The sequence below is a fragment of the Gammaproteobacteria bacterium genome, from assembly GCA_013003425.1.
Taxonomy (GTDB): Bacteria; Pseudomonadota; Gammaproteobacteria; order Steroidobacterales; family JABDKV01; genus JABDJB01.
In genome coordinates this window covers 1-57671 of record JABDJB010000043.1, presented here as the reverse complement: position 1 = coordinate 57671, position 57671 = coordinate 1, and the positions used below count along the sequence as shown (strand labels likewise).

Here is a 57671-nt window from a genome sequence, read left to right as displayed (position 1 = left end):
CTCGGTTGCCTCTACATCGATAAGCGGCACCGGCATCGCCGGAACCTGGCGTGGCGGCGTATCCTGGTCCTGCACGTAGGCATACTGACCGGCCGCAATAGTCAGTTCGCCCACCGCGTTGGCCATGAACACGCGACCCTCGGTAACGCTGACGTATAGTCCGTTCGGCGCTGGCGTCTCAATGCCCGGCGGCGGCTGGCAGTCGCCGGCACACCACACCACGGCATAGTGAGTCCCGCGTATACCCATCGTCGCTGCCGGCGTGCGCACTTCGTAGTCTTCCGCGTCATCCCGGCCTACGGCGCCGGTAATGGTGCGAAAACCCCCTTTGATCAGTTCGGTTACCGCACTGTCGTCACTTGCCACCACTACCGACCCGTCCGGTTGCTCGACTTCATCGCCAGCCTGGAAATATTCGATTACCTGAAAGCGGGTGTCGGGGCGCAGCGCAAACTTCGCCCCGTCACGCATCAGCAACTGGGCCCGCGCCCTGGGTGCGGTGACGATCACATCCGATTCGAACACGGCGTCGTCGCGTTTGAGCGGTACCACTTCGTCACGCTCGGCGGTTACCGCACCGGCCACAAACATGGCGCGCCCGGCTTCGTTTGCCGCATGAGCCGGCAGCACCAGCAACATCACAATCATTAATGGCGTGAAATATTTCATCGCGCCACCTTGCGCAATTCGAACGCCAGCTCGACGCGGTCGTAGTCGAATATCGCCACGTTGGATTCGTTACTGATAAAACGCAGCCGTGGCACAAACGTCCAGCCGCGTATCGGCCGGTTGTCACGCAGCAGCGACAGGCCGGCGATTAACTGCTTGTCCTTCCGATCCGTGCCAAAAAACGTGGTGTTGCCGTTGTAGGGAATGCGCAGGTAACCGATATCGGCACTGAGATCGTCATTGCCCCAACGCCACACCGCGGCAACCCTGCCGCCAAGACGTGAATTGCTGTACGCCGAGGCCTGATCCTCGGCGCGATCGCGGCCGCTTAGCAGAGTCCAGCTGAGATGGCTGTCACCCAGCGGCTGGTGCAGGGACAGCGTGTACATAAAGCGGGAAACGTCGCGAATGCGCTGGGCGCTGGCAAAACTGACCGGGCCGGCCCGGAAAGACACGTTCAGTGCCTTGTCGCCGGCCAGTTCACCGCGAAAGCCGAGGTCCAGCGCGGTGCTGCGTTCATTGAAACCACCATCCAGTCCGGACCAGTAGGCCGCGCCGCCCACAATGAAATCACCGGCACCGGTCGTTGCCACCAGTCCAGCGGTGGCGCTGGCCAGGCTGCTGTCGACAAAATCGGCTTCCGGGTTGTGGCGATGACTCAGGCCCGCCTGGTACTCCAGCGCCAGCGTCGGACCAAGCGGCTTATGCACCCTGGCACCAAGCTGTGCTTCGAAAAACGAACTGGACTGCTCGAGGCTGCGCGGGTCCAGGCTGAACCCCAGGAAATCGGTAATGTCGGCTGCGCCATTGGCATTGCTGTCATAACCGGCCAGGGCCGAGGCGTAAAACTCGCGGTTACCCGGCCGCGGCGGTTCGGGTTTTGTATCAATGGCGTCGATGTAGCCTTCGATAGCGCCCCGTACCGCCGCCGGCGGATTCTTTTCCAGCAAGGTCGCAAATTCACGCCGCGCACGATCGCGGTCGCCGGTCGCAAAAAGGGCACGCGCCAGTTCCATGCGCGCACCGACGAAACCCGGTAATGCCTGGGTTACCCGCTCCAGCGCGAACACAGCATCGCCGGCATTGCCGCTGTCGAGGGCTGCGATCCCGTACAGATAATCGAAGCCGCTGTCACCCGCCCACTGTGACTCGAAACCTGACAGGTATTGAAACGCCGCCTTTGGTTGCGCCTCCGCCATCAACCGGGACGCTTGTCCCAGCATGCTGCGGTCAGAGCGCTCGCCTGCAGCTATGGCAAGACCACCCGAACGCTGGAAAGACTCTGCACCACGCGCAGCGGTGGTGCTGCGCTCCGGCTGCGCTGCCGGCGCGGCCGGTGTTGTCGGCAGTTGCGTCGCATAAACCGGTTTACGCGGCTGCCGCGGCGCGGTTACAAAAACTTTTTCGGTGTAATAGCGGCTGACATAGCCAACGCTGCCATCGGAAAGCTCGATCGCGTACCACTCAGCCGACTCACTCACCAGGGGCGCGGTTTTGCCCGGTCGCATTACCGCGATAACAGCGCTGTTGACGGTTGGCCTCTCGCGCACATTGACATGCGAGGCGACACTGCCGGACGCCTGAACCCTGGCAGAGTCTGCTGCCCCCCACCCGGCTGCCGGCCATAGCAGCAGGGCGATGATCGCTACCCACAACGACTTGATGTTTTTTCCCTTATCCCGGCCTTAAAGCCGGTAGTTATTCGAAATAAGCTTAGTCCAGAACCCGCATAGCGCAAGAAAATTAGACTAAGTCCAGAATTGCCGTTAAGCGGCATTTTCTTTTCCGGCCTGTTGCGGCCGATCCCCCGTCCTGGTCCGCGCTGTATCCGCGGCGATTCTTGTAACGACCAGTCTAGGCTTTTCGGCTATCGAATTTGCTCGGGTGAGACATAAGATGCAGTAAAAAAAGGGCCTGTGGCTGCGGCAGCGCAGCACCATCTTCGTGCCGGCGTTGACTAGACTGTAACCAGTGCCAATCTGATGGCGTGGGGGGGTAGGGCAAGTTGAACGCGGTAGCAACGATCAGCGCAGCCGTGCTGTTTACTGGCCTCACACTCAGCGGGCCGGTCAGCACTGAACCGGTCAACAGTATTGCCGCAGGCGTGTTCCACTACGGCTTTGACAGCAGCAGCAATGATCTCAGCGGGCCGCAAACTCCTGGCGGTATTCGTGTGTCTGCGCGCGACACCAGCACGCTTGCGATCGTTTACACGCGCCATTTCAGCGATCAATGGTCGCTGGTGCTCGCACTGGGCGCACCCCCGACCTACAAGCTGAAAGGTGAAGGCATCGTCACCGCATTAGGCGATCTGGGCAAAGCGCGTGCCATCAGTCCGGCCGTGTTGCTGCAACGACACTTTGACCTGACCGGAAGCCTCGTTCCTTTTGTCGGTATTGGCGCCTCCTACAATCAGTATTCTTCCGCGCATGCCTTTCCGGCTCTGGAGGCTGCGCTCGGCGGGGAGACCGCGGTTCACATAGACGGCGGGTTCGCCCCGGTGCTGATCACGGGATTCGATGTCGTTCTTTCCGCCCGCTTGCTGACCACGTTATCCGTCTCATTTAACGACCTGGATGCCGACATTACATTGAACACGAGCGGTATCGAACGAAACATCGCCGTTGATCTGGACCCCGTTGTTTACCGCCTTACCTTAGGTTTTCGCTTTTAAGCTTTGCAGAGGACACTGACATGCAAGAAGCCTTGAGCTTTCTGAACCAGTTGAGTGATGACGATATCGAATCCCTGTTCGAGCTGGGCAGCGAACAGCAAACCATTACCAATACTGTCATCCTGAAGGAAGGTGAGGTCTCACCGACCCTGTACATCGTGCTCGAAGGCCTGGTCGGCGTGAGCACACGGTCGCTGCCCGACCGGCAACTGGCCACCCTCGGGCCCGGCGAGCTCGTTGGCGAGATTTCTTTCCTCGAGCAAAAACCTGCCATCGCAACCGTCACGATTGTCGAAAACACGCTGCTTCTGGCAATTCCAGCAGATGCGCTGCGCGAGGCGATGGAACGCAGGGCGGGATTCGGCAGCAGGATGTATCGATCGCTGGCGTTGCTTGCGGCGCAGCGCCTGCGCAACCAGGTGTCGGCGCTGGGACGCTGGGTCAAGCGGAGCGAGAAAGGCAGGGTCATCGACGATGAGCTGTTTGGAAAAATCGCCTCGACCGTTGACGACTTCAAGCAACTCATGCGCGACTGCGATACCCAGGCACTGCAAAACGACGGTGAAGTTCCTCAGCAGCTGCGCCAAAAGGCACTGGCGGACTTCAGCGAACTGACGCGTGGCGCTAACCAGATATTGGGACAGCAATCCGAATTGGGCGAGGCGGTTGCCAACAGCCTCGGTGCGAGGTTTCAGCAGGAATTCCTGCCCTATCTTCTGCTAACCCGAACCGCAGAACGTTTCTACTCCAAGCCGCGTGGCTATGCCGGTGACTTTCTCACCATCGAAATGATCTACGAGAACAGCCCGAGCGGGACCAGCCGCATCGGGCCGCTGCTCGACGAGTGTTTTCTGCGTGAACCGGCAGCCACTGCCGTGCAAAACCGGCGCGGCCTGTTGTGCGATGAAATTGAAAAGGCGATGCGCAGCGATGGCCCGACACGTGTCACCAGCATGGCTTCCGGCCCGGCCGCCGAGTTGTTCGATGTATACAAAACACTGGAGAGCCCGGAGAATTTAAAGGCCAGCTGTATCGACATCGACCTGCAGGCTCTGGCTTTCGTATCGGATCGCCGCGACCAGCGCAAGCTGCGCCAGCATATGGACCTGCTCAACTGCAACCTGGTTTACCTCGCACTGGGGCGCCAGGAGCTAAATCTCGCCAATCAGGACCTGGCCTACAGCATCGGATTGATCGACTACTTCGCCGACAAATTTGTCATCGAGCTGCTCAACTATGTGCACGGCATCCTGCGCGAGGGTGGGAAAGTGATACTTGGAAACTTTCACCCGCGCAACAGCTCGCGGGCAACGATGGATCATGTGCTGGACTGGAAACTGATCCATCGCACCGAGGACGACATGCATCGGTTGTTCAAGGCGTCAAAGTTCGCAAGGCCCTGCGATGAAATCCGCTACGAGGAGCAGCGTGTCAACCTGTTTGCCTCCTGCATCAAGCAATAAGGCCGACAACTGCCGGCCACAACCCGCCGTCCGGCATCAAACCGTAGGAGCGGCTTCCAGCCGCGATCCACTGCAGCCCGCTGTCCCGGCATTGAGCCGTAGGAGCGGCTTCCAGCCGCGATCCCGACCCCCATGCGCGGTGAAAATCCAGGCGAATACGCGAGATTGCGAACGCAGCGTCGTGGCGACACAGCCGTACGATGCGGATGTGACCGCAAGACGACCACATGCGAAAAACCTGCGCAAGGGGCGAATCTCGCAGGTCGGCCTTCACTATTTTCTTACCACATCGGTCGCGGGGCAGCGGCGAATATTCACAAAGCGCGAGTACGCGACGAGCGTGCTTGATGCTGTTCGCTGGCTTCACGACGCGTCGCGATTTTTTGTCGATGCTGCGGTCGTTATGCCAGACCATCTACATCTGGCCGGACGGCTGGATGAAGGCACACTGAGCAAAGTCATGCACACACTAAAGAGTTACAGCGCACATCGGCTAGCCGGTGCAGGTATCGCAACACCGGTTTGGCAGCGAGGCTTTCATGATCACGCCCTTCGCGGCGATGAAGATTACAGAATCCGGGTTCGTTACCTGGTCGAAAACCCGGTTCGAGCGGGACTAGTGGAGCGGGTTGAAGATTATCCTCATCTCATCTTGCCAGGATGGTGGCGGGACTGATTATCGCGGCTGGAAGCCGCTCCTACGATGGTCGCGGTGCGGTATCGCGGCTGGAAGCCGCTCCTACGATGGGCGCGGCACGATATCGCGGCTGAAAGCCGCTCCTACGATGGTCGCGGCGCGGTATCGCGGCTGAAAGCCGCTCCTACGATGGTCGCGGCGCGCTATCGCGGCTGGAAGCCGCTCCTACGATGGTCGCGGCGCGGTATCGCGGCTGGAAGCCGCTCCTACGGTGAGGATTCGCTGTCGAGATCGGTGTAGGTAAGACCGGTCTTTTTGTCGCGCGTGCGCACAACGCGCATCTGCCGGGTGTTGATGTGCTCCCAGCCTTTCTCGGTTGGGCCCTGGATTACGGCGTGGACGATCATCCCGGGCGGCGGCGCCTGCGCTTCGTCGACCTCGAGCAGAACACCGGTCGGTGAAATATCCAGCGTGTGGCAATGCCACTCGGCATCCCCTGCCGGATCGCGCAGCAGAAACGGCAGGTCTACGTCGATGCGGTCATCGCGGCGTCTTTCGGACACTGGGTTGTTGCTCTTGTTGTTGTCAGGTTCACTCATTGTACTTTCTCGCCGCCGGTCTTTTGGCCGGGCCAGACATAATTACTTGGTGGTCAGGGTAAATACGCCGTCCCAGTCGTCGCCGGGCGGGTTCTCACGGAAATGTGCGATGCGCTCTCGATAGATATTGTAAATTTCGTGGCCGTCGCGTTCGTGCAGCGCGGCGAATTCGGCATCGGCCAGCTCCCACTTCTGCGCGTGATAAAGCATCATCGCCAGCTGGTAACGCGACAGGAAAATCTTTTGCTCGGGCGACAATTCGTCCTTGCGCCCGATCGGCTCGAATATGGCAACCGGCTCGTTTTTGCCTTTTACCCGCACCCGGTCCAGCTCGCGGAAGGCGTACTCCGGTACTGCAAGATAGGTACCCTCGCTGACGATGAACTCGACATGATAGCCCTTGGTCTGGCCCTCCAGGCGTGAACCAAGATTGACCGTATCGCCCATCACCGTGTAAGCCACGCGGAACTGCGAGCCCATGTTGCCGACGTTCATCGGCCCGCTGCTGACCCCTACGCCGACGCGCACTTCCGGCCAGCCGCGCTCCGCAAATTCATCACGCAGGCTGGCCATACGGTGAATCATCTTCATCCCTGTTTCCACCGCATGCAGCGCGTGCTTCTCGTCCGGCAGCGGCGCGCCCCAGAATGCCATTACCGCATCACCCATGTACTTGTCGATTGTGCCGCGATTCACATGGATCAGCTCAGTGATTGGCGTCAGGAACGCGTTCATGAACTTGGTCAGCTCGGTCGGCGCCATGCCTTCGGAGATGGTGGTGAAGCCGCGTACGTCGGAAAACAGCACGCTCATGTCGCGATTCTCGCCCTCGATGGATACCTCGCTGTGGTCCTGGTCCATCTCATCGACGATTTCCTTCGGAATGTACTGGCCGAACACTTTTGACAAGTGGCGCTTGTTGCGTGACTCGACGAAGAAACCGTAGTTGAACTGCAGCAGGGCGTTGACAAACAAGAATGCCAGTGTGCCGGCCACCGGTACCACAAAGTCTTTTTCGATCCAGAAATACAGGTTGATGCCCACGGCAGCCACGACAATTGCAATCAGCATGACAAACTCGTTAAACGGCGACATACGCGGCAACACCAGCGCTATGAGAATGCTGATAATCAACAGCGAAAACAGCTCGACACCGCGCGCCCAGTCCGGCCGGTAACGAACGCTGCCATCCATCAGCCCGGCGATAACGTTGGCATGCACCTCGACGCCGGGATAAGCCTTGTCGACCGGTGTGGTGTGCAAATCGAGCAGGCCCGCGGCCGACGCCCCGAACAACGCAATCTTGTCCTGCAGCACAGCCGGGTCGGCGGTCAGTTTCAGAACATCAGTGGCGGACACATAGGGAAAGCTGTTGCGCGGGCCACGAAAAGGCACCAGCACACCAGCACGATGATCGACCGCAATGGTCTGCTCACCAAGCTTGAGCGCTTCCAGCGCCAGTCCGCCCAGGTCGCCCTCGGTATCGGCAAACACGAACTGCAGCGGCGGATTTCCCAGAGCGTGCAGTGCCATAGACAAGGCCAGGGACGCGTACAGGTCGCCGTCGTAACTTACCAGCGTGGCAGCACGCCGGGTTACACCATCGTTATCAATGAGCGGCTTGTTGATAAAGCCACCCGCCAGGGCCTCCGATTGCAGGATAGGCAACGCTGCAACATAGCCACTGGCTTTGGGAAACGGCACGGTAATACCTTCCAGCTCGTCACGCCGCCGTACCGGGTCTGGCAGCAGGCCGGTGGCCGTTTCCTCGCCGTCCTTCACTTCGAAGCGAAAGGCATAGCCGAGCACCAGATCACGTGCAATCAGTGATTCGGAAAATATACGGTCGGTCTCCAGATCATAGCGCCGCTCCCGCAGGTTGTTGTGCAACTCCTCCGGTAGTGCGCCGGTTGCCAGCATTTCATCGACTATGCGAATGGCGGACGGATCATCTGACTCGGCAAACAACGCGTCAAAACCGAGCAGGCGTATCTGGTAGTCGTCAAACAGCTTGTTGACCAGGTCACCCATCTTGTCGCGCGGCCACGGCCAGTGGCCTTCGGTATTAAGGCTGCGCTCGTCCAGATCGATGATGACGATGCGCTCGTCCACACCACCGGGCATTGTCAGCCGGATACGCGCGTCGTAGGCAAAGGTCTCAAGTTCGGTAAGAAAATTGAATTGCTGCCAGCCGCCGGCATGCAGCAGGAACGGCACCATCGCAACGACACTGATCAGCAGTCGCGCCGGGGCGTGGCCCCACAGTACCCATTCGGAAATGCCTTTCAGCAGCTGCATGGATGCCAGTCTACGACAATGCCCGGTCGCGTAACTGCTGCCAGTGCGTGTTCCGGCGTCGTGGCCGGCACGCGTGAGGCAAGGACGCCGCAGCGCGCCGGCCCCGATTTGAGCGAGGCCACGGACGGCCGAGTGAAATTAAGCCGGCACAGGCACTGGCAACAGTGGCTCGACGGGTCACAGACGGGCTATTCGGCGGCGAGAAAGCGTCCCGCAACCCAGCCTTCGTTGGTGCGGCCATAATCCTGCCACTGGATACGCGCCCAGTCGCCCCGCCGCTCGGTTACTGCGACCGGGTTGCCCTGGTACAGGCTGCCGACCACGCGGCCTTCCACCGTCGGCACGGCGCGGATACGCAGCGAGTCAGCCATGACAACATGCGGACCGAGATCACCGCTGGTGACCGCCGCCGGCCTGGAACTAACCGCCGGGCGTTCACTCATCACCGGTGCCCGCGGTAGCGGCTGCGTGGTGGCCACTGGCGGTGCTGTCGGCTGGCTGACAGGCGTCGCCGGCGTCGTCCGGGCAACACCGGCGGTGCTCGCACCAGTAAACACAGCAGCGAACACTGCCGGATCAAAATGATCTTCGTCGGCCATTACCTCATACAGGCTGTCGACCTCACCCTTCATGGTGCGGGTAATACCGGAAAATACATCAAGCGCCATTGTCACCTGTTCGGCGTCGCTGTAGTCACTGTAGCTCGCCGCCGCACTGCGCAGTTCACTCATGATGGCCGCGTTGCTTTGCGCGCCGAAGTTCATGCCGTCAAGACGACTACCCAGCTGCGCCAGCAAGCCATCCAGTCGCCCTGCCGCTGCACGTATCGATGCCACATCGGTTTGCGACGCTGCATGTAAATCGCGTATTGCACCATTTAGCGAATTGGTCATTGCCGGCGCCACCGCTTTGGCCACAGCCTGGCTCATTGCCAGCGAGCTGTCGTTGAGCATGACCGATCCTGGTGGAGTCGGACTGCTGGCATCCGGCATCCAGCGCTGGTCTTTCAGCGAACGATGACAGCCATGGCAATCGAACAGGCCGAGCTCCGGAAACAACCCGCTACCGGCCATGCGCGAGCCCTGCAACAGTGTCATGTACTGCCGCGACGCAGCCACCTGACCGATAGCCCAGGCGCGTGTGTCCTCGACATGTTTTTTACGCTCGCGGTAGTCGGCGTCGACGCGATAGTGGCGCGGCTGCAGGTCGGTGAATTTCTGCAGGTCGAAGGACAGGCGCGGGTGTCCGGCACCCATGATTTCGTGTGTGGCAAATTTGTCCTTGGTGCCGAGGTGGCACGACAGGCACAGCTCGGCGCGGGCCACGGGATCCTCGGTCGGATACAAACCGGCTGCAAGGCTTTCCTCATGCTTGTCGCCACCGCCAGTAATGTGCACACCCAGCCACTTTTCGGCACCGCCATGGCAGGCCTCGCAGGCCACACCGTCGGCTAACTGAAACTGCAGCCCGCGACGTTCCCGCGGCACATAGTCGCTGTGACAGTCGAGACAGATTTTCGCCGTGTGCGCGGCGTCCAGACCCAGGTTCTCGGCAATACGCTCTGATCTTTCGTTGCGCAGCACATCATAAGCCTTCGAGTGCAGGTCATGCCGTGCCCAGGTGATGTATTCATTCTGCAGCACTGAGTAGGTATTGCGCACACCGGCTGAGCCGTGACAGGACGAGGCACCACAACTGCGCACACCGAGATGCTCATACTGGTCGTGTTGCGGTAATGCGCCATCGCTGGTCAGCGGCAGGAGCAGGCTGGTCAGTGTTATCAGTAATCGGGTATTCATGGCGATGCCTTTACTGCTTTTCCGGTTCATCGGTAACGAACCAGGGGTTTCCATTGTCGTCGATATAGAGTTTCTTCATTTCGTCCTGCGTTAACGGTCTCGACCCGAGCCGGCCGAACACAGCCATCTGGCCACCGGTCTCGTCTACAGCACGGTCGCGGTCGAGTCCTTTGGACAGCGCCAGCGCAGGTTTTCTTGTCGGGTAGTACGCCACCAGGTTCGGTCGCGGTTCCGGGCTGAACCCGTAAAAGCGCGGCTGGGTGTCGGGAGCCGTCAGCTGAATGACCTTGAGACCGCCGCTGCCGTCAGCGACGTACGCAAACTGTGTTGCATTGGTTGAACCGACTATCACATCGCGTGCATCGGCAAGCGCGCCATCAGCATTGTAGATCTGCTGCAGTCGCAATTGCTCGGGTTGCGTTGTGTCGATTATTGCCAGTCCCTGCGGTCCGGCGGCAACGTAGGCATAAGTGCGCGCAACATACACCCGCTGTGGGTCGGTCAGGCGAATAATATTGTCCGGCACGCGACGTGGCTGGCGCGGATCGGTAACGTCGACCGTCCACAGACCGAAGGCATCGGTGACAAACAGGTAGCGGAACTGCAATGCAGTCGCGCGACCGTCTTTGACTGCGATGGTTTCGACCAGCCGGGGTTGTAGCGGATCGTTCAGATCCAGTATAACCAGCCGGTCCGGCGTCATTACATAGACAAAATAACCACCAATCGTCAGGTGCCGGGCGCCATCGAGCACACCGTTTTCGTTCCAGGTCAGCGCCCGCTTCAGCTTGTTGTTGCGGAATTCACCGTCGGCCAGTGTGTTGACGTTTACGATGATCAGCCCTTCTTCGGCATCGGTGATCAGCGCATAGTTATAAATCGGATGAAATGGCTGCTCCTGGTTGACCACGCGCATCAGGTCGCCCTGGTTTTTGTCAGGCGCGATCGCCTGATTGGTTGGCAAGGCCACGCAGGTAGCGTTGCGACTGGCAATTCGCGTGTCGTGGCCGGTCGGCGCGAACGGCGCGGTGATCATGCGCTGGCTGATACCCTTGTTGGCGATACCTGCCACGTCATACGCACGGGTACCGCCGCGACCGACAGCGGCAAATAGATATTCGCCACGCAGCTGCAGACAGCTGGCAACGCCGGCGCCGTGACGGTAGCCGGTCTGCAGCTGGCGGTCATTCCCCTGGTGCCTGTTGTACCAGTCCGGATAGGCATATCGATGCAGGTAACTGCCAATGACGGCCTGAGGTTCTTCCCACTCGGTAACCTGAACCGCTTCAATTCCAGCCTCGGTTCCGACATACGCGTGATAGCCGACAAAGTTGACAAAGTTCGTACCCAGCAACAGCAGTTGCGCCATGATGGCGTTGTTGTCGTTTTCCTGTGACAGGTGACAGTCAGTGCAGGTCTTTGTTTCGGTCTTGCGCACCGTATGCGGGAAGTGCGGCGCAAAGGCCTGCGAACTGAAACCGCTGGCAGCTATCGGTGGCTGCTGCACATAGATTTTTTCGCGGTTGGCATTCGTCGACGACAGCACCAGTGCCGAGGTCGAACGCACCGGGGCAATACGGCCGCCGTTGATCTTGCCGCGGCGGCCTAACTGGAACATCTGGTCGCGCGCCACCTGCGGGTTATACGTGGCGTAGTTACGGGTAGTTTCGCCGTCGTAGTGGTGCATGGCCGTTTTCCAGTTGGCCTCGATCGGCAAATGGCAGCCGGCGCAGCTGGTGGTCCATGACAGGTGGCAGGTGTAACACTCCATATTGTCATCGCCGTGGGCGCGCTCCTCGGGTGTGACCGCCTGGCCCCACTCGAGATTGGCTGTGTCGCGGCTCATCAGCTTGGCGCGTGCCGACTTTTCGTTGTATTCGGGGTGCCCCGGCTGAACGCTGTCACGCACCAGGCTCACTTCCCACTCCAGGTCGGGGTCCATTACCGAACGCTGGATCAGCTTGTTGCCAACCCATTCGAAACGCTTCTTGCCGTTGCGTCCGGTCAACAATGACAGGTCGTTGCCGAACGGCGGTGCCGCCGGACCGGAGGTCACCAGTGACGGGTATGCATCGGCCGTGCCGTGACAGTCGATGCAGTCGATCTCGATGGCGTTGGCCACCTCGCCGTACAGATGGCCATTGCCATGAGTATCCTGGGCAAAGTGACAGTCGACGCAGTGCATGCCGACGTCGAGGTGCAGCGACGACATGTGCACGGCCTTGGAAAACTTGTCAGGATCTTCGTCGCTGACCACGTTATTGTCTGCGTCCAGCAGGCGCCCTTCACGATCGCGCTTGAAGATGGCACGGAAATTCCAGCCGTGACCGTGGTAATCGGCAAACTGGGTATCGCTCAGCTCCGGGTTGAGATCGGATACGTTCCTGAGGAACTCCGGATCAGACCATTTCCCGCGTACCGCAGCGCCTTCGGGGTTGCGGTCAAGGATTTCGCGCATCTCATGGGCATCGGGATAACGCTGCTCTTCGGGCCACATGTGCGGCGCGTCAGACTCATAGTCCCACATGGTGTAGCCGAGATAGGAATTGAGAAAAATATTCGGCTGGTGCATGTGGCAGATCATGCATTGCGACGTCGGTATTGCCGTCGTGAAGCGGTGCTCCAGCGGATGGCCGGGCTCTTCGTGCGGGATAGTCGGGTCGACCGTCTGCGTTTTGCCGGTGTGGCCAAACTTTGCATACTGCCGCGAGTGTCGCGGATCGCGATCGTTGGCGTAGACAACATGGCATGCACCACAACCGGAGGTGCGGAAATCACCCGGGTTGTCGTTGGTGCCGAGAAACCACATCAGCGGATCGTTCAGCCGCGTCTTGTGTATGTTAAGCACCGGCACCGCGATACGCCCGCCGGTGCCCGGCCCGCGGTTCGACTGGCGGAAATCGGGCCGGCCGGGTTCTTCGATACGCTGCAGCTGGCCACGTGAATTGGGCAACCCGGTTTCGGGAAACAGGTTGACGATATTGCGTCCACCGCGCTCGAACACGCGGAACACGTCTGCCGGCTTGATTGTCTCCCATGCTGGCAGCGGAAAGAGCGCCTTCAGCACGCCGCGACCCTGCAGCCTGTGGCTGTCCGGATCATTCCAGTCGGCCAGGCAGGCTTTCAGCGGATCGTAAACCTGGGTTTCTTCGGCGACCGGCCTGCCGGCAATTGCCGCGGCAGTGCCATCCGGCGTATAGGCCTCGCCGAGGATGTAGTTTTTGCACGGTACGATACCGTTGTTGTACGCCGCACCACCCCACAGCATCGCGCCGGTTGCCATGATGCTGCGCACGGCTGCATCGATAATTGGCTGGTGACACGCGCCACAGGCCTCGGAAGCAACGCGGTAATCGGACGGGTTGACGAATCGTACGTATTCTTTCGCCTCGCGATTGAGCAATGCATAGCTGCCCGCCGGGTTGGCCGAGCTGGGGAAATGCCACGTGCCGGGCAGGCTGGGCATGACGTGTGCGTGTTCCATCGCAGCCTGGTAACCAGGGCTGTAGCTGCGGTGCGCCCCGCCGTAATCCTTGCCGTGGTCGTCTTTTTGCTTTTTCGCTTTTTGCTTGCCGTGGTCGTCGGCGTGTTCGTCATCGTGCCCGGCGTCATGGTCATCGCCGTCATGCCGGCCGAGCCCTTCGGGTTTTCCGCTGTAGACCACGGTGGCGTCACCGCCGTGACAGTCGGTGCAACCGAGAATGACTGTCGTGGCGTCATGCATGGTTGCCGCATCACTGTCGGTGTGGCAGCTGGTGCAGCCGCTGCTCTTGGCATCGGCCTGTTGCTGTGTCTGCAGAGCCGGTGCCGGCGGATAAAACGGGTACACGATTTCGAGCGGCTTTTCTTCCTCGGAAGCAAAAACCTGCTGCACAGGTGCTGACAGGATGATTGCGGCGGCGAAGCCGAGATAAGCCGGCATAGACCGGCCTGGCCACGACCACGGCCATGTCCGCGTCAGTCGCTCGCCACTGTATATTCCGCTTGACCCCATGCGCATCCTTAGTACGTAAACAGAAAGTTGCCGACAACCGAGTATGGCGTTTCATCGCCGAACAGGTCCTTGAATCCCTGGCCCGGCAGCAGCGCCGAGCCCGACAGGCGCAGAACAATGTTTTGTGTCGCCAGCGGCCGGTAAATAATTGCTGCCGAGACATCCTGGCCGATATTGCGGTCGATGCCCGACTGGTTTCGTGCCACCTCTACGGTGATGGTGTCGTCGAACCACAGCTGGTTGGCATTGAACGACAGCCGCAGCTGCGGCGTCAGGTCCAGATCGGCGCCCAGCCCAAGCAACACGGTGCCGGGGTTAGAAAAATTCGACTGACCAAACTCCTTGGACGAACGCAGTGAATTAAGCACGCCGTTGCGGTTTGACAACGACACCCGACCGCCGCCAATCAGCGGCACCGGCTGGCGGATGTAAAAGCTCGTATCGGCGCCGGCAAAGATCGGGTTCTCGAAAATTGCATCAAATCCTTCCGACTTGTCGTCATAAGGATCGTCATCACCGGTGGCGTACAGGAACGAGCCACGCAACCGCAGCCAGTCAAAATCGATAGAGCCTTCGGCGGCGGCAAACCAGGCACGTATGTCCGACTTGTTGTTGACGAAGGTGGCGCGTGACTCTTCACCAAAGGCGTAGTAGGCAGAGGCCGTAAGGTTGAAGCGCCCGAAGTGCCCGTCGCCGTTATAGCCAAGATAGGTAACGTCGTAGTCACGCGTGCGCTCGAGGCCCAACGACGCCGGACGCTGGATGAAAGCATTGTCTTCGTAAAGGATGTCGCCGTCTTCCCGGTTGCGGTTGTGCACTATCGTTCCCTGGGAGAAAAAACCAAGCCGTGGCCAGTCCTGGCGGTACAGGTTAAAAATGAAGATATCGTCATCACGCAGGCTGTCGGCAAAGCTGCGCTCGGTGATGTCGTTGAGGCCACTGTTGGCATCTTTTTCGAGCCGCCTGAACCACGCCAGGTTGTACTGGTAGATATTGTTCCTTCGGGTACCGAACAGCCGCACCCCGAACTGGATGTCCTGAAACAGGAAACCGCGGAAATCGGTCGAAAATGGCTGTATACCCAACCGTATCGAATCGAAATCGTAACGCTCGGACACGTTGCGCAGATGCTTGTCGACAAATAATTCCTGCACCGCGAAGAAACCCTCGCTGCGTGTGGTGCCGGCACGCGGATCGGCCTTAAGCACGCCGCGTTCATCAACCTCGACACGACTGAAGTTGAATACCGGGGTAAAGCGAAACTCCCAGTCGGGTGGCTTGAACACGGTACGTCCCTTGTACAGCACCGTCTCGACGATGAGGTTCTGGTTGAATATGAACTGCTCGCCGCTGCCAATCAGGTCCAGGCTGCCGGGGCGGTCCGTGGTCTGCGAGCCCACCGGGGTCGGGAAACGGCGCGGCTCGAATAGCGTGTCGACGATGACCGACAGATTGAAAAACCAGTCCTTGCCAAATACCGGACGGTCGCCCTTGAGTGGGTTGCTTGGGCTGTATGGATCAATCAGTTTCTGCGGATAGCCCAGCGCATTGACGATGCGCCAGCGGTCTGGCACGGGCACCAGCGCTGACATCTGCTCAGAGCGCGCGGGCTCGACGGCGGTGGGGTCACAACCGACGTGATAACGGTGCGACGGCACCCCTGGCCGGCGCCGCACTGCCAGGGCCGCCGGCGAACATGGATCATCAACCGCCATTTCGACGTCGACGTGCTCGTCCGCAGCTGCCGGCGCCGCAGCAAACAGCAGCGCAAGCAGCGCTGCGTGGCTACTTGTTTTCACAAACATTCTGTTCATCGCTGTCGATATACGGGGCTTGCGGACAATTGATAAAACGCAGCCGGGTGCCTTTTGGTGTCAGGTTATCGGCGCGAATTTCCACCGGCGCATTGTTGATCGTACCCAGTGCTTCACCAGCTTCGTGCAGCCCCAGGAACGCGATCATGTCGTCCTGGTCGACGCCGTCACCGGAGATGCCGATACCACCAACCAGGGTATTCCCGCGGTAAACCGGCACGCTGCCCGGAAAAATCTGGATTCCGTTAGCGAGCAATCGTGATGCTCCGGACACGGTAAACAACGCCGGAGTCAGCCCGACGTCGATACCGATGACACCGGAGCAGTTCATGCCGACGTCCGGCACCAGTCCGAGAACAAAGGCGACGTGATTGATCACGGCGTTATAGACAATGTCGAGCTGCAGGCCAATGGCGAACGGGCTCCAGCGTCCGGCGCGTTTGCTGAACGGGCCCGGCGGCGTGGCGTCTATACCGTCGGGATAAAACGGCCGTGACAGGTTGCCACCGGCGCGGTCGGAAAATGCAAAGGCGCCGTCAGCCAGCGCTGTCGGCACGGCGAGAAAGTCACGCGCCGCGGAAACATAGCTGGCAAAGGACACGGTACGCAGCGGCGGACGCAGCATGCTGTCATCATCGAAGACGGTGCCGTCGAGATAAGCCGCGGGCGGCAGTCCGCTGAGTATGTCGGCGGCAGCCGCCGACGAGAAAAACGCCGCCGTGCGGGCTTTCTGCAGTGAAACCTCGGTACCGAACACGGGCGCGTCGCGAGTACGCACCACCGCCAGCACCTCGCCGTTTGTATCGACGATTGAAATTGTCACGCGCGCCGGTGATCCAAGCGGCCGCCGGATCTGCGCCCGGGCACGATTGGCTACGGCCATGGCGCTGCGGCCGAGCTGTCGCACTTCATCTTCGCTCAGCGCATCGGCACCATCGGTGCCGGCCCGCGGCCGGTAAAGCTCGACATCGTTTTCGTCGACCAGCACGAAAGCATCGAGGTCCGGGTAGTCGAGGGTGTCGGGGCGAAAACCGGACTCGGGCTGTCCGAATGCCAGTCCGGCCAGTGTTGTCGTGCCGTCGAAATAACCGGCCACCACCACCAGGCTGCCGGCAATACCGTCAATGCTGGCAAATGACGGCGCGGCACTGCTCAGCAGGTCATCGAAGCGTGCGTCCGTGTAGCGGAAAGTCTTGCCATCGGCGGTGATCCGTGAGGCCAGCCTGTCCTGCGGTGGCTCGAAATCAACCGTGGCGGCAAGCGCAATTAACTCGTCGACATCGGCATCGACGTCACCGGTAGGATCTTTATCGAGGCCGTAAAGCGCATCTGCAATTACGCCAACACCGCCGACAGGCGTGCCGTCACGATACAGCGGCAGGCCACCGGCGTCGGCCGACAAACCCAGCGGCGAGCGATGTGGCCCCGGGCTGGGGGCACCATTGAAGCGCGTGCTGAAATCGGAGCACGGCAGCTGGCTGAACTGCACACCGAACAGCGGCCCGGCCGCCTGGAATGCTTCACCCGGATTAAAGTGCTCCTGCACGATCTGCGATGCCGTGCGCGTGGTGAACGCGTTGCCCTCGCTGGAAAGATAGGCGCCGGTAATGGCCTTGGAAATCGCGGCCATGGTGTCGGGAATGATAGATATGCCTTCGAGCCCGCCGGAAATCTCCGGACCAGGCGGCGTTGAGCTGATGGTGATCTCGGTGTCGGCACCGGTCATACGAAAAACGCCGAGCACGTTTCCCACCCGGTCGACCACGGCAATCGTAGCCGCAACGTTGCGTGCCTGTGCCTCAGCGACTGCCTGCGCGATAACGGTCTGCACATCGCTGCTGGAAAGAAAACTTCCGGGCCCTGCACACGAGCCATCGCAGCCTGTGGCCGGCGGTGGTGACCCTGATCCGCTACCGGTCGCCGGTGCCGGCGATGATCCTGAAGTGCCGCCACATCCTGCAACCAAAAGACCCGCCAACAGAAATGCTGCGAGTCTCAGTGTGGCCACTGGCCCATCCCTTCCATGTGAAAGCCGTGACAGTCAATGCACGCTGTCGTGATCTTGCCGGCTTCGTCACTGCCAGAGTGACAGTCGCCGCAATCATAGACGTCCGGCATCAGTACATCGCCTGCCTCCTCGCTGGTTTCGGCTGCGTGGCAGTCGACACACTCAAAGGCCTTGTGCGGCTGGTGATCGAAACGCCCTTTTGGCATCCAGCGTTTGGTCAGTTGCACCGGTGCAACCACAAAACCGGGCCACCGGTCAGTTGCGTTTACCTCGTGACAGTTGGCGCAGGTGCGCTCATTGATGAGCTCCTTTGCTGTTAGCAGGGCCTTCACGCCAGCAGCCTGGATCAGCTGTTCGCGCACGCGACGATCGTCAATCTTGCCGGGCCGTCGGAATACGGCTGGATCAATGCCCAGTTCGCTGGTGTCTTCGACACCGTACAGGTAACGCCAGGCGTAATACTCCTCCATGTCGCGGATCACGACATCGGTTTGCGCGTGCGGCACCTGCCGGACCGGGTCGTTTGGCTCGAAGTCCAGCGTGTGACACGACTGGCAATCGCGTTCCATATTGACCGGCCGCATGATGGCACCGTCACCGAGCGGCAGGTGACAGTCGGCACAAGCGAGCACGACATCGCCATCGACACCCTTGATACCTTCGGGCGCGAGATGCTTTGCGTGTGGAAACTTAAGCCCGGATTTTTCCTCCAGCTGCGGGTCGCGCAGTGACACGCGTATCGTTTCCCAGCCGTCTGCTGCCGGCTGCAGCAGGCTGACGCTGAAACCGGCATGCCCGGCGAGGAAACCGCTGACGTCAAGCAATTCAGTCTGCGCATCGTAGCCGGCAATGTCCGCGTGGCAATCGGTGCAGGCAATGTGATCGCGCAAGACCAGCGCTTCGGGCTCGTTGTGCTCCTTGTGGCATTCCTGGCAGCGCCGCTCGGACAGCTCGCTGCTCACCGGCGAAGCTTCACCCACGTGTTGCTCTACATCCTCGTGACAGTCAAGACACAGGTGATTGGGTGTGCGGCGAAACGGGGTGTGGCAAACACTGCAATCTTCCCCGATGGAGCGGTGTGCATTGTGCATCGGGCCCGATAGCCACAGGTGATCGTCCGGCACCAGCGGCGTATTGCGCAGCATCGCGGCGGTATCGTCGCTGAAAAACACCAGTGCCGGTATCAGCAGACCGGCCAGCACGACCACTGCTGTTGCGATCCACGCCCAGCGGCGCGGGCGCAACCCCAGCTCTGACAGCCTGGTTTTGTACTGTGGCGGCGCGGCCGCGGCAGCTTTGGCCTCCGGGTCGAGTTCAAAGGTCAGCGCAAAATCAAAATCGTCCGGCGGCTCGATGACAGTAAGAATGTTGTCACCGATGCCGATACGATCGCCGATCTTCAGCGATGCGCTACGACAAATATTGTCGTTGACACTGACACCGCTGACACTTTGCGACCGCAACAGTAGACGCCCTTCGCGGCTGGTAATCGTCGCGTGCTGCAACGCGGCGCCGGGATGGCGGATATGCAGCGTCTGGTCGGTACCGCGCCCCAGTGTCAGTGCGCCGGTGTCAAATATCTTGTCGCGGGTTTTTGTCGCGCCTTCTCTGCGGGTTAAAAAACGTACCAGAATCCGCATTGGCGCCTACCAGTACAGGAACACAGAGATAATATGAACAGCGAGCGCGGCAATGAGCGCGATCGCCAGCGGAATATGCAGATAGAGCCAGAACTGCAGACGCGCCTGCATGCTGATGTCCCCACGGACCCTGCGCAGCAGCATTTGCCGGGTGGCAAAGAAGCCATTGATCTCGTCGATAAGCTTGTTCACCTCGCCGTCTGTCGACTGCGACTGGCGGCTGGCCAGCCACTCGATCGCGCGCGCCTGGTCAGCGTTTCTTTCGACACTGAAGTTTGCGCCGTCTTCAGTAGGAATGACTACCTTGGAATAATCGCGCCCTGACAGCTGCTGTCGCATGGTGCCGCCAACCACCGTGCGATTGATGGCACTGGTAACGACTTCGCGTACGTCCTCGGGTAAACCGCGCGCCAGCCGCAGGCTCTGACTGTCAATCGTGGTGACGTTGCTGATCAACTGGTCCAGCGTCATGTCGCCGCGGTTGCGGCTCAGCAGCGACGGATAGCGCAGGTAAACATATACGCCGTAAAACCCGCTGAAAATAGTCGCGCACATCAGCACGTAGGCCAGCGTGTGAATGTTCCAGCCAACCTGGAATCCAGCGTGCAGCGTCGCCACCAGCAACAAAGCGGTGCCCAGATACACATGTGCCGACAGCCAGCCCTCCAGCTTGCCGGTTGCCTGGTAGCGCCGCTTGCGTATGCCAAACGCTGTCAGCCACAGAATCAGCAGCGCGCCGATGGTACCCAGCGTGTAGCCGAGCCAGGTGCCGCCATTGGGCGGATAGGCAGACGGATAAAGCACGTAAGCAAGTACCGATACCACCGCAAGAATCAGCGCGATCCACAGATAGCGCTGGTTACGATAAACAAGAATCGATTCATGCATGACGCATCAGGTCCTCGTGCCGCGTGACAGCCGCACAAATTCCTTCGGATCGATACGCAACGCGGCGCCGGTCGGGCACGCGCGCACGCAGGCCGGACCGCCATCCAGGCCTTTGCACATGTCGCATTTGACCGCTTTCTTCGGCGTTGACGCATCGGTCTTGACGTAAACCTCTTCGCCCGGCGCGCGACCGCTGCCAAACAGCAGCCATTGCCAGAACTTCGGCTTCTCGTCGCTGACCACCGCCATGTGAATGACGCCGTAAGGACAATTGTTCTTGCAGTTCTCGCAGCCGATGCAGCTGTCATCCATATACACTTCACCGTTGACATTGCGGTGAATCGCATCCGGTGGACAGTCGGTCATGCAATGCGGATCTTCGCAGTGACGACAGGACGTAGGTACGTGCACGGTTGCATAAGTCGGGCCGGCCTCGCGATTCAGCCGTGATGTGCCCTGGTGAGTTTCGGCACAAGCCTTTTCGCAGTTATTGCAGCCCACGCACAAGGAAGAATCAATCAGCAACACATCGGTTGCCTCGATAACACCGGTTCGCTGGAAGAACTCGATGATGTCGCCGCTGTCGGGCAGCGCCTTCATGTCCGCAACCTGTTTCAGCCGCTTCTCGATCTGCGCTTCCATCCGGTCGCGCAGTTCGGGCGCGCGGCCCAGAAGATCGTTAAAAGAATCACGATCCAGCGTGATAGTCGCCGTCTTTACCGTCGCGGCAACTGTGGCATTACGCGGCATGTTGCTGATAAGCGCCATCTCGCCGACATAGTTGCCCGCACGCACGTAGTTGATCGGGATATCGCGCCCACCGATGTTTTTTGACACCGACACCGAGCCATTGCGGATGAGGTGGAATTCGTGACCCTCGTCACCTTCGTTGAAAAGAACTTCGCCCGGCTTGAATTCGCGCAGCTTTGCTGCCTCGACAATTGAACGCAGTTCAGATGCCGGCACATCCGGTGCAAAACTCGACTGGATGGCACGCAGGATGAAGGCATTGTCGATCGTTTGCCGGACATGGTCATCAGAGGCGATGAGTTTCTTCATCGTCCGCCGTGGTGTCTCGATAAGTACGCAGTCCGAGTCGGCCACCACCGTTGCGGTTCGACGGCGGCCGGAGATAAGGCTCATCTCACCGAAAAACTGACCCTGACGCAGCGGCAGGGAGGCATCTTTCGGGTCGCCGCGGCCGATCAGCACGCCGCCGTTGAAAATTGTATAAAAGGAGTCGGTGTAGTCATTGAGAGCAAACACCACTTCGCCGCGCACCGGCGTGCGTATCGTGGAGTCGAGCATCAGCTCGCGAAACACCAGGCTGTTGAGCGGGCCGAAAAGCGCGATGCGCTCCTGCATCAGCGCCAGCGTTTCTGTGACGCTGCCGAAATCGAGATTGCGGAATTTTTCTTCCAGCAGTGGTTCATCGGCCGGGCCGATTTCGTTGCCGAGGATGTACTCGACGGTCTCGTAGCCCTGGTTCATCGCCTGCTTGATCAGCGGGTATCCGCCCAGCGCACCGATGATGTAAAGCCCGGGCACATTCGACTCGTACTTGGCGGAAAGCTGCGGGATTGCGGTGGGCTTTTCGCTGGGGTATTCAACGCCGCAGGACTCGACGAATTTTCGCTGCGGAATGGCACCGATACGCGCAATGATGCGATTTATCGGCACATTGGCCTCACCATCCTCGGTGTTGAGCACCAGCAGTGCCGGACGCTCACTGTCAGGTGTTTCTTCGATGCGCACCGCGTTGCTCTTGTAAAAACACTGAATTTTCTCATCCTCGATTGCACGCATTATCAAGTTGAGGTTGCCGGTCTTGGCGCGGGCGAATTCGTCCTTGCGGTTTACGACATAGACAGTGTTGTTTTCCGCCAGCGCAACCGCATTTTCGATTGCCGCGTCACCGGCACCGACAATGACGATGGACTCGTCCTTGTACTCGTCGGGATCATCCAGTGTGTACTGCACCCATGGCGGGCCTTCACCCGGCACGCCCAGCTTGCGCGGGCTGCCCTGCACGCCAATGGAAAGAACAATGTTCTCCGCCTCGAACAGGTCGCCACCGGCGGTTTTCAGCAGGAACTTCGGATGCTGCCCTTCAATGGCGACGATGCCGGAGTTGAAATGAACATTGACGCCCTTGTCTTCCAGCGCCTGCTGCCAGGTGTCCAGAACCTGCTCACGTGTGCCGGCCTCGAAACCGGCATCACTACGCAGCGGCAACACGCCAGGCTCGGCCATGACGTGTTTGCCTTTCTGGTAGCGCTGGATCGTCTCGGCGTGCGCCGCAGTCGATTCGAACAGTATGTGGCTGGTGCCGGTTTCTGCCGCGTGCGCCGCGGCGCTAATCCCTGCCGGCCCGGCCCCTACTACCGCAACCTGAACTCTTAAAGTCAACCGTCAGCTCAAACAATGCCGTAAGCCATCATGGCATCGGCGACCTTGACGAAGCCGGCGATGTTCGCGCCCTTGAGATAATTGACGTTCTTTCCTTCCGTGCCGTAACGCACACATTGTTCATGGATGCCCTGCATGATGCCACGCAGACGCTCGTTGAGCTCGTCGCGGCCCCAGTTGAGGCGCATGCTGTTCTGGGTCATCTCCAAGCCGGATACTGCCACACCACCGGCGTTTGCAGCCTTGCTTGGTGCAAACAGTATGTTCGCGTCGATGAAAGCGTCGACGCCCTCTTTTACCGTCGGCATGTTGGCGCCTTCGGATACGGCTTTGCAGCCGTTGCCTATCAGCTCTTTGGCATCATCCAGGCTGATCTCGTTTTGCGTTGCGCAGGGAAATGCCAGGTCGCCTGGCACCATCCATGGCCGCTTGCCCTCATGAAACTCGGCGCCGTACTTGTCGGCGTATTCCTTGATGCGCCCGCGACGTTCATTCTTGAGTTCCTTGATAAACTCCAGCCTTTCGGCATCAATGCCGTTCTTGTCGTAAACAAAGCCGGACGAGTCGGACATCGTCAGCACCTTGCCACCGAGCTCGTTCAGTTTTTCGACCGTGTACTGCGCCACGTTACCGGAGCCAGACACCAGCGCCGTGTGGCCGTCGATGTGCTTGTCGATGTGCGTCAGCATGTCTTCCATCATGTAGACACAACCGTAACCGGTTGCCTCCACACGGATCTCGCTGCCACCAAACGCCAGGCCCTTGCCGGTGATAACGCCGGTGAACTGGTTGGACAAACGCTTGTACTGACCAAACAGGTAGCTGACTTCGCGCGCGCCCACGCCGATATCTCCGGCGGGCACGTCAGTATTCGGCCCGATGTGCCGGAACAGCTCCGTCATGAAGGCCTGGCAGAAACGCATTACCTCACGATCGGACTTACCTTTCGGATTGAAGTTGGCACCACCTTTACCGCCACCCATCGGCAACCCGGTCAGGCTGTTTTTAAATACCTGCTCGAAGGCCAGGAACTTCAGGATGCTCAAGGAAACGCTGGGGTGAAACCTCAACCCTCCCTTGTAAGGTCCAATCGCATTGTTGCACTGAACCCGGTAACCGCGGTTGACCCGCACATTTCCCTTGTCGTCCTCCCAGGCGACCCGGAATATCACTATACGGTCAGGCTCTGCCAGTCGTTCCAGAATCTGCTCGTCGCGGTACTCCGGATGCTCGTCGATGTATGGAATCACGCTGGCGGCAACTTCGTGCACTGCCTGGTGAAATTCTGATTCGCCCGGGTTGCGGCGTTGCAACCCTTCCATGAACTGCTCGAGGTGCGGACTACTGGCCATGATCATCCCCTTTTGCTCAGACACGTAGTTATAGTTATTCCAAATCAGTGTAGTCCAAAAACCGACAGCGCATGTGGTGCGCCGCATCAACCCGGAATCATTGCGTTAGTATGGCCATATGACACGCAGGATCCTGATAACTGTGGCCTGCCTGCTTGCTGTAATCGCAGCATTCACAGGGCAACTGGATGATTTTGGTGCCGAAGCTGCCGAAAAGGCGTTTCGACGTGCTCTTGTCACCTTTGCCGTAGCCAGAACACTCAACGGCGTGATCTCGGTTGCCCAGGGCACCGAGGTTGCGGTTGAACCAGCCGGCGTCGGTATGAATTTCACCGTCGGGCAGGTACTCGATCCGATCAATGATCTGATCGAAAGGTTTTCCTCGGTAATGCTGGTGGCCACCAGCGCGCTCGGACTGCAGAACATTCTGCTCGATGTCACCGGCTGGTGGGGTGTAAACCTGTTCCTGGTGCTGTCGCTTGTGGCGCTCGTAACAACACTATGGCTGCGCGGCGGCGAACGCTGGCAACGGCTTGGCCTGCGTTTCGCGCTGGTTGCCGTTGCCCTGCGCTTTGCGATACCGGTAGTCATCATCGGCACCAGTATGGTTTTCGACACCTTCCTTGCCGCCCAGCATGAGGCAGCAACGCAGGCGCTGCAGGCAACCAGCGATGACATCATTGAAATGAGCCGTGATAACGCACCACCTGCGCCATTACCGGACCAGTCCGTGCTCGACCGGTTGGGCGCATTTCTCGACGACTCCCTGCAACGCATGAACGTGGCCGAACGGCTCGAGCGCTTCCGTGAGCGGGCATCCAATGCCAGCGAACACATCATCAACCTCATCGTCATTTTTGTACTGCAGACGATAATAATTCCCATCCTGTTTCTGTGGCTGCTGGTTGAAGGCCTGAAAATGCTGGGCGGTCGCACCTTCAAATAAACCTCTTTACGGGCCACCCGGGCCCGGCCAATTGCAACGCTTTGGAAAATGTAACGACTTATGTGAAACAGGTCCGTTCAGGTCTGTGTCTGGCGTTGACATAAAAGCAAATTTTTGAAGATTCGGCACTGCGCTCACAAAAAAAACTGGACTGTTCTGCTCCAATGAGCCTCACGAGATCAACATCCGGAAAGCAGTTTTGTCAGAACAAATCGAACAGCACGCGCCGCCTGATAATGCGGCGAAACAGGATCGTCGCAGGCTCCGCACCGCATTGCTGGTCTGTCGGGATTCGCGCTCACTGCAGTGGGGGCCGCGCTGGCTGGAACAGTCAGGGTTTCTTACGACTATCGTCGAAGAGCCGGCCAGCGCCGAGCAGGTTGCGCGGGAGCTTCAACCATCGGTAATTATTGTCGATGCCGCAGCACGCGATGCGGATGGCAGGTGCCTCTATGAGTCCCTGCCACTGTGTGGCAATCGTGAGCCACTGCCGACAATCGTGCTGTGCGCGAATTCCCGTGATGTGCAGGTGGCACTTGATTCACCTCATGTCACCGAACTGGTACGCAAGCCTTACGACTGGAACCTGGTCAGCCGTCGCGCGGCTGCGGTTGCCGACATCGAAGTGCAGCGCAAGGAACTGACAAGCGCGATCAATGCACTACACAGCGCGCGTGCCGAGGCAGAAGTCGCCCGGATGGACCTGGAACGCAGCGTCGAGTGCGACGAGCTGACGGGGCTTGCTTCGCGCGCCAAATTCAAGCGTCTGCTCGAACAGTCGCTTTTTGTCGATCGCACAGAATCCGCTGGTCTTTCATTGCTCGTGGTTCGGATAAATCGTTTTCGCCTCGTCAACGAAGCACTGGGTCATGACAACGGCAACCGGGTACTGGTGCGGGTCGGCGAACGACTACGCAACTGTCTCAGTGAAAGTGCTGCCGTTGGTCAGGGGCTGGTGACCGTCGCGACCGGACGCCTTGGTGGCGTGCGCTTTGGCGTAACCGTAAGCCGTATGTCCGATGCCGAGGACCTTTCGCGGCTTGCTCACAAGATCCTGGATATCCTCAGCCTGCCTGTGCAGATAGACGGCCAGTCCATTTATCTGTCCGCCTGCGTTGGCGCGGCAGTGGCTCCGGTAGATGGCGAAACTGCCGACCAGCTGTTACAGCATGCAGAGATTGCTTTGCGTGAAGCAAAGCAGCGTGGCGGTGGCTTCAGCATGTTCAGAGAGCCGCTGGTCGCTGGCAGCGCGCGCAAGCTGCAGCTGGATTCGATGCTGCACGAAGCCATCGACCGTGCACAGTTATATATGGAGTACCAGCCGCTGCTGCAGGTGAGCGAAAACCGTGTGGTGGGTGCGGAGGCATTGCTGCGCTGGCATCACCCGGTGGAAGGCTGCATATCACCGGCTGAATTTATTCCCATCGCTGAGAAAAACGGCCTCATGACGCGGGTCGGGGCAATGGTAATCGACAGTGCCTGCCGGCAGCTGCGCCAATGGATTGATGCCGGCGCCGAAGATCTGCGCATGTGCATAAATCTGTCGCTTTACCAGCTGCGTCACAATGACGTCGTTGAGGTTGTCGAGCGCGCGCTGCACACGAGCCGGCTCGATCCGCGCCAGGTGGAGCTGGAGCTGAGCGAGCGCGGTGTCGTCGGGCGCGACAGCAAGGTGCTGAGTCAGCTGCATCGGCTCAAGGCACTTGGCGTGCGTCTGTCGATCGACGATTTTGGTACCGGCGAATCGGCCATCGCCTACCTGAAAGAGTTGCCGATCGACGCACTGAAAATCGATCGCTCCTATATCAGTGGAGCGATGCGCGACGGCCGGGATGCAACCATTGTTGCCGGAATGGTGGCGCTTGCCAGGCGGCTTGGCCTGACCGTGGTTGCCGAGGGCGTCGAGGCGGTCGAGCAGCTGGAACTCCTTCGTGAATGGGGCTGCCACCAGTACCAGGGTTTCTACTTTTCCCAATCGGTTCCAGGTGGTCGCTTCCTTCCGCTGGTTAACCGCGCCGACCAGCGCCTCAGTGCAACCGAAGGCAGCGTTCCGGAGTTGGCCTGACAGGGGTGTGGCGTGAACCTGAGCCACTACCTGCTTTTTGTCGCTGCAATTGCCGTGCTGCTTATCGCGGTATGGCAGGTACAGCGGCGGCGACTACAGATGGAGGCCGACTATCGGCACCGCCTGGAGCACGAAGTACGCAACCGCACCTCCGAGCTGGCGCAGATAAACGACGACCTGACGAGAGCCAACGAACGGCTGCTGGAAGCCAGCCTGACCGACCCGCTGACCGGTTTGCGTAACCGCCGTTTCCTGTTCGAGGAAGTGCTCCGCGATGTTGAGCTGATTCGTCGCCTGCAGGGAGCCGATGACCCGGCTGAGCCGGTTGCCGTGTTCAATATCGTCTTCCTGATGATCGATCTCGATCATTTCAAGGTGATCAATGACCGTTGTGGTCACGTGGCCGGTGACGAAGTCCTGCTGCAGGTGCGCGACATACTGCTGGGCGTGTGCCGCAGCTCGGATTTTGTCATCCGCTGGGGCGGCGACGAATTTGTCGTTGTAAGCCGCAACGCGAATCCCGATCAGATAGAAGCGCTGGCCGGGCGTATACGCAGCGATGTACGAAATCATGTGTTTGCACTGTCCGATGGCCAGGTCGTCCGACTGACAGCATCCCTCGGCTTTGCCTGCTACCCGTTTGCTGCTGAACAGCCGGAGCGCATCAGCTGGGAGCAGGTGTTGGGGCTGGCCGACAGCGCCCAGTACCTGGCCAAACGCAACCGAGATGCATGGGTCGGGTATTTCGATGCCGGCACTGCCACTTCAACACAACAGCTGCTTGCTGCAATTCGTTCTGATCCCCTGCAGGCACAGACAGATTCGCTGCTGGATATCCGCGCCTCATTCGCGCTCGATCTGGTCACACGCGTCTGAAATCGTCGAACCGGCCCGGCTAGGCATTATTTGCGGCTGAAGCCGCTTCCGCGAGAACCCATCGCAAGTCGTCGCGGCTGGAAGCCGCTCCCACAAAGCCGCTCCCACAAAGCCGCTCCCACAAAGCCGCTCCCACAAAGCCGCTCCCACAGGTCGCAAGTCGTCGCGGCTGGAAGCCGCTCCCACACCTATTCTGGCTGCCAGTCCGGCAACCGTCCCGGCGTCCACGGCGCGAGCATGCGATCTGCATCAGCTTCGAAAGCCACCAGCCTGTCGCGCACCTCACGCAAGTCCGCCAGCGCCTTGCCAAATGCCGAGGCCGCCAGATCGTAAGCACGCTGGTGTGTATCGGTGACCCGCGACTGTGATTTCCAGTGACCACCGACAATACTGCTGACGCGTTGTGAAATAGACCATGGCGACACCTCGCTGCGGGATCGCAGGGTCTGGTCACCACGAAGGGCAACGCTGATATCCGCCATTGCCAGTTCGATCTCGCGTAAACGTTGCTGGTCAGCGGCCGATGCAGCCGGTGTACGCAGTAATGCTTCCTGCAGGTGATCGATGCGGCTTTGGATTTCTGTGCCGGCCTCTACGGCACCTTTGACGGCACGACTCAGGCGGGCTGTTTTCAGCTGAAACTGCTGCAGCTGCGCGCGGTCAGCCAGGAGGACCGCACCCTCGTCCAATGGCGTGACATTAAATGCCACAGGCTGACTCACGTCAGACCATTTCCCGTCGACGGCCGTAACCAGTGTTGCGGTGTAGCGTCCGGGCAACGCCAGCGGGCCAATCGGATCGGATGCCCACGGCGAGCGAAAACCCTGGTCGCCCAGCTTGACCGGATCCGGCGCCGCCAGGCGCAGATCCCATGCGATACGATGGATGCCCTTGTTCGTCGGTCCGCTGACGCGATTGACTACCGCGCCGTCACTGTCGCGCACCACCACGAAAACCTTTGGCTCCTGTTCGCGATCTTCGGCCCGCAACGCATTCCATTCAGGGTAGGGCGTATCGCCGCCTTCTTTCCTTACTTCTTTTTCCTTCTCGCGACGCGCGTCTTTACGGGTTTTCAATCCATCACGCAGGTAATAGGTGAACACGGCGCCGTAAGGCGGGTTTGGTGCAGCATAGAACCCGTGACCCATGCTGCCTTTTTCATTGCCGCCCCATTTACTGCCCTCGATATAAAGAAGGGCATCCTTCACGGGAAACAGCCGAGCCGCGCTGTCGGCCAACTGACTGAAGGGGACACGCAGTGGTGTGTAGTCGTCGAGTATATAAATGCCACGCCCGAAGGTACCGATAACCAGGTCCTGTTCGCGCTGCTGGATTTCCAGATCACGCACGGCAATGGTGGGGAAACCGCCCTTCAGCTGGATCCACTTGCGGCCCCGGTCCTGGGTAAAAAACACGCCGAACTCGGTGCCAACGAACAGCAGATCCGGATCGACATGATCCTCGATAATCGTATGCGCGCTGCCTCGCTCCGGCAGGTTGCCACTTATGCTGCGCCAGCTGCGTCCGCGGTCGCGGCTGACCAGGACATACGGCTTGAAATCGCCCCGCTTGTGATTATCGAACACGGCATAAGCGACATCGGCGTCATGCTGGGAGGCGATGATGTCTTCGACCAGCGACATGTCCGGCACGCCGGAAAAACGATTCACCCGGCGCCAGTTGGTGCCGCCATCCGTAGTGACCTGGATCAGGCCATCATCGGTCCCGGCATACAGCAGGTTTTCATCAAACGGGCTTTCGGCAAGCGCAATGAGGCTGCCATACAGCGAGGTGGAGCGGTTCTTTGAAATGGCGTCCACGCTCCACACCCGGTCCATGACTTCGAGCTTGTTACGATCAAGCTGACGCGACAGGTCGCCGCTGATAGCCCGCCATGAATTACCCATATCGTCAGTGCGAAAAACGCGTTCCGCGCCGTAGTACAGCCGCTTGCGATCGTGATGACTGAGGACAAGCGGGGAGTTCCAGTTCCAGCGTAACTGGTCAGAGTCGTTATCCGGCTGTGGCGTGATGTAAACGCGCTCGTTCGTGCGCCGGTCGTAGCGCGCCAGACCGCCGTACTGGTACTGCGCATAGACTATGTTCGGATCCTGCGGATCGATTTGCGGCTTGTAGCCGTCGCCACCGAGCACCAGCAGCCAGTCGGAATTGGCGATACCGTGGATATTTGTGGTGCGTGAGGGGGCGCCGAGTGAGTTGTTGTCCTGAGTGCCACCGTAAACCCGGTAAAACGGCTTGGCGTTGTCCGGCGTCGCGCGATAGAACTGCGTAATTGGCAGGTTGCGAACGTGGCGCCAGGTCTGGCCCATGTCCCAGCTTTCATAGATGCCGCCGTCGCCGCCAATAATAAGGTGATCGGTGTTGGCCGGATCGATCCAGAGTGCGTGATCGTCCACATGTCGGTGCTCTATGCCCAGTCTTTGCCACGTCTTGCCCCCGTCGTGTGACACGCGGGCAAACGTATCCATCGAATACACCCGATCGGGGTTATGCGGGTCGACGATCAGCTCATTGTAATACTGCGGGCTGGAGGCCATATAGTCCGAGCGCTTTTCCCAGTTTTCGCCGAAGTCCGTCGACCGGTAAATACCCTTCTCTTTCGCGTCCGCTTCGACGATCGCATAGACAATGTCCGGATTTGATGGCGCCATGCCCAGGCCTATGCGGCCCATGTCACCGGACGGCAGGCCCGCGGTAATCTTCCGCCAGCTTTCACCGCCGTCGGTACTCTTGTGTATACCGCTGCCCGGTCCACCGTTGATCAGCGTCCACACATGACGACGACGCTGGTAACTCGACGCCAGCATGCGTTGCGGTTGCTGCGGGTGAATAACAAACTCGTTGACGCCGGTGTGCTTGTCGATGTGCAGAATGCGATGCCACGAAGCACCGCCGTCGGAGCTGCGATAAAGCCCGCGGTCGCCGCCTGAATTCCACAGCGGCCCTTGCGCGGCAACATAGACGGTAGCGGAGTCATCCGGATGAAAGGCAATCTGGCCGATGTGTTCGGAGTCTTTCAACCCGACATTGGCCCAGCTACGCCCGCCGTCGATAGACTTGTAGACGCCATCGCCAAAAGCAACACTGCGCTGGCTGTTGTTCTCACCCGTACCTACCCACACGGTAAGCGGATCATCCGGATCGAGCATGACAACGCCGATCGAATAGGAGGCTTCCTTGTCGAAAACCGGCTGCCAGGTGATGCCGTTGTTGGCGGTCTTCCACAAGCCACCGGAGGCGGTTGCCACAAAGTACTCCTGCCAGCGCTGCGGGTGCATGGCAAAATCGGTGATGCGTCCGGACGTGATGGCCGGGCCAATACCGCGCAGCTTCAGGCTGGAATAGACAGAGGCTGGCTCGCCATTATTGTCATCGGCAGCTGCCGGGACGGCAATTACGATCGCGCTCATCAGGGCGCAGCTAATCCATCCGGTCGAATTTCGCATATTGATCCCGTGGGATGTTGTGATTTGTGGCGGCCAAGGGTAGACCGTGCGGGATACCACGGCAATCGCAGCCGCAGTGCACAAATCGGCGCCGGCCGGGTTATCCTATGCAGCCCGCCAGAACACTGACAAATCATGCCACCAGATATTGCCACGATCCGCGAACAGTTCCCGGCCCTGGGCCTGAGCGACAACGGCCGCCGCCGGGTGTACCTCGATAATCCCGCCGGCACCCAGGTACCGCAAACAGTCATCGACGCCGTCAGCGGTTGCCTGCGCGACGCCAACGCCAATCTCGGCGGGCCGTTTGGCAGCTCGGTGGCCGCCGGCGAAATCTACGAAGCCGGTCATGCAGCAATGGCAGACCTGCTGAATGCAGACTCTCCCAACGAAATCGTGTTCGGTCCCAACATGACCACTCTGACGTTTCAGCTTTCGCGCTGCCTCGGCCGGCAGCTGCAGGCAGGCGACGAGATCATCGTCACCGAGCTGGATCATGATGCCAACGTTGCGCCGTGGATGCTGCTGGCGCAGGACCATGGCCTGGTGATCAAAAAGACGCGCCTGGATACCGCCAGCGGCAGGCTCGACTACGCCCATTTCGACAGCCTGGTGGGGAACCGCACAAAGCTGGTTTGTGTCGGCCATGCCAGCAACCTGCTGGGCACTATCAATGACATTAACCATGTGTGCAGCAAAGCACACCAGTTCGGCGCGCTGGTTTTTGTTGATGCGGTGCATTCGGCGCCACACCTTCCCGTTGACGTGCAGCAGCTGGGATGCGATTTTCTGGCCTGTTCACCCTACAAGTTTTTCGGGCCTCACCAGGGCGTACTCTGGGGCCGCGAACAGCTACTGAAGGACATTTTTTCCTACAAGCTGCGACCCGCACCGGATACCGTGCCGGGCCGCTTCGAAACCGGCACCCAGAGCCACGAGGCCATCGCCGGTGTAACCGCTGCGATAGATTACCTGGCGGGTCTTGCTGCCGACGGCGGCAACCGGCGCAGGCGTCTCGCCGCGGCAATGCAGGGTATACACGAATACGAAACCGCCCTGTGCGGGCAACTACTGGAGAGACTGGAGGCAGTTGACGGCATTTGTATTTATGGAATTACCGCGGCCGGACAATTACACGAGCGCACGCCAACGGTTTCGTTCACACTCGACGGTATACGGCCGGCTGCTATAGCCAGCCACCTTGGCCGCAACAATATTTTTTCCTGGTCCGGGCACAGCTATGCCGTAGAGCCGTGCCAGGCACTGGGCCTGCTGGAATCCGGCGGCGTCTTGCGCGTCGGATTGGTACATTACAACGCCGCCGATGACATCGACGCACTGGTCGACGCCCTCGGACAACTTGTCGCGGAACAGCGCAGCAAGCGTTCCGCCTGATACGGAGTAAAGTATGAACCGGCTGCTGCTCGTTACAACAATGATTGCGTTCCTGATCGCGGCCAGCGGCTGCGATGACATACCCGACCCGTCGCTGCCAAACGAACCGCCGGTGGCAATGGATGACTCGGTGCTCCTGCTGCAGAACGCAACCGTCGTGATTAATGTCCTGGCGAATGACATCGATATTGACGGTGACCCGCTCGAGATCACCATCATCGAGGAACCTGTCAACGGCACGCTGGAAAATAACAGCGGAATACTGACCTACACGCCGTCTCTTTATCTGATTGGCGAAGACGAATTTGTATATCAAATCACCGATTTGGTTGGCCACACCTCTACAGCCACCGTTACATTAGAGATCGCCAAGCGACACTCGCGTGCGGTGTTCAGCACCGAAAACGGTGGCGTACTGAGTATTTACACGATCGACTCGCGCGATCCGGCGACGCTGATCGACCTCACCCAGGCGGTCCCGGCGGAACAGGATATCCTCGCCTGGGAGATAAGCGAATTACAGCAGCAGGTCCTGGTGTTGACCGATGATTCTGACGGCGTGGCCCGCGTGCTCGGCATCGCATTTGACACGCCGGCGGAGATCGCAAGCGAGTTCACCATCGACACCACCAGCGGTGCGCCCGACGGCGGGCTGGTTGTTTCTGATTCAGGCGATATTGCAGTGGTCTCGCTGGCAAACCGCTACCTCATTGCAATCAACATCATTGACGGCCGAATTACCGAATTCGACACCGGGCTCACAGAAGACAGTACTTTGTCGCCGCAATTCTTCGCCGCGCAGAGCAACACTGCAGCGATTGCCGGCACGCTGGGCAGCGATGCCGATGAACGCGGCGCAATCTACACCGTTGCGCTGCCGGCCGGATCGCCGCAGGCTGTGCTTGATGAGCCAGGCACCCTGGGCCTGCCATTTACCCGGCTGTTGACGGGTCTCGGCAGCATGCTGTGGCTTACAATCGATGATTCCGATCCGGTACCATCCGGCGCCTATTCGTGTACCGCACCACCACCGCAGGTGTACTCAGCGCCATTTTACTCGCTGCTGAACTCTACTGACGCGGCTGCCGACCTGATCGAAGCATCCGGCATCCTGGCAGCCCCGGTGTCGGTGATTTCGTATCACGGTTCTGAGCCCGGCGGCAGCCTGGTACTTGCTGCCTGTCCGGCCAGCGAGGAACTTTTCCAGATTGTGCGTGTGCCCTATCTTCTGCCTTCCGCGGCTGCGGTGCTGGCAACAGCCGAAGATGCCAGTGACGGGTTGTGGAACCTCGACGTTGCCAACACCGGTTCGCAAATCATTTACTCGGTGGATGGCGACAGCGGGTTTCGTGTTGTCTCGCTTGATTTGTCCGGTGACGACCCGGTCGCGGCAGACCTGAGCGACACGGTAAGCAGCTACCAGGCTTACACAGCAGGAATGACTACACGTGTGCCGCCGTCGGTATTCAGCACTGACCAGTTACGCTGGCTCTACCTGGTGCCGCAAGGCGATGCCCTCACGGGCCTGGCCTGGCTGCAACTGGAAAGCGAAGAGCTGTCGACAGTAGACCTGCCGTTTGCAGCCGCCAACCTTGTTTCCGACGGCTTCTATGCCGTGGTGCAGGGATCCACCGGAAGCCCGGACGCCGCACCGATAGCTGTCATTGACCTGGCGCAACCGGTCGTTACCCCGGTCGAGATTCCGGGCGTCGTTGCCGAATCGATCAGCGACCCGCTCAATCAGTTCAAATCGGCAATCCGGTTGATCAATTCTCCCTAGGGCGAAAGACGCCGGCGTAACACTTCCGCCTCGGCGCGGCTGCTGAATTCAGCGTTGTCCGCCAGCACCCGGTCGAGCAGTGCCACGGCGTCCGCGGTACGGCCCTGGTCGTCCAGCGCCGCGGCCAGGTGATAGTTGATCTCCGGGTCACTACCCGATGCAGCTGCTTTTTCCAGCACCTCCAGCGCTTCGGCACCACGACCTGCGCGCAGCAGGAACCAGCCGTAGGTGTCGGCGATGGCCGCTACCCCGGGACGTTGCTTGTAAGCCCGCGTCGCTGCGTTCAGCGCTCGTTCGGCGTCCTGGTCGCCACCGCGCGCATCGTATACCCAGGCGAGATTGTTCAGGGCGATGAGATTATCGGGATCAGCTTCCAGCACACGCCGGTAAGCGGCCACTGCTTCATCGTTCCAGTCCCGCGCTGAGTAGTCCATACCGAGAGCCAACGAGACACGCATGTTGCCTGGTTCTTTTTCTGCCCACTCCTCCAGCGAGCGGTAAGCTTCGTCACGACCCGCCTTGCGTTGTGCCTGGTACTGGCGTAACGCCGCTGATGCCGACGGCGAAATATCAGCAGCCTTGTCGTACGCGGCAATCGCGCCATTGTAGTCACCCTGCGCCATCAACACCTCGCCCTCGATTACATAGGGCTCGGCTGCATCCGGAAAGTCCTTGCGCAGCTCGCGCATCAGCGTAGCTGCCGCATTCTCGTTACCGCGATTAAGTTCTAGACGGGCCAGCGCAACGCGGATTGGCATGTTGTCGGGCTCGAGGCTGATTCCTTCTTCCAGCCACTTTGCTGCCGCATCGAGATTTTTCTCCTCCGCATATGCCATTGCCAGCGTTGCAGCGACATCTGCATTCGGCATATCGACCATTACCTGCTCGAAATTATCGATCGCCTTGTCCGTCATGCCGGCACTGAGGTATGCCTTTGCCAGCAACTCACGGCCAGCGGCATCATCGGGGTTGGCGTCAACCCAATCGGCCAGCACCCGCCATGGCTCGGGTCTTCCAAGCTGATGCATGATGGTGAAACGCTTCGACGCCAGGTCCCGACTTGGCTTGATAGCCACTGCGTTCTCCAGCAATTCCAGCGCCGCCGGCAGATCCTTGCGTGAGACTTCCACGTCTGCCTTGAGCAGGAACGGCTCCGCACGGCCCGGGTGTTGCTCGATCATCAGGTCTGCGTTGGCCAGTGCCTTACGATAGTCGCCGCGCTTCGTATCGGCAGCGACCAGTGCTGCCAGTGGACGAAAATCGTTCGTCTCGAGCTCGGCTGCACGTTGCAATGACGCGTAGCCGGCCTCGGCACGCCCCGTTGCTATCTGTGCCTGGCCCAGGAAGAAATGCGCCATGCCGTAATCCGGGTTGATTTCGATGCCACGCTGTAGCGCAACTATCGCCTGCTCATTCTGCTTGTCTTTCAACAGCACGGTTCCCAGCAGGACCTGAGAGCGAGCGTTGTCCGGCGCGACACGCACCGCCTGTTCCGCCAGCTCCACAGCTTTCTCTGTGTCACCGGCACGATGATAGTAGTTACCCAGCACCAGCAATGGTTGTATTGCCTCCGGGTTCGCGACGCGCGCTTGCTCCAGAAGCTCTACGCCCGCCGCAAGATCACCGCGCTTTTCTGCCAGTTCCGCCAGTACAGTCAGGGCAACCAGGTCGCCCGGCTTGCGTTCGAGCAGCGAGCGAAAACGCGCTTCGGCAGCTTCCGGGTTGCCCTGGTTCACGTCGAGGCGTCCCAGGTTCAGAATTGCCGGTACATCATCCGGGTCAATTTCCAGTGCACGCTCGAACGCTGCACGCGCCTGGTCGAACTCATTGACTGCCAGGTGAAAGCCGCCCATCAATCGATGCGACGTCGAACGATCAGGATTGGCGTCGACAATTTCCTGCGCCATTGCCCGCGCTTTTTCAACTTCCCCTTTTCTCGTCAGGGCCAGGACCAGCAGCAACTCACGCTGGCCGAACTGCTCGCTCTCGGGTATTGACTCCAGCACCCCGATGGCGCGATCGAGTTCACCGGCGGACAGGAAATCGACAGCAGCCTGCAGCGCGAACGCCGGATTGCCGCTACTGCTGACCATGCCTTTCTCCACCAGCTCGATACCGCTGGCGACGTCACCGCTGCGGATCGATGCGGATCCGGCCATTGCAAGGATCTGTGGGTCGGTTGTACCCCCTGCCATCATCGGCTCGAGCACCGCAAGCGCTTCCTCGGGATCGCCCATCTGCATGCGTACCTGCGCCAGCAGCTTGCGTGCAGCTTCGTTATCAGGATTGATGTTTACCACCGCCTGCAGGTGTGTGGCGGCAAGAGTGCGATTGCCTTGCGCCATTGCGGCCCCGGCAAGCAGTATGCGCGGCGGTATAGCCCGCGGCAGCGACAGAACGATGCGTTCGGCCTTCTCGATTGCGCCATCGTAATTCTTGGCAGCCATGTCGGCCCGGCCGGCCTGCAACAATGCAATCGGATGCTCGGATGTCATCTTTATCATATTGCTGCCGACAGCCTGCGCCTCGGTTGCCTTCCTTTGGGCCAGCAACACGTCGATCAGGGCGCCGGTGTACATCATGCGCTCGTGCGCCAGGCGCGTACCCTCGATAGCCTGCAGCGCCGTACGCAGATTCTGCTCGGCCTGTTCGTAATTCCCTTCATCGAAGTTTAATTGCGCCAGCGCGGCCATGCCCTCGTGGTTATTTGCGCCCGTCGCGACCATTTTTTCCAGGCTGGCGCGTGCCGCAGCAGCATCACCGCTGGCCTGTGCCAGGCGCGCCTGCCCTATCAATGCATCGGTTTGGTCCGGTACCAGCGCCAGCGCTGCCGAGAAGTCCTGTTGCGCTGCTGCGGTGTCTTCCTGCGCCAGCCTGGCCGTGCCACGCATGGCCAGCAGGGCAGCCCTGTTCTGCTCATCTGTCAGCAACTCGGGATTCAGGCTTATCACTTCCTGGTGACGGCCTTCGCGCAACAGCGCCCGTGCCAGGTTTACCGCGTAGATATCAGGGCTGGCTCCGGCTTCACGTGCACGCCGGAACTCCTTGATGGCACCGGCAGTGTCGCCGTTGCGCAGAGCGATTTCACCCAGCAGTACGCGCGCCTCGGTGTGCTCCGGATTCCCCTGCAGGATATTTTTCAGGTCAATGGTCGCGGCCCGGTAATTCGACTCGGCGAGTTGCTCCTTCGCGCGCTGCAGCCGGGTGGCATCGTCTGCGCAGGCCGTTATGCAGGTGACAAGCACAACGGTCAACAAGACCCCTGGCCAACGGATACCCTTTGAATTCACCATAGATCCCCCGCGATCGGTGTTTCATTCTGAAAATGAGGCCGGAAATAGTAGCATTCCGTAACAGCCCGGGCAGTACTGCAGCCCCGGCAGGTGACATAAGACCGTAACCCAGGCCCGGTGGCCGGATGCCCGCAATCTATGCGTTTTGCCTATTACCGCAAGCTGAACAAGAAGCAGCGCCGTATTTACGATGCCAGTGACGAGGTCGCGGCACTGCGGCTGAAGCGGCCGGATCGTCTGCGCTCACTGGTCCACCATGTCTCCTCTGCCCTCGATAGTGCTGACCGCATCCAGGTCGAGCGCACCAGCCGGGCGCTGCTCGATGCGCTGTGCCACGAGCTTGATGTGCCAAGGGTCAAGCTGCGGGTCAGGTCGGTGCGGCCGACCGACGACTGGGGCGAATTACACGGGCTGTACACGCCCCCGGAGGGGCGCCGACTGGCGGCGATCGAAGTCTGGATGCGAACTGCACAACTGCGCCGCGTGGTGGCATTCCGCACCTACCTGCGCACGCTGCTGCACGAACTGAATCATCACCTCGACATCCAGCTGCTGGAACTGGAAGACTCTTTTCACACCGAAGGGTTTTACAAACGCGAGTCCAGCCTGTTCAAACAGCTGGTGCGCGGCACCGGGCTGTGATCAGCTGACCTGTGCTGCCAGTGCATCGACCAGTTCGTGACCCCGCTCGCGGGCAGCGTGCAACGCCTCGATGTCGCTGCCGTAATGCCCGGCGGAGCTTTCTTCACAGCGCAGGTGATCGGTATCGCCGTCATGCTCCACGACATGAATGGTGTATACCCACCCTTCCGGCTGTGATTCGACTACGCTGATAAGCTGGTAGTCACGATAATGCTCGACTGATCTTTTTTCATGGTTCATCGAAACACCTTCCTGCACTCCTATTATAAGCTGACGCAGTGTCGCTGTCGCTAAAAACCGTCGCGGAAACATCCAGCAGTGTGGCCGCCACACGCAGCCGCAAGAAGAAAGTCGAAGCGCTGCGCAGCTGTCTCGCTGAATGCAGCCCCGCTAACCTGCAGGTGCTGACTGCCTGGCTGGCCGGCGAATTGCTGCAGGGACGTATCGGCCTCGGACCCAGCATTCTTCGCGATGTTATGGATGAGCCGCCAGCCGGCGAACCATCCCTGAGCATGACCGCAGTCAATCGCTACATAGAGAAACTCGCAGCCCTTGCCGGGCCAGGATCGCTGCAACATAAGCGGGAGCTGCTGGCCGAACTGATGCGTGCGGCAACCCGGCAGGAACAGGGTTTCCTGATGCGGCTGTTCCTCGGAGACCTGCGCCAGGGAGCGCTGGAAGGGCTGATGGTCGACGCCATCGCCGCGGCGGCCGGTATCGAGGCCACACCGGTGCGCCGCGCGGTCATGCTGTCAGGTGACCTGCCGGCTGTCGCCGGCGTGGCCCTCACCGATGGCGAACAGGGCCTCGCCTGCTTTCAATTGCGAGTCGGAACTGCCGTAAACGCAATGCTTGCCCAGCCGGCCGCCACCGTCGAGGACGCCCTTGGCAGGCTGGAGTTCGCGGCATTCGAGTTCAAGCTCGACGGTGCGCGTATCCAGGTACACAAAAGCCCGGACGATGTGCGTATTTTTACCCGCCAGCTGAATGACGTCACGGAGCGACTACCGGAAATTGTCGATGCGGTGAAGAATCTGGAGCCCGCCGAACTGATTCTCGACGGTGAAGTTCTGGCATTGTCGGGCGACGGCCGTCCGCGGCCTTTCCAGGTCACGATGAAACGATTCGGCCGGCGCCACGATGTAGCAACCATGCAGGAGTCTGTTCCGCTGACAGCTTTTTTCTTTGACTGCCTGCATGCCAGCGGTACCGATTACATTGACGCACCGGCACAGCAGCGTTTCGAGACCATGGCAGCGCTGTTGCCGGACGAAATGATGATCCCGCGTATCTTTACCGCCGACGCTGACGAAGCAGAAGCATTCATGCGCAGCGCGCTGGCAGCCGGGCACGAGGGAATCATGGCGAAATCCCTCGATGCGCCGTATGAAGCCGGCAACCGCGGCGCAGCCTGGCTCAAGATCAAGCCGGTGCATACGCTCGACCTGGTCGTTCTGGCCGCCGAATGGGGCAGCGGGCGCCGCAAGGGCTGGCTGAGTAACCTGCATCTTGGAGCGCGCGATAACGATGGCTTTGTGATGCTCGGCAAGACATTCAAAGGTCTGACCGACGAGCTGCTCGCGTGGCAGACAGACAAGTTACTCGAGCTGGAGACCGGCCGCGAGGGTCATGTTGTCCATGTGCGGCCGGAACTGGTCGTCGAAATTGCTTTTAACGACGTGCAGAAAAGCCATCAGTACCCGGGTGGCGTGGCGCTGCGGTTTGCCCGCGTGCGGCGTTATCGCGACGACAAGAATGCGGTGCAGGCCGACACCCTGGAAACAGTCAGGGGATTTGCGGCGGATTGATCAGCGTATGCAGCCCGGCTCGAACACCAGTCGCTGGGTGGATTCACGCTGTACCGGCATGCCGTTGAGTATGCGTGGTTCGAACCGCCATTTTTCTACTGCTGCAATTGCTGCTTTGTCGAATACACGCTCCGGTCGCGAACTGAGCACCTCGATATCCTTTGTTGTGCCATCGGTAGCGATAACGAAGCGCACCAGCACATGGCCCTCAATGCACTTGTTGTAAGCCCTCTTCGGGTACTCCGGCTCGGCTTTCTCGATCGCAACCGGCCTGTCGTCGGGTGCATTGCCCGCCTCGGTGTCGCCTTCCTCTGCCAACGCCGGCGCCGTGGCGGCGGCCAGCATGGCAAGCAGTGCAAGTAATCTGTGCATGGTAGCTCCTGGGTGCAGCAGGGAGATAGCATAAGACCAGCCCCTGCCCGTTCTCAAGCAATGAGTGAGATCACCGCCAGCCGCGCCGGTTCCATAAGGTTTTGTCTCAGTTTGTTGAATCGCCGGGCGGGTACAGCGCGTCAAAGCGTGGATTGCCGCGCAAAGTATCCAGGTCCGGGTCATTCCGTGCCCATTCCGCCGCCATGCGCGGCAGCCGCACCTGCTCCAGCAATTCAACCGCCCGATCCGCGTCGCCGATCCGCGCGTAAAAACACGCTGCATTGTAAAGGACGGCAGCTTCGGTGGGATCGGTAGCCATGGCTCGCAGCAGCAGCTGCTCGCCGCGCTGGGTCTCGCCGAGATCTGCCAGCGCGCCGGACATCAGGTAAAGCGCGCGGGCATCGTCCGGGTTCGATTCGAGGTGATGCTCGGCTCGTGCGATACCCTGGCGCGCGATCGCACGCGCTTCGTCCATGCGCCCGAGTCGCTTGTACAACTGTTGCAGCAGCAGCGGTGCCTGGTAGTCAGACAGCCGGGCCGCGGCAGCCTGCTCGAAAAGCGTGATCGCACGCTCCAGCTCGCCCTGGTGCACGCAGACCCGGGCGTAGAAATACAGCGCCTCGAAATGATCCGGGTCCAACGCCAGCGCATCCTGAAAATGCTGCTCGGCTTCGCGCCAGTTGCCGAACATCGAGCACGACATACCTCTCGACACATGCGCATCAGGCAGGTTTGGGCAAAGCCCCAGTGCCTGCTTGCTGGCATCACGAGCACGATTACGATATTCGACCTGCGAATCGAAATAGATGTACTGCATCGCGTTGGCATCTGCCAGCCCGGCCCATGCGCGTGCATACTCCGGATCCTTGGCCAGTGCGCTTTCGAAAAGCTCTGCCGCGTAACGCAGGTTGCGCGCACCCCAGCGGTGGAAAAAGCTCTGCCCTTTGAGGAACAAGTCGTAGGCTTCGATATCGGAAGTTCCGGCACGTTGCGCGATACAACGATCCTGTGGCTGCAGGGTCAGCTGCATCACGCGCGCTATGTTTTCGGCAATCTGGTCCTGCACGGCAAATACATCACTCATCTCCCGCTCGTATCGATGGGTCCAGCGATGATTGCCATCTGCCGTGTCAATCAGCTGGGCGCTGATACGCAACTTGTTCCCTTCCTTGCGCACTGATCCTTCCAGCACCGTTGCGACATTGAGTGCCGCACCAATCTCGCTGAAGTCGGCCGTGCTCCTGCCACCGGTCCGCGCGTAGGGCATCGTAGAGCGACGCGCTGCAACCTTCAGTCCGTCCACCCGCATCAGCGTGTTGAGAATCTCTTCCGCGACGCCTTCACAAAAATACGCCTGGTCGCCCTCCGCGCTGAGGTCGGTGAAAGGCAGGACGGCAATCGATGCATCGGGTGGTGGCGACTGGCTGGCGCTGTTGCCGGCATCGCCACGATCGCGTTCCAGGCCCGCCGGAGTCAGGTCGAACAACCACGCCAGTACGACGGCCAGCGGCAGGCCGGCAATTGCCAGCGCTATCAGCAGGGTCAGGGCCCAGCCTGGCAGGTGCAGAGGTTCGAAAGTGATGTCGGCAATCTGGATTACCACCCAGGCAACGACAGAGTAGGCAACTGCCGCCCGAAAAACTTTGCGTCTGCGAATTTCTGCCAGGAATTTCCGCAACATCAGGCGGCCAGTCTACCTGAACGCGTAAGCCGCGCAGAGGTCTTATGCTAGAGTGCCCGCAGATCTCGCCAACTTACTATTGATGAATCCACTCCAACGCATCATGTGCTGTGCTGCCGCGACAGCGCTGCTGGCGGGCTGCAACGACATGCCCGCCGTTGACGAGGTTGACGTTGCCGGATTCCGCTCGCGGGTGGCGACTGATCCAACCGAAGTCATGCCCCTGTTACCCGGGATGGCGGCACCGGCATTCACGATTCGCAGCGCGGACGGATCGCCCTATTCTTTCCCCGCGGGGCCCCGCGACAAGCCGGTAATTGTCACCTTCTATCGTGGCAGCTGGTGCCCCTACTGCAGCCGCTACCTGTGGCGCATGCGCGAAGCCGAACAGACGCTGCTCGACCTTGGCTACGAACTGCTGTTCATTTCGGCTGACCGGCCCGAAATACTTGCCCCCTTCCTGGAAGAAAAGGGCCTGCGTTACGCACTGTTGTCTGACAATGACCTGATTGCGGCACGTACGTTTGGAATCGCATTTCGTGTCACCGACGATTATCACCGCAAGCTGCTGGAGCATGACATCGACATCGAGGATGCCTCCGGCAGGACCCATCACTGGCTGCCGGTTCCGGCGGTATTTCTGATCGGCACCGACGGAATTATTGATTTCCAGTATCTCAATCCGGATTACAAGGTGCGTGTGCACCCGGATGTATTGCTGGCCGCAGCGCGTGCCGCGCTGGAACAAGACGGCTGACCTGCGATGCCACCGCTGAGTAAAATTGTCGGCATCCTGCTGGCACTCAACGTAGCAATCTACTTTCTAGAGCTGCTGCTCGGGCTGTCCGGCATGGCCGACCTGTTCGGCTTGTGGCCGCTTGCGGCCGACGGTTCGCGGCTGGCGCGGCCGGGCTACAGTGGGCCGGGCTTCTGGCCGTGGCAACTGGTGAGCTACGGCTTTCTGCACGGCGGCAACCTGCACCTGCTGGTCAACATGTTTGCCCTGTGGATGTTTGGCAGCCATATGGAACGGCTATGGGGCTCGCTGCATTTCGTCATCTATTATTTCTTTTGCCTGATTGGCGCCGGGCTGGTGCAGTTGGTCGTTGTCACGATGGACGCCGGAGCCGGTGGCGCTGTGTATCCCACGGTGGGGGCATCGGGTGCGGTGTTTGGCCTGCTGCTCGCGTTCGGCATGATGTTCCCGAACGTCAAACTGCTGTTGTTGTTTTTCCCCGTACCGATAAAGGCCAAGTACTTCGTCGTGCTTTACGGACTACTGGAGCTGACGCTGGGAGTAACCTCGAGCCAGAGCGGCGTAGCGCATTTCGCTCACCTCGGCGGCATGCTGTTTGGAATCGTGCTGATCCAGTACTGGCGCGGCAAGCTGCCGCTAAAGCCTAAATATATTCTGCAGCGCTAGGTCGGCCGCCGCGCACCAAAATCAACGACGTTGCCGATCGCATCGGCTGCGGGCATGTCGGTATCGATACCGAGACTGGCCAGGTCGGTGCGCAACTCAGCCAGCCTGGACAGCTGAGCGGAGCGGGCCAGTTCGAGGCTTTCTATCTGGCGACAACGGGAATCATCCAGCTCCAGCACCCGCGCCAGCCGTGCACCTGTTTCGGCCAGCTCGGTTTCCAGCGCAACGATGCGATCCCATTCATTTTTCATTTCATCGAGACAACGTGCGCGCTCGGCTTCGGGTGACTCGCCGTTCTGCTCACGCCGCAGCAGCGCCGAGACATCGTCTACCACCGGGTCGGACTCATCTTGCGGCTTCTCCAGCCCCTGTGCCTGACGCAGGGCTGCAAGCTCAGCTTCGAGATACTGAATTCTCTCGTTCCGTGCCAGCAATGCGTCGTGCAGCGGTCTGACACGGCCGCGCCATTTGTGCAGATCGGCCCGCAGTGCTTCCAGCACCTTCATGCTCTGCTGCAACTCCTGCTCGATCCTGGCCGGTTCGCGCGCCGAAGCCTGGTGCGACCCGCTACCCTCTGCTTCCTCCAGTCGTGTCCGCAGCGCCACCATGGCAACGCGGTTGGCTGAAATATCATTTTTCAGTGTCGTGACTTCTTCGTCATGTTCGCGTATCCGCCGTGAAGCCTGCTCCAGCGCCGCACGCTCCTCGGCCAGGATATTCTCGAGTGAATTACCGAGGTCGCGCCGACTGCGGGAAGTAAAACGCAGTGCCTCGATGTCGGCTTCCACAGGATTCGCTGGCCCTTCTTCCGCAAAGGGGTCCTGCGCCGGGTCGCGCGCCAGCCGCAGGCGGGTCGCGGCATGCTCGTCGTGCCCGATTTCATCGCGCAGCGATACCACAACGTTGCCGGCCTGCTCGAGCAGCCCCCGCAGAGACTCGGATTCGTCCTGCCGTGAAGTCAGCTGAACGCGAAGATCCTCGATCTGGCCACGCAGCTCGGCTACGAGTTTTTCACGTTCTGCCAGGTGATCCGCCTGCGAATCGATTAGCGTCGACTTGCGCCTGATCTCTGCCTGCAGGCTGGTCACGGTGGAATTCCACTCGTCCAGTCGCTCGCGATGCAGGTTTACCTCATCGAGTGCGGCTTTCGATCCTGTGATTTCCTGCTCCAGCTCCTCCACGCGAGCGCGCAGGCGGATGTTTTCCTGATGCAGTTCTTCGGTGTCCGGATCCAGCCGCACTAATTCGTTCTCCGCCAGTGCCGACTGCAGGTCTGACTCGAGGCTTGCAATGCGGTCGGCTGACTCGGTGGCAGCAACCTGCAGCGATTGGATGGTTTCTTCCAGGTGCCGCGTCGCGCGATCACGCTCGGCAATCTCGTCCGCGGTAGCGTGCAGATCTGACTCCAGGGCACCGATTTGTTCCTGGCGATGAAACAGCTTGTTTTCCAGCTCCGGTACCAGTACCTGGTACTGCCCGGTTTTGCCGAGTAGCTCGTTCATTTCGTCGCGCAGCGACGACAACTCGCTGTCGAGAACCGTTACCCGGTTTTCCTGCTCATCGAATTGCTCCGCTTTCTCGCGCAACCGGCTGAGCTCCGCGGTTGCTTCGCGCAGCTCGTGTTCCCGATCCTCGAGCGCCTGCTCAAGCGTGCCGAGCCGCACCAGTCTCTGCTCCGCCGCGGCACTCTCGTCGTGGGCCTCCTGCAGCAACGCCTCCAGGTGCTGGATGTGCTCCTTCTGGCTGACCAGTTCGGCACGAAGTTCTGCCGTGTCGGCGGCAGCAGAAGGCAGTTCACGAAGATCAACCGCGTCGCTGTCAGTGCTGTGCAGTCGTGCCAGTTCTTCACGCAGGCTGTCAATGGTTGCCTGGGCATCGCTGCCGTCGCCACCGTGACCGCCGCGCAAACGCAGCGCATTCAGCTCGCGCTGCAGCTCCTCTTTTTCGCCGCGCAGTTCATGGAGCTCATCGGCGTGTGACAGCAGCAGTTGTTCGCGCTCCGCAGCCAGCTCAGTATAGCTGCGCTGTTGCTCTTCGAGTTCGCCGTCGCGTTGCTGCAGGTCGGCCTGCAACTGTTCGGCATCAAGCCATAGCGCAACCGGTGCATCTGCGGCCGGCTGCGCAGCCATGCGACGCGCCAGCCAGAAACCAACAACAAACGCGGCAGCCGCTGCCAGCACCAGCCCGGCCAGCAGCAGTGCAATCGGTGTGCCCGGCGCCGTTACGACGTCTGGTTCGGCATCCAGCCGCGATATGCCTTGTGCGGCGCTGCCGTCGGCAATCTTTTCGAGTGACCGCTCGTCGAGCGAATAATCGAGCTGCAGTCCGGCCGGTGGTGTCTGTTCAGCCGCAAGTACACCGGCGCCCGGGACAGCGAGCACTAATGTGAGCATGACGATGCGGACGGTGACACTCATGGGAACTGCAGGCGACTCCTTAACTAATAGCCATTTTCAGCCCGGCGCTGGTCATTCAGGCAAGCCTATACGGTTGATCGATCCTGAGAAAAGGCCCAATACATACAGTTCGCCGGCGGCTGATTCGACAAACGATACGATTCTGAGGTTTGTGTCTACCAGTTCTCCCAGCGAGTTGCTACCGAGCAGACCCCAGATCCGACCATTCACGTAGTCGCCGTACAGGTAAACTCCGTCGAGCGCAGGCAAACTGCCGCCACGATAAACAAAACCGCCGGTGATCGAGCGCCCGTCGGTGTGGCTGTATTCCTGGATCGGGAAGGTATAGTCGCCCATCGGCCCGCAGCCGAACGTTTCATAAACCAGGCTGCCTTCATAACAGCGCCAGCCATAGTTTCCGCCCGCCGTCACCAGGTCGACCTCCTCCACTGAATCCTGGCCGACATCTCCGGCGTACAGTTCACCACTCACGCGGTCAAAGCTGAAACGCCATGGATTACGAAACCCCCAGGCGTAGATTTCCGGGCAGCCGGTACTGCAATCTTCACTTTCAATAAACGGATTGCCTGGCGGAATCCTGTAGGTCAGGCCTGCGGCGATGTCGGCGGGCGTAAGTTCCAGGTCGAGACGCAGGATGGCCCCGGCCAGTGTCGTTTTGTCCTGCCCGTTGTCTTCCGGATCACCGCCTGAACCTCCGTCCCCCAGTGCAAGATAGATGTAGCCGTCCGGACCAAACTCGATGCCGCCGCCGTTGTGATTGCCGTAGGGCTGATCGTACTCCAGGATAATCACTTCGCTGTCCGGGTCGAAGGCACCGTCCGCAGACCCCGGGTCGAGCGTGAAGCTGCTGAGCCGTGAATCGAGCGGATTGGTCTGGGTATTGGCACCAGTGGCGGTGTAGCTCATGTACACCCGCCCGTTGTCCTGGAAGGACGGATCAAAAGCAAAATCCAGGAGACCACCTTCAAAAAAGGTGTCGACTCTGTCGCTGATGTCCAGCACCTCGACCGCTGCCGCTGGTGCCTCGACGTTGTCGAAACGAAGCAGGCGACCGCTACGCTCGGCGACATACCATTGCGTTGCGTCGCCGGGCGCCTGTTTCATCGCCATCGGAAACGACAGCGCCACGGTTGTAAAGACCGGCGTCAGCTCCAGTCCGCCGACCAGTGCACCGGCCGGCCCCGGAGAGTCGAGAAAGAAAGGCCGCATGACAGCAAGATCCTGCAGGTCGACAATGGCATCGCCATTAAGATCCTGGTCGAATACACCCTGCAGCAGAAACACATCACGCATTTCTGCAAGGTCCAGCAGGTCGACAATACCGTCGTTATTGAAATCCGGATCGCAAAGATTGCCGATACCGTCGCCGTCAGTGTCGCGCTGCGGGCTGTTGGCCGACTCCACGCAGTTGTCGACGAGGTCGGGCACGCCGTCGCCGTCGCCGTCGACGGAGCACCAGCCGGCCATCGGCAGCAACAGAAGCACCAGCAGGGCGCCTTTATTATGTAAACCAGTCATGGCACCTCCAAATGGGCCATGCAATGTACCACGCGTTGCTGCAGTGGCTAAATCGTGTAGTTATGTCAGCGTGACGAGTTCTTCGGCAGCGGTTGGATGAATCGCGACCGTGTCATCGAAATCCTTTTTCGTCGCACCCATTTTTATTGCAACGGCGAACCCCTGCAACATCTCGTCCGCCCCCGGCCCGAAAACATGGCAGCCGGCGATGCGTTCATCAGTGCCGTGAACGATCAGCTTTACCGCCGCGCGACTGTCATGGCCGGTAAGCTGATCGTACATGGGTTTGTAGCTGGCCTCGTAAACACGAACATCGTCACCCCAGCGCTCGCGAGCCTGCGGCTCGGTCAGCCCGACTGTACCGATGGTCGGATGACTGAAAACTACCGTCGGTATGCAATCGTAATCGAGCCTGCGATCAGCCTCGCCGCCAACCACCCGGTCAGCGAGCCTGCGGCCCGCAGCGATTGCTACCGGCGTGAGCTGGGCACGACCCGAAACATCGCCAATCGCGTAGACGCCCGGAACATTGGTGTTCTGAAATTCATCGGTGATAATTTCATTGTTGGCGTTGAGTTCGATGCCGGTCGCCGCCAGCCCGAGGTGCTCGATGTTGGGAATACGGCCGACGGCCCACAGCACTTTGTCGCAGGTCCATAACGGTTTCCCGCCAGGACCGTCCACGCTGATCTGATCACCGGCCTGCCGCAATTCCGTGATACCGGACTCTGTAATAACCCGAATACCGTTACGCGCCATTTCGGCGGTCAGCATTTCACGCAGCATCGGGTCGAACTGCCGGAGTATGCCCTCGTAACGAACGAAGATACGCACCTCGGCACCGAGCGCGGCCAGCATGCCGGCCAGCTCCACCGCGATATAGCCACTGCCGATAACTGCCACCCTGCGCGGGCAATGCTCGAGGTCGAAAAAATCATCCGACACCATGCCAAGCCCGGCACCCGGCATTACCGGTAAACGCGGCCGGCCGCCGGTCGCTATGACGATGTGATCTGCAGTAATCTCATTTTCACCCGCCGCGACAGTATGGCTGTCGATGAAGCTTGCCGGAGCGCGGTAAAGCTGCACCTCGCGCCGGTCCAGGTTGCGCGCATAGATGTCGTTGAGTCGCGCCACATAAGCATCACGCTGCTGCTTCAGCTGCGCCCAGTCGTGCCCGCGCACGGTGATGTCAAAACCGTATCCACCGCAGTCCTCAAGGGTGTGGGCAACCTGCGCGGCGTACCACATGACTTTCTTCGGCACGCAGCCAACGTTGACGCAGGTACCACCGAGCCTGCCCGATTCAATGACGGCCGCCCTGGCGCCGTGCATCACCGCCCGCTGCGCTGCCGCCAGCCCGCCGCTGCCGCCGCCAATACAAAGAACGTCGTAGTGTGTTTTCACGTTACCAACCCGATTGTGCCACTTTCCGGTTACATGATAGCCCGCGCCCGGCCGTGGCGGACACCACGTGGTTGGCGGCGCAGGCGCTGTCCGATACTATCGGGCGCCTTATCCAAGCTGAGTTTTTCCCGGCATGAGCAACCCGCTGACAGCACCAGACCACCTCCCGCGCTTTTCGGAAATATTGCCGGAACATGTCGAACCGGCGGTCGATGAGGTTCTTGAAGCCAGCCGCCGGCGTATCGCCGAACTGGTAGCGGCCGAAGACCACTCGTGGGCCTCTCTCATTGCGCCACTGGAGCAGCTGGAGCACTGGCTGAGCAAAACCTGGTCACCGGTGAGTCATTTGAACTCCGTCCGCAACGATGAATCGCTACGAGCCAGCTACAACCGCTGCCTGCCAAAACTCAGCGACTACGAGACCGAGATAAAACAGAATGACAAGCTGTACCAGGCCTGGCGGTCGGTACAGAGCAACGATGCCGGGCTCGATCCGGTTCAACAACGGCTCATCGAGCTGTCGCTACGCAGCTTCAGGCTGGCCGGCGTGGCGCTGGCCGACAAAGACAAGCAGCGCTTCAAAGCGTTGATGCAGGACCTCAGTTCGCTGCAGGCAAAATTCGAAGAGAACCTGCTCGATGCTACCAATGCGTGGTCATGCCACGTCACCGATCGCAGCCGGCTGGCCGGGGTGCCGGACCGGGCATTGCTGCGTGCTGCGGCGGAAGCAAAATCCCGCGGCAAGGGTGGCTGGGTCTTTACGCTCGACTACCCGGCGTACCAGGCCATTTCCGCCCATGCCGAATCGGCGCCGCTGCGCGAGGAGATGTACACCGCCTGGGTCACACGTGCCTCGGACCAGGGACCCGACGCAGGCCGCTGGGACAACACCGCAACGATGGAGAAGATACTGGCCGCACGGCACGAAGCAGCCGGGCTGCTCGGTTACGACAATTATGCCGAGTACTCACTGGCTACGAAGATGGCCGAATCAGTCGAACAGGTCAGCGGTTTCCTGCGCGATCTGGCCAGCCGCAGCCGTGACCGGGCGGCAGAAGAATTTGCCGAGCTGGAGCACTTTGCCGGGCACCGGCTGAACGCCTGGGATGTTGGCTTTTACAGTGAACAGCTGAGACGCAGCCGCTTTTCCATCTCCGACGAAGAGTTGCGGCCTTATTTTCCGGTCGGCCGTGTAATGAGCGGAATGTTTGAGGTAGTGCAGCAGCTGTACGGCGTGGAAGTACGTGAACGCAAAGGCGTTGATACCTGGCACGCGGATGTGCGCTTTTTTGATGTGCACGCCGAAGATGGCCAGGTTTGCGGTTCGTTCTACGTCGACCTGTATGCGCGCCCGGCCAAACGTGGTGGCGCCTGGATGGACGACTGTGTCGGGCGCAACCGCAGTAATGGCGAGTCAGTCAATCCCGTGGCCTATCTTTCGTGCAATTTCATGCCGCCGGTCGGCAACGCCCCGGCACTGCTGACCCACGATGAGGTCGTGACGCTGTTCCACGAGTTTGGCCATGTTCTGCACCACATCCTCACGCGCATCGACTACCCGAGTGTCGCCGGGATAAATGGCGTTGCCTGGGATGCCGTAGAACTGCCGAGCCAGTTCATGGAAAACTTCTGCTGGTCGGAACACACCTTCGACATGATTTCGGGGCATTACCAGACCGATGAGCCACTGCCGGATGAAATGTTTGACCGTCTGGTTGGCAGCCGTTCGTTCCAGGCCGGCATGCAGATGGTGCGGCAGCTCGAGTTCGCCTTGTTCGACCTGCGTGTTCATGCCGAATACGATCCTGCGCAGGGCGGACGCATCCGCCAGATCCTGGACGAGGTTCGCAACGAGGTAGCAGTCGTGCCCTGCGCCGACTTCAATCGCTTTCCCAATGGCTTTGCCCACGTTTTCGGGGGTGGCTACGCCGCAGGCTATTACAGCTACAAGTGGGCCGAGGTGCTTTCGGCCGATGCATTTGCCCTGTTCGACGAGAAAGGCGTGCTCGATGCAGACACCGGCCGTCATTTCCTGCGGTCCATACTGCAGCGCGGTGGCGCCGTCGACCCGATGCAGGCGTTTATGGATTTTCGCGGACGCAAGCCGGATATTGCCGCGTTGCTGTACTACAGCGGCATTGCTGAATGAAAATCGCCAGCTGGAACGTCAACTCGTTGCGGGTACGACTGCCGCATGTGCTCGACTGGCTGAAGACACACCAGCCTGACGTGCTTGGCCTGCAGGAAACAAAACTGCCGGACCACGATTTCCCGGCCGACGCCTTTTATGACATGGGATACGAGTGCCGCTTCAGCGGCCAGAAAACCTACAACGGTGTGGCGCTGATCTACCGCAGCGATAACCTTGCCGAACCGGACGATTTGCTGACCCGTTTCGATAATTACCAGGATGGGCAAAAGCGCATTATTGCTGCCAGCTTTGGCGATATCCGCGTGTTCAACCTGTACATACCCAACGGCCAGTCGGTGGGCTCGGAAAAGTACGACTACAAACTTGAGTGGCTGTCGGCCATGCGCGAGCACATCAGCAACGAAGTTCAGCAGCACGACAAGATCATCCTGATGGGTGACTTCAACATCGCGCCTGAAGACCGCGACATCCATGACCCGCAAAAGTGGGCTGGCAAGATCATGTGCAGCGATACCGAGCGCAGCGCGCTTGGCGATATTTGTGAGCTGGGCTTCAGTGATCTGTTTCGCGAGTTCGAGCAGCCCGACGAGGTGTTCAGCTGGTGGGACTACCGCATGGGGTCGTTTCGCCGCAATCACGGGCTGCGCATAGACTTGATTCTCGGCACCGCTGAGCTGGCCGGAATGTGCACGGCCTGTGACGTTGACGTCGAGCCACGCCGGCTGGAACGGGCCAGCGACCATGCGCCGGTGTGGGCAGAATTCGAGGATTAGCGTCAAAAATGTGACGCGCGTCTCAAATACCGGGCGCAAGCCTCGCTAAACCCTTTGTTTTTCTCGTAAACTCTCCTTTCTCCGTGGGCAAAGCGGACACTCGATAGTGAAGCAACAACGTCTCAGTGACTACGACGTTACCGGCACGGTGCAGGTAAGCTGCCCGCATACGGTCTGTTCGGCCGTGCGCGACATCTTTGCCCAGCTCTATCCCGACCGTTCTTTTGACAAGATTGCCGGCGCTTTCGAGGTGTTTCGTCAGCTGTTCGAGGGTGAGCTTGCGGGTTACCGCGGCTGCGACACCGTGTATCACGACATGCAGCACACGCTGGACATGACCCTGGCAATGGCACGCCTGTTGGGTGGCTGGGAAAAGGCCCACGAACCGGGCGAGCAGCTCGGCTTCGATAACGCGGCGCTGGGAATCGTCACGGCCCTTTTCCACGATTCGGGTTACATCGTCCACGACAACGAAAACGAATCGGTCAATGGCGCCGAGTTCACGCTGGTGCATATCACGCGTGGCGCAAATTTTCTCACGGAGCATTTACCAAAGATCGGACTCGAGCGGCTGGTACCGGCTGCGGTGCAGATCATCCACTTTACCGGCTACGAGCGGCAGATCGACCAGATCGAGCTCGACGACCCGAAACACCGGACCGTCGGGATGCTGCTTGGCACAGCCGACCTGATGGCGCAAATGGCGGACCGTTGTTATCTTGAAAAGTGCCGCGACCGGCTGTATTCCGAGTTTGTCCTGGGTGGCCTGGCGGTAAACAACACTGAAGAGGGCGCCCGCTCGGTTACCTATGAATCGGGGCTGGACCTGCTGAAGAAAACCCCGGAGTTTTTTGACCGCGTATCAAGCGAGCGGCTCGACGGTGTATTCGAAGGGGTCTACCGTTACTTCGAAAACTGGTTTGAGGGCACTGACCCGTACAACCACATGGTGCAGCAGAACCAGAACTACCTGGAAAAGATTCTCGAGCATGGCGACTGGTCTATCCTGCGGCGGCAGCCACCGGTGTTCACCACCAGCGAAAACCAGCTCGAGGACACCCAGGAAATGGTGCAGCTGCGGCTGCGAGATCTGCAGACCTCCGTCGAATAAACCTCCGCGTGATTCCTGCGACGCTGCCATCCGGCGCGGCGACGCGTTACGATCGAAACCATGACTTCCGACACCCGCCGCCAGGACGATACCGGGGCATTGGGCCGGGTAATCATCAAACCGGTTAGCACCGCGTGGATTAACGACGACAACATTGAAAACCAGTGGCGCGAGCTGAACTACACCCGGCGTCCCAAGCTGACAGCGGCAGCGCGCGAATACCAAAGCTTTGCAAGCATCCTGGAACATGCCGGAGCAACCTTGTACCCGTTACCGGCAGCCGCGGCTACCGGGCTGGACTCGTTATATCCACGGGATGCCGCCGTCATGTGCAGTGCCGGCGCCATTCTTTGCGCCATGGGCAAGCCGGCGCGATGCGGCGAACCGGCCGAACTGCAATCGGCTTTTAGCGCACTGGGTGTGCCGATACACGGGGCTATCGGGTCTGACGGCTGCCTCGAAGGCGGCGACGTAGTCTGGCTGGCACCACGCATTGTCGCGGTGGGGCTGGGATATCGCACAAACCGGGCCGGGATTGATCAGCTCACGAAGTTGCTGGACGGAATGGTCGATGAAGTAATTGTCGTGCCGTTGCCGCACTGGCGTGGTCGCGACGATGTGTTTCACCTGATGTCCATGATCAGCCCGCTCGACCGGGATCTTGCGCTGGTTTATTCGCCGCTGTTACCGGTACCGTTTCGCCAGCGGCTGCAACAACTGGGCATGGACCTTCTGGAGGTGCCCGATGAAGAATTCGCGACGCAGGCATGCAACGTGCTGGCGCTGGCGCCGCGCAAAGCGCTGATGGTTGACGGTAACCCGGTCACAAAAGACCGGCTGCGGCGCGCTGGTGTGGAAGTGCTGTGCTATAGCGGCAATGAAATCTCCCTCAAAGGCGGCGGCGGGCCTACCTGCCTGACCCGCCCGATCGAGCGTAACTGATCACGACGGCCACTCCCCGGCCACTCACAACTTGTCTGGTATATCGCAGCGACTGGTGCTGCGTGTCCGACCGTCGAATAACAATACGTTCAACAAAGATTTGTACGTGGGTGGGCGCTGCCTTCTCACCTAGACTGCATTTCCCGCCGCAAAATCGTAAAGGGAAATTACAATGAAAAACATCGTACTCGCTTTTATCCTGGCGCTGCCGCTGCAACTGCATGCGTCGACTCTGCCTTTTATCAATGAGCTGCACTACGACAATGGCGGAACCGATGTCGGCGAAGGCGTCGAAATTGCCGGGGCCTCGGGTACCGTCCTCGACGGCTGGTCGCTGCTGTTCTACAACGGCAGTACCGGCACCATCTACCGCACCCTCAACCTGAGCGGCACCATAATCGACCAGGGCACCGGCTACGGCACGCTCGCCTTTGAGACCGGCGCGCTGCAAAACGGTGCGCCCGACGGCATCGCGCTGGTCGACAGCAACGGTTCGGTACAACAGTTTCTCAGCTACGAAGGTAGTTTCTTCGCACTCGAGGGCGCCGCGATCGGCCTGCGCAGCACCGACATCGGCATCGCCGAATCCTCTGACACACCGGCCGACTGGTCGCTGCAGCTGGCCGGCACCGGCAATGCCTATGAGGCTTTCACCTGGATTGCCACCGGCAACACCTTCGGGCAGGTCAATGCCGGCCAGTCTTTCACCGTGGTGCCGGTGCCGGCCTCGCTGCCGCTCCTGGCCGGCGGGCTGGCGACTCTACTTAGGAGGAAAAGATGCCGAAATGCTTGAGCGATGGCTGTTAACCCGCTGTTGTGCTTTACTTTTACATAATCCGAGGTTATGGTGCGGAGCAGTATTTCACCGTACGGAGCCGTGCATGAACAAGCGACTTTCCCGACTGATCTCAGCCACCATTGCTGCCGGGCTGCTGCTGGGTGCCGCCCAGCCGGCTGCCGCTGGCTTTTTTGCCAGTGCCGAAGAAAAGAGAACCCGTCTGGACCTCAGCGCAAAACATACGCTGGAGAAACTGCTGGCCACCGATGCCAAGGCACAGCGCCTGTACGACCGGGCGTTCGGTTATGCCGTGTTTAACGTCACCAAGGGTGCGCTGATTGTCAGCGGCGGCGGTGGCAGCGGCGTTGCGGTACACAAATCAAGCACACAACGCACGTACATGCATGTGGGTCTGGGCGGAATCGGGCTGGGCATTGGCGGCCAGGCTTTTCGCATGGTGCTGTTGTTTGAAGACGAGCACACCTTCAATGATTTCATTGACAGCCAATGGCTGGCCAGCTCATCGGCCAACGCCGTTGCCGGTCGTAATGGCGCTAACGCCGAAGCCAGTTTTACCAACGGACTTGCCGTGTACCAGATGACCGATGCCGGGCTGTTCCTCGCTGCAGACATCGCCGGTGCACGCTACTGGCGGGCCAACAGGCTTAACGCCTCGGCTGATGCCGGCGTTCGCACCGCAGCTGCCGATACCATCACCGGCTACGAGTCGACCGACAGCGTATACAGCGCCCCGGCGACGCAATATGACTACGAGACACAAACAACCGTTTACCCGCTGGAAACAAACAGCTACGAAACGGTCAGCGAATACCAGTCACAGTAGTAATAGATTAAAGCCAGGGAGCTGTCGTTCCCTGGCCTTTTTCCCCAATCCTGCATCGCGGAACCCTTCAACCTTCACGGGCGCGAGTCGGCCAAAACCCGACATTCGCGGACTCCCGTAGGAGCGGCTTCCAGCCGCGATTCCCACGGTCGGCTTCCGACCCACAGCGGTCGTCCGCATTAAATCTATGTTCCGGAATTATTTTCTGTCGACAGTTTCGGAGTAAGAACGCTGTCATAACGCTCATTGCCGGACAGCATGCGGCACATCACAGCACCTTTAGGCACCGCCTGATGGCAGCGCTGGAAGTAGGTAGGCATTAAGAACGCACCGTCCGACAGCGGCACCAGCGCCGTTGCGCGGTCTTCGTCGCCGTAGGTCACGGTGAGATGGTCAAGTGGCGAACGCGCTATCTCAACCCGGCCGCCGCCAAACGAGTTTGTGTATGTCCCGATCATCGGATGATCGGCATCGATAGATTTTCTGATCGGATCTATGACGGTCCAGCCTGGACTGACGGGATCGGACGCGGACAGCCCTGCTATTGCATCAGCCCAATCGGCGGGTACAGCGTAGCTGTTCGCCAGGCTGATAACGATCATGTCGTCACTCTTGCGGTAAAAGAGCTTGGCCACGAACCCCGGTGAGCGTCCTTGCGAAAGGTATATATCACCGTCGACGCCGAGTGCTTCGCGTCGCCATTGCGCCGAAACGAGATCCTCGCGGAATACGGCCCGTGTAAAACGTAACAAGTCGTCGACGGTGGAATAGAGCGACCCCCCACCCGGCCGGATCTCGACAGCATAGAAGCGCGGGTAGCGACGTTGGCCAGGCACGTCACCTGGTTCATAGCCAGTTACCAGGTTGGGAACGGGCGTGCGCGAGTCTTCAAGATGACCGGTATCATGCATGCCCAGCGGTTCGAAAAGTGCTCCACTCAACACATCGGTCAAGGGCGCGTCGTCGATCAGCTCCAGAATGCGCGCGGCCACAGCATAACCGCCATTGGAATAGCGCGAATCGCTGCCGGGTGGAAAATCCAGCGGTAGCTGTGCGAGACGGTTTACGATTTCCGCAGTGCTCAACGAGGCCGAACCGTCGCCCCAGTCCAGGTGGTTGGTGTGCGCGATGCCCGAAGTGTGATCGAGGAGCTGCCGAATCGTTATCAAATCCGCGGACGGGAAATCGGGCAGGTACTTGGCGATGGGGGTGTCGAGCTGCAACACGCCGTTTTCGACAAGCCTGGCCATCGCCGTATCTGTCACGGCCTTGGATACTGACGCGATGCGAAAGCGGTGCTTCGGCGTGTGACGTACACCGAGCTCGTAGTTGGCGTAGCCAAACGCTTTACGGTAGACAACTGCGCCGCCGATGTCGACAAGCACTACGCCATCGAACATCCCCAGTTCAGTGAACTGGCCAATGAAGCGATCAACGGCACCTGCCTGAGTCGCTGACAGCGCGTCTCCTGCAGGTGCTGTTTCGGGCTGCGCCGCGACGGCGCAACCGCTGGTAAGGGAGGCTGCAAACAGAGGCAGAATGCATGAGCAAATGAAAACAATAGACTTAGACATAGCGGCCATCGTAGACGAATTGCAGCGTTGATAGGGGTCGAACCGCACTTTTCTGGTGCATTGGTTGCCAGTCCTGGCATTGAAATATTGCAGGTCAGGACGAAGCTGGCGTACGAGCAGCATTTTCTTAATAAGCACGTTACAGCGGTAACGTTGACCGGCT

General features: G+C 59.8%; 39 protein-coding genes (1 of these 39 running past the window's edge). 18 read left to right on the top strand and 21 right to left on the bottom strand.

Features of this window, described 5'->3' with window-relative positions; translation table 11 throughout:
• Together HKN06_06295 and HKN06_06290 are read right to left on the bottom strand one after the other, a co-directional pair.
• Positions 1 to 669 carry the beginning of a FecR domain-containing protein gene (locus HKN06_06295; GenBank protein NNF60925.1) on the bottom strand. 1113 nt of this gene lie to the left of the window's left edge, so only the first 669 of its 1782 coding nucleotides appear in the window; it begins with the start codon at positions 667 to 669; its stop codon lies beyond the left edge, outside the window.
• Positions 666 to 2219, bottom strand: coding sequence for a tetratricopeptide repeat protein (locus HKN06_06290; protein ID NNF60924.1), 1554 nt, complete (start codon positions 2217 to 2219; stop codon positions 666 to 668). The genes HKN06_06295 and HKN06_06290 overlap by 4 nt, the downstream gene beginning before the upstream one ends.
• A gap of 455 nt (positions 2220 to 2674) precedes the next feature.
• Here HKN06_06290 and HKN06_06285 point away from each other — a divergent pair, with 455 nt between their 5' ends.
• The 3 genes from HKN06_06285 (at position 2675) to HKN06_06275 (ending at position 5482) form a co-directional block, all read left to right on the top strand.
• Positions 2675 to 3343, top strand: a complete 669-nt coding sequence (locus HKN06_06285; protein ID NNF60923.1) for an OmpW family protein — start codon at positions 2675 to 2677, stop codon at positions 3341 to 3343.
• A gap of 20 nt (positions 3344 to 3363) precedes the next feature.
• Positions 3364 to 4806 carry a cyclic nucleotide-binding domain-containing protein gene (locus HKN06_06280; GenBank protein ID NNF60922.1) on the top strand — a complete coding sequence of 481 codons (1443 nt, stop codon included), beginning with the start codon at positions 3364 to 3366 and terminating at the stop codon, positions 4804 to 4806.
• Between the two features lie 139 nt (positions 4807 to 4945).
• The gene (locus HKN06_06275) at positions 4946 to 5482 is read left to right on the top strand and encodes a transposase (protein NNF60921.1); all 537 of its coding nucleotides are present in this window, start codon (positions 4946 to 4948) and stop codon (positions 5480 to 5482) included.
• Positions 5483 to 5709: 227 nt separating this feature from the next.
• Here the strand turns inward: HKN06_06275 and HKN06_06270 are convergent, their stop codons facing one another.
• From HKN06_06270 to gdhA, 10 genes are all read right to left on the bottom strand, one after another.
• Complete coding sequence (locus HKN06_06270; GenBank protein NNF60920.1) at positions 5710 to 6042, bottom strand: PilZ domain-containing protein; 333 nt, start codon at positions 6040 to 6042, stop codon at positions 5710 to 5712.
• A gap of 42 nt (positions 6043 to 6084) precedes the next feature.
• Positions 6085 to 8340 carry an adenylate/guanylate cyclase domain-containing protein gene (locus HKN06_06265; protein ID NNF60919.1) on the bottom strand — a complete coding sequence of 752 codons (2256 nt, stop codon included), beginning with the start codon at positions 8338 to 8340 and terminating at the stop codon, positions 6085 to 6087.
• 188 nt (positions 8341 to 8528) lie between these two features.
• The gene (locus HKN06_06260; protein ID NNF60918.1) at positions 8529 to 10139 is read right to left on the bottom strand and encodes an SH3 domain-containing protein; all 1611 of its coding nucleotides are present in this window, start codon (positions 10137 to 10139) and stop codon (positions 8529 to 8531) included.
• A 10-nt stretch (positions 10140 to 10149) separates the two neighbouring features.
• Entirely contained in the window at positions 10150 to 14061 is a 3912-nt protein-coding gene (locus HKN06_06255; GenBank protein NNF60917.1) for a hypothetical protein, read from the bottom strand.
• Between the two features lie 80 nt (positions 14062 to 14141).
• A complete protein-coding gene (locus HKN06_06250; protein NNF60916.1) occupies positions 14142 to 15938 on the bottom strand; it encodes a hypothetical protein in 1797 nt (598 codons plus the stop codon).
• Positions 15919 to 17955: a hypothetical protein gene (locus HKN06_06245; GenBank protein NNF60915.1), complete on the bottom strand. Its 2037-nt coding sequence runs from the start codon at positions 17953 to 17955 to the stop codon at positions 15919 to 15921. Before HKN06_06245 ends, HKN06_06250 begins: the two co-directional genes overlap by 20 nt.
• On the bottom strand, positions 17943 to 19595 hold the full coding sequence (locus HKN06_06240; GenBank protein ID NNF60914.1) for an FHA domain-containing protein: 1653 nt from the start codon (positions 19593 to 19595) through the stop codon (positions 17943 to 17945). The genes HKN06_06245 and HKN06_06240 overlap by 13 nt, the downstream gene beginning before the upstream one ends.
• Positions 19596 to 19601: 6 nt before the next feature.
• The gene (locus HKN06_06235; GenBank protein NNF60913.1) at positions 19602 to 20483 is read right to left on the bottom strand and encodes a hypothetical protein; all 882 of its coding nucleotides are present in this window, start codon (positions 20481 to 20483) and stop codon (positions 19602 to 19604) included.
• 6 nt (positions 20484 to 20489) lie between these two features.
• On the bottom strand, positions 20490 to 22892 hold the full coding sequence (locus HKN06_06230) for a cyclic nucleotide-binding domain-containing protein (GenBank protein ID NNF60912.1): 2403 nt from the start codon (positions 22890 to 22892) through the stop codon (positions 20490 to 20492).
• Between the two features lie 8 nt (positions 22893 to 22900).
• Complete coding sequence (gene gdhA / locus HKN06_06225; GenBank protein ID NNF60911.1) at positions 22901 to 24250, bottom strand: NADP-specific glutamate dehydrogenase; 1350 nt, start codon at positions 24248 to 24250, stop codon at positions 22901 to 22903.
• 112 nt (positions 24251 to 24362) lie between these two features.
• Here gdhA and HKN06_06220 point away from each other — a divergent pair, with 112 nt between their 5' ends.
• The 3 genes from HKN06_06220 (at position 24363) to HKN06_06210 (ending at position 28131) form a co-directional block, all read left to right on the top strand.
• Positions 24363 to 25190 (top strand): hypothetical protein, encoded by an 828-nt coding sequence (locus tag HKN06_06220; GenBank protein ID NNF60910.1) that lies wholly within the window; start codon positions 24363 to 24365, stop codon positions 25188 to 25190.
• Between the two features lie 199 nt (positions 25191 to 25389).
• Entirely contained in the window at positions 25390 to 27255 is a 1866-nt protein-coding gene (locus HKN06_06215; GenBank protein NNF60909.1) for an EAL domain-containing protein, read from the top strand.
• A gap of 12 nt (positions 27256 to 27267) precedes the next feature.
• A complete protein-coding gene (locus HKN06_06210) occupies positions 27268 to 28131 on the top strand; it encodes a diguanylate cyclase (protein NNF60908.1) in 864 nt (287 codons plus the stop codon).
• A 188-nt stretch (positions 28132 to 28319) separates the two neighbouring features.
• On the opposite strand, the gene HKN06_06205 is transcribed toward HKN06_06210, so the two are convergent.
• Positions 28320 to 31562, bottom strand: coding sequence for a glycosyl hydrolase (locus HKN06_06205; GenBank protein ID NNF60907.1), 3243 nt, complete (start codon positions 31560 to 31562; stop codon positions 28320 to 28322).
• Positions 31563 to 31733: 171 nt separating this feature from the next.
• On the opposite strand from HKN06_06205, the gene HKN06_06200 reads away from it, so the two are divergent.
• Together HKN06_06200 and HKN06_06195 are read left to right on the top strand one after the other, a co-directional pair.
• Entirely contained in the window at positions 31734 to 32993 is a 1260-nt protein-coding gene (locus HKN06_06200; GenBank protein ID NNF60906.1) for a cysteine desulfurase-like protein, read from the top strand.
• 13 nt (positions 32994 to 33006) lie between these two features.
• Positions 33007 to 34773, top strand: coding sequence for an Ig-like domain-containing protein (locus HKN06_06195; protein ID NNF60905.1), 1767 nt, complete (start codon positions 33007 to 33009; stop codon positions 34771 to 34773).
• On the opposite strand, the gene prsT is transcribed toward HKN06_06195, so the two are convergent.
• Entirely contained in the window at positions 34770 to 38027 is a 3258-nt protein-coding gene (gene prsT, locus HKN06_06190) for a PEP-CTERM system TPR-repeat protein PrsT (protein ID NNF60904.1), read from the bottom strand. The genes HKN06_06195 and prsT overlap by 4 nt on opposite strands.
• Positions 38028 to 38204: 177 nt before the next feature.
• Here prsT and HKN06_06185 point away from each other — a divergent pair, with 177 nt between their 5' ends.
• Positions 38205 to 38708, top strand: a complete 504-nt coding sequence (locus HKN06_06185) for a hypothetical protein (protein ID NNF60903.1) — start codon at positions 38205 to 38207, stop codon at positions 38706 to 38708.
• Here HKN06_06185 and HKN06_06180 read toward each other — a convergent pair whose 3' ends face one another.
• Positions 38709 to 38948 (bottom strand): hypothetical protein, encoded by a 240-nt coding sequence (locus HKN06_06180; protein NNF60902.1) that lies wholly within the window; start codon positions 38946 to 38948, stop codon positions 38709 to 38711.
• Between the two features lie 44 nt (positions 38949 to 38992).
• Between HKN06_06180 and HKN06_06175 the strand changes: the two genes are divergently transcribed.
• Entirely contained in the window at positions 38993 to 40516 is a 1524-nt protein-coding gene (locus tag HKN06_06175) for an ATP-dependent DNA ligase (protein NNF60901.1), read from the top strand.
• Here HKN06_06175 and HKN06_06170 read toward each other — a convergent pair whose 3' ends face one another.
• Together HKN06_06170 and HKN06_06165 are read right to left on the bottom strand one after the other, a co-directional pair.
• The gene (locus tag HKN06_06170) at positions 40517 to 40888 is read right to left on the bottom strand and encodes an energy transducer TonB (GenBank protein NNF60900.1); all 372 of its coding nucleotides are present in this window, start codon (positions 40886 to 40888) and stop codon (positions 40517 to 40519) included.
• A 106-nt stretch (positions 40889 to 40994) separates the two neighbouring features.
• Positions 40995 to 42569 (bottom strand): tetratricopeptide repeat protein, encoded by a 1575-nt coding sequence (locus HKN06_06165; GenBank protein ID NNF60899.1) that lies wholly within the window; start codon positions 42567 to 42569, stop codon positions 40995 to 40997.
• Positions 42570 to 42651: 82 nt separating this feature from the next.
• Here HKN06_06165 and HKN06_06160 point away from each other — a divergent pair, with 82 nt between their 5' ends.
• Both HKN06_06160 and HKN06_06155 read left to right on the top strand, forming a co-directional pair.
• Positions 42652 to 43326, top strand: a complete 675-nt coding sequence (locus tag HKN06_06160) for an AhpC/TSA family protein (GenBank protein NNF60898.1) — start codon at positions 42652 to 42654, stop codon at positions 43324 to 43326.
• 6 nt (positions 43327 to 43332) lie between these two features.
• A complete protein-coding gene (locus HKN06_06155; protein NNF60897.1) occupies positions 43333 to 43992 on the top strand; it encodes a rhomboid family intramembrane serine protease in 660 nt (219 codons plus the stop codon).
• Here the strand turns inward: HKN06_06155 and HKN06_06150 are convergent.
• From HKN06_06150 to gorA, 3 genes are read right to left on the bottom strand one after another with little or no spacing between them, the layout of a single operon-like run.
• Positions 43989 to 46409 (bottom strand): hypothetical protein, encoded by a 2421-nt coding sequence (locus HKN06_06150; GenBank protein NNF60896.1) that lies wholly within the window; start codon positions 46407 to 46409, stop codon positions 43989 to 43991. The genes HKN06_06155 and HKN06_06150 overlap by 4 nt on opposite strands.
• A gap of 51 nt (positions 46410 to 46460) precedes the next feature.
• Complete coding sequence (locus tag HKN06_06145; protein NNF60895.1) at positions 46461 to 47927, bottom strand: glucose sorbosone dehydrogenase; 1467 nt, start codon at positions 47925 to 47927, stop codon at positions 46461 to 46463.
• 60 nt (positions 47928 to 47987) lie between these two features.
• Complete coding sequence (gene gorA, locus HKN06_06140; protein ID NNF60894.1) at positions 47988 to 49334, bottom strand: glutathione-disulfide reductase; 1347 nt, start codon at positions 49332 to 49334, stop codon at positions 47988 to 47990.
• Positions 49335 to 49467: 133 nt separating this feature from the next.
• Between gorA and HKN06_06135 the strand changes: the two genes are divergently transcribed.
• The 6 genes from HKN06_06135 (at position 49468) to HKN06_06110 (ending at position 55934) form a co-directional block, all read left to right on the top strand.
• Entirely contained in the window at positions 49468 to 51483 is a 2016-nt protein-coding gene (locus tag HKN06_06135) for a M3 family metallopeptidase (protein NNF60893.1), read from the top strand.
• Entirely contained in the window at positions 51480 to 52259 is a 780-nt protein-coding gene (xth, locus tag HKN06_06130; protein ID NNF60892.1) for an exodeoxyribonuclease III, read from the top strand. Before HKN06_06135 ends, xth begins: the two co-directional genes overlap by 4 nt.
• A gap of 106 nt (positions 52260 to 52365) precedes the next feature.
• Complete coding sequence (locus HKN06_06125; protein ID NNF60891.1) at positions 52366 to 53370, top strand: hypothetical protein; 1005 nt, start codon at positions 52366 to 52368, stop codon at positions 53368 to 53370.
• A 60-nt stretch (positions 53371 to 53430) separates the two neighbouring features.
• Positions 53431 to 54312, top strand: a complete 882-nt coding sequence (locus tag HKN06_06120) for a hypothetical protein (GenBank protein ID NNF60890.1) — start codon at positions 53431 to 53433, stop codon at positions 54310 to 54312.
• Positions 54313 to 54484: 172 nt separating this feature from the next.
• Positions 54485 to 55105 carry a PEP-CTERM sorting domain-containing protein gene (locus HKN06_06115; protein ID NNF60889.1) on the top strand — a complete coding sequence of 207 codons (621 nt, stop codon included), beginning with the start codon at positions 54485 to 54487 and terminating at the stop codon, positions 55103 to 55105.
• 88 nt (positions 55106 to 55193) lie between these two features.
• Positions 55194 to 55934, top strand: coding sequence for a hypothetical protein (locus tag HKN06_06110; GenBank protein ID NNF60888.1), 741 nt, complete (start codon positions 55194 to 55196; stop codon positions 55932 to 55934).
• Between the two features lie 185 nt (positions 55935 to 56119).
• Here the strand turns inward: HKN06_06110 and HKN06_06105 are convergent, their stop codons facing one another.
• Entirely contained in the window at positions 56120 to 57631 is a 1512-nt protein-coding gene (locus HKN06_06105) for a beta-lactamase family protein (GenBank protein ID NNF60887.1), read from the bottom strand.
• Between the last annotated feature and the right edge of the window lie 40 nt (positions 57632 to 57671).

What these genes read in the sequence shown, in the direction of transcription:
- HKN06_06170 (NNF60900.1), bottom strand. Translation starts at nt 40,888, where the DNA reads ATGCACAGATTACTTGCACTGCTTGCCATGCTGGCCGCCGCCACGGCG.
- xth (NNF60892.1), top strand. Translation starts at nt 51,480, where the DNA reads ATGAAAATCGCCAGCTGGAACGTCAACTCGTTGCGGGTACGACTGCCG.
- HKN06_06250 (NNF60916.1), bottom strand. Translation starts at nt 15,938, where the DNA reads ATGTTTGTGAAAACAAGTAGCCACGCAGCGCTGCTTGCGCTGCTGTTT.
- gdhA (NNF60911.1), bottom strand. Translation starts at nt 24,250, where the DNA reads ATGATCATGGCCAGTAGTCCGCACCTCGAGCAGTTCATGGAAGGGTTG.
- HKN06_06195 (NNF60905.1), top strand. Translation starts at nt 33,007, where the DNA reads ATGAACCGGCTGCTGCTCGTTACAACAATGATTGCGTTCCTGATCGCG.
- HKN06_06105 (NNF60887.1), bottom strand. Translation starts at nt 57,631, where the DNA reads ATGCTGCTCGTACGCCAGCTTCGTCCTGACCTGCAATATTTCAATGCC.
- HKN06_06270 (NNF60920.1), bottom strand. Translation starts at nt 6,042, where the DNA reads ATGAGTGAACCTGACAACAACAAGAGCAACAACCCAGTGTCCGAAAGA.
- HKN06_06135 (NNF60893.1), top strand. Translation starts at nt 49,468, where the DNA reads ATGAGCAACCCGCTGACAGCACCAGACCACCTCCCGCGCTTTTCGGAA.
- HKN06_06150 (NNF60896.1), bottom strand. Translation starts at nt 46,409, where the DNA reads ATGAGTGTCACCGTCCGCATCGTCATGCTCACATTAGTGCTCGCTGTC.
- HKN06_06120 (NNF60890.1), top strand. Translation starts at nt 53,431, where the DNA reads ATGACTTCCGACACCCGCCGCCAGGACGATACCGGGGCATTGGGCCGG.
- HKN06_06260 (NNF60918.1), bottom strand. Translation starts at nt 10,139, where the DNA reads ATGAATACCCGATTACTGATAACACTGACCAGCCTGCTCCTGCCGCTG.
- HKN06_06110 (NNF60888.1), top strand. Translation starts at nt 55,194, where the DNA reads ATGAACAAGCGACTTTCCCGACTGATCTCAGCCACCATTGCTGCCGGG.
- HKN06_06240 (NNF60914.1), bottom strand. Translation starts at nt 19,595, where the DNA reads ATGCGGATTCTGGTACGTTTTTTAACCCGCAGAGAAGGCGCGACAAAA.
- HKN06_06145 (NNF60895.1), bottom strand. Translation starts at nt 47,927, where the DNA reads ATGACTGGTTTACATAATAAAGGCGCCCTGCTGGTGCTTCTGTTGCTG.
- HKN06_06165 (NNF60899.1), bottom strand. Translation starts at nt 42,569, where the DNA reads ATGTTGCGGAAATTCCTGGCAGAAATTCGCAGACGCAAAGTTTTTCGG.
- HKN06_06235 (NNF60913.1), bottom strand. Translation starts at nt 20,483, where the DNA reads ATGCATGAATCGATTCTTGTTTATCGTAACCAGCGCTATCTGTGGATC.
- HKN06_06280 (NNF60922.1), top strand. Translation starts at nt 3,364, where the DNA reads ATGCAAGAAGCCTTGAGCTTTCTGAACCAGTTGAGTGATGACGATATC.
- HKN06_06115 (NNF60889.1), top strand. Translation starts at nt 54,485, where the DNA reads ATGAAAAACATCGTACTCGCTTTTATCCTGGCGCTGCCGCTGCAACTG.
- HKN06_06155 (NNF60897.1), top strand. Translation starts at nt 43,333, where the DNA reads ATGCCACCGCTGAGTAAAATTGTCGGCATCCTGCTGGCACTCAACGTA.
- HKN06_06205 (NNF60907.1), bottom strand. Translation starts at nt 31,562, where the DNA reads ATGAGCGCGATCGTAATTGCCGTCCCGGCAGCTGCCGATGACAATAAT.
- HKN06_06180 (NNF60902.1), bottom strand. Translation starts at nt 38,948, where the DNA reads ATGAACCATGAAAAAAGATCAGTCGAGCATTATCGTGACTACCAGCTT.
- HKN06_06265 (NNF60919.1), bottom strand. Translation starts at nt 8,340, where the DNA reads ATGCAGCTGCTGAAAGGCATTTCCGAATGGGTACTGTGGGGCCACGCC.
- HKN06_06185 (NNF60903.1), top strand. Translation starts at nt 38,205, where the DNA reads ATGCGTTTTGCCTATTACCGCAAGCTGAACAAGAAGCAGCGCCGTATT.
- HKN06_06200 (NNF60906.1), top strand. Translation starts at nt 31,734, where the DNA reads ATGCCACCAGATATTGCCACGATCCGCGAACAGTTCCCGGCCCTGGGC.
- HKN06_06220 (NNF60910.1), top strand. Translation starts at nt 24,363, where the DNA reads ATGACACGCAGGATCCTGATAACTGTGGCCTGCCTGCTTGCTGTAATC.
- HKN06_06255 (NNF60917.1), bottom strand. Translation starts at nt 14,061, where the DNA reads ATGCCGGCTTATCTCGGCTTCGCCGCCGCAATCATCCTGTCAGCACCT.
- HKN06_06160 (NNF60898.1), top strand. Translation starts at nt 42,652, where the DNA reads ATGAATCCACTCCAACGCATCATGTGCTGTGCTGCCGCGACAGCGCTG.